The sequence below is a fragment of the Streptomyces sp. SID5469 genome, from assembly GCF_009862865.1.
Lineage (GTDB): Bacteria > Actinomycetota > Actinomycetes > Streptomycetales > Streptomycetaceae > Streptomyces > Streptomyces avermitilis.
Map to the genome: position 1 here is coordinate 6635087 of NZ_WWIN01000001.1, position 56688 is coordinate 6691774.

Annotated in this window: 58 protein-coding genes and 2 tRNA genes (2 of these 60 only partly in view); 29 read left to right on the plus strand and 31 right to left on the minus strand. The window is 69.5% G+C overall.

What is annotated here, in order from left to right:
- From GTY58_RS28560 to obgE, 5 genes are all read left to right on the plus strand, one after another.
- Positions 1-883 carry the end of an Rne/Rng family ribonuclease gene (locus tag GTY58_RS28560; RefSeq protein ID WP_010986867.1) on the plus strand. Its footprint begins 3281 nt before the window's first position, so the window shows 883 of its 4164 coding nt (coding positions 3282-4164); the start codon falls outside the window, past its left edge; its stop codon occupies positions 881-883.
- A gap of 303 nt (positions 884-1186) precedes the next feature.
- Positions 1187-2464, plus strand: a complete 1278-nt coding sequence (locus GTY58_RS28565; protein ID WP_255344846.1) for a phospholipase D-like domain-containing protein — start codon at positions 1187-1189, stop codon at positions 2462-2464.
- 198 nt (positions 2465-2662) lie between these two features.
- Positions 2663-2983 (plus strand): 50S ribosomal protein L21, encoded by a 321-nt coding sequence (gene rplU / locus GTY58_RS28570; RefSeq protein WP_010986869.1) that lies wholly within the window; start codon positions 2663-2665, stop codon positions 2981-2983.
- Positions 2984-2997: 14 nt separating this feature from the next.
- A complete protein-coding gene (rpmA, locus tag GTY58_RS28575) occupies positions 2998-3252 on the plus strand; it encodes a 50S ribosomal protein L27 (RefSeq protein ID WP_010986870.1) in 255 nt (84 codons plus the stop codon).
- Between the two features lie 169 nt (positions 3253-3421).
- Entirely contained in the window at positions 3422-4861 is a 1440-nt protein-coding gene (obgE, locus tag GTY58_RS28580; protein WP_010986871.1) for a GTPase ObgE, read from the plus strand.
- A 301-nt stretch (positions 4862-5162) separates the two neighbouring features.
- Here obgE and GTY58_RS28585 read toward each other — a convergent pair whose 3' ends face one another.
- Positions 5163-7259: a membrane protein gene (locus GTY58_RS28585; RefSeq protein WP_037645359.1), complete on the minus strand. Its 2097-nt coding sequence runs from the start codon at positions 7257-7259 to the stop codon at positions 5163-5165.
- A 279-nt stretch (positions 7260-7538) separates the two neighbouring features.
- Here GTY58_RS28585 and proB point away from each other — a divergent pair, with 279 nt between their 5' ends.
- The 5 genes from proB to GTY58_RS28610 all read left to right on the plus strand — a co-directional run bounded on the left by proB (position 7539) and on the right by GTY58_RS28610 (position 12879).
- Positions 7539-8645 (plus strand): glutamate 5-kinase, encoded by a 1107-nt coding sequence (proB, locus tag GTY58_RS28590; RefSeq protein ID WP_037645361.1) that lies wholly within the window; start codon positions 7539-7541, stop codon positions 8643-8645.
- Positions 8646-8792: 147 nt separating this feature from the next.
- Positions 8793-9329 (plus strand): hypothetical protein, encoded by a 537-nt coding sequence (locus GTY58_RS28595; RefSeq protein WP_037645362.1) that lies wholly within the window; start codon positions 8793-8795, stop codon positions 9327-9329.
- A 208-nt stretch (positions 9330-9537) separates the two neighbouring features.
- Positions 9538-10824, plus strand: a complete 1287-nt coding sequence (locus GTY58_RS28600) for a glutamate-5-semialdehyde dehydrogenase (RefSeq protein ID WP_010986875.1) — start codon at positions 9538-9540, stop codon at positions 10822-10824.
- A 151-nt stretch (positions 10825-10975) separates the two neighbouring features.
- Complete coding sequence (locus GTY58_RS28605) at positions 10976-11602, plus strand: hypothetical protein (protein ID WP_242432126.1); 627 nt, start codon at positions 10976-10978, stop codon at positions 11600-11602.
- A 209-nt stretch (positions 11603-11811) separates the two neighbouring features.
- A complete protein-coding gene (locus tag GTY58_RS28610; RefSeq protein WP_010986877.1) occupies positions 11812-12879 on the plus strand; it encodes a hypothetical protein in 1068 nt (355 codons plus the stop codon).
- Positions 12880-13024: 145 nt separating this feature from the next.
- Here the strand turns inward: GTY58_RS28610 and GTY58_RS28615 are convergent, their stop codons facing one another.
- Positions 13025-14155 carry a M48 family metallopeptidase gene (locus GTY58_RS28615; RefSeq protein WP_010986878.1) on the minus strand — a complete coding sequence of 377 codons (1131 nt, stop codon included), beginning with the start codon at positions 14153-14155 and terminating at the stop codon, positions 13025-13027.
- Positions 14156-14257: 102 nt separating this feature from the next.
- On the opposite strand from GTY58_RS28615, the gene GTY58_RS39825 reads away from it, so the two are divergent.
- The 7 genes from GTY58_RS39825 to GTY58_RS28640 all read left to right on the plus strand — a co-directional run bounded on the left by GTY58_RS39825 (position 14258) and on the right by GTY58_RS28640 (position 18832).
- Positions 14258-14416: a hypothetical protein gene (locus tag GTY58_RS39825; RefSeq protein WP_037645365.1), complete on the plus strand. Its 159-nt coding sequence runs from the start codon at positions 14258-14260 to the stop codon at positions 14414-14416.
- Between the two features lie 144 nt (positions 14417-14560).
- Positions 14561-14725: a hypothetical protein gene (locus GTY58_RS39830; RefSeq protein ID WP_010986879.1), complete on the plus strand. Its 165-nt coding sequence runs from the start codon at positions 14561-14563 to the stop codon at positions 14723-14725.
- A 160-nt stretch (positions 14726-14885) separates the two neighbouring features.
- Positions 14886-15560: a nicotinate-nucleotide adenylyltransferase gene (nadD, locus tag GTY58_RS28620; protein WP_010986880.1), complete on the plus strand. Its 675-nt coding sequence runs from the start codon at positions 14886-14888 to the stop codon at positions 15558-15560.
- 16 nt (positions 15561-15576) lie between these two features.
- Positions 15577-17379, plus strand: coding sequence for an LCP family protein (locus GTY58_RS28625; RefSeq protein ID WP_010986881.1), 1803 nt, complete (start codon positions 15577-15579; stop codon positions 17377-17379).
- Between the two features lie 165 nt (positions 17380-17544).
- Entirely contained in the window at positions 17545-17991 is a 447-nt protein-coding gene (gene rsfS, locus GTY58_RS28630; RefSeq protein WP_010986882.1) for a ribosome silencing factor, read from the plus strand.
- Positions 17988-18662 (plus strand): histidine phosphatase family protein, encoded by a 675-nt coding sequence (locus tag GTY58_RS28635; RefSeq protein ID WP_010986883.1) that lies wholly within the window; start codon positions 17988-17990, stop codon positions 18660-18662. Before rsfS ends, GTY58_RS28635 begins: the two co-directional genes overlap by 4 nt.
- Positions 18663-18759: 97 nt before the next feature.
- A tRNA-Ala gene (locus GTY58_RS28640) sits at positions 18760-18832 on the plus strand.
- A 97-nt stretch (positions 18833-18929) separates the two neighbouring features.
- Here the strand turns inward: GTY58_RS28640 and GTY58_RS28645 are convergent.
- Entirely contained in the window at positions 18930-19823 is an 894-nt protein-coding gene (locus GTY58_RS28645; RefSeq protein WP_010986884.1) for a helix-turn-helix transcriptional regulator, read from the minus strand.
- 220 nt (positions 19824-20043) lie between these two features.
- Between GTY58_RS28645 and GTY58_RS28650 the strand changes: the two genes are divergently transcribed.
- The 3 genes from GTY58_RS28650 to GTY58_RS28655 all read left to right on the plus strand — a co-directional run bounded on the left by GTY58_RS28650 (position 20044) and on the right by GTY58_RS28655 (position 21888).
- On the plus strand, positions 20044-21408 hold the full coding sequence (locus GTY58_RS28650) for an MFS transporter (RefSeq protein WP_242432129.1): 1365 nt from the start codon (positions 20044-20046) through the stop codon (positions 21406-21408).
- 69 nt (positions 21409-21477) lie between these two features.
- Positions 21478-21651 (plus strand): hypothetical protein, encoded by a 174-nt coding sequence (locus GTY58_RS39835; RefSeq protein WP_167544201.1) that lies wholly within the window; start codon positions 21478-21480, stop codon positions 21649-21651.
- 3 nt (positions 21652-21654) lie between these two features.
- On the plus strand, positions 21655-21888 hold the full coding sequence (locus GTY58_RS28655) for a hypothetical protein (RefSeq protein WP_010986886.1): 234 nt from the start codon (positions 21655-21657) through the stop codon (positions 21886-21888).
- Here GTY58_RS28655 and GTY58_RS28660 read toward each other — a convergent pair.
- On the minus strand, positions 21867-23069 hold the full coding sequence (locus tag GTY58_RS28660) for a glycosyltransferase 87 family protein (RefSeq protein WP_037645686.1): 1203 nt from the start codon (positions 23067-23069) through the stop codon (positions 21867-21869). The two genes, GTY58_RS28655 and GTY58_RS28660, sit on opposite strands and share 22 nt — an antisense overlap.
- A 147-nt stretch (positions 23070-23216) precedes the next feature.
- On the opposite strand from GTY58_RS28660, the gene GTY58_RS28665 reads away from it, so the two are divergent.
- Positions 23217-23289: transfer RNA gene (locus GTY58_RS28665), tRNA-Ala, on the plus strand.
- Positions 23290-23417: 128 nt separating this feature from the next.
- Here GTY58_RS28665 and GTY58_RS28670 read toward each other — a convergent pair.
- Together GTY58_RS28670 and GTY58_RS28675 are read right to left on the minus strand one after the other, a co-directional pair.
- The gene (locus GTY58_RS28670) at positions 23418-25028 is read right to left on the minus strand and encodes an NADH-quinone oxidoreductase subunit NuoF family protein (RefSeq protein ID WP_037645368.1); all 1611 of its coding nucleotides are present in this window, start codon (positions 25026-25028) and stop codon (positions 23418-23420) included.
- The gene (locus GTY58_RS28675; protein WP_010986889.1) at positions 25028-26338 is read right to left on the minus strand and encodes a membrane protein; all 1311 of its coding nucleotides are present in this window, start codon (positions 26336-26338) and stop codon (positions 25028-25030) included. The genes GTY58_RS28670 and GTY58_RS28675 overlap by 1 nt, the downstream gene beginning before the upstream one ends.
- 470 nt (positions 26339-26808) lie before the next feature.
- Here GTY58_RS28675 and leuS point away from each other — a divergent pair, with 470 nt between their 5' ends.
- The 7 genes from leuS to GTY58_RS28710 all read left to right on the plus strand — a co-directional run bounded on the left by leuS (position 26809) and on the right by GTY58_RS28710 (position 36439).
- Entirely contained in the window at positions 26809-29697 is a 2889-nt protein-coding gene (gene leuS / locus GTY58_RS28680; RefSeq protein WP_010986890.1) for a leucine--tRNA ligase, read from the plus strand.
- A 142-nt stretch (positions 29698-29839) separates the two neighbouring features.
- Positions 29840-30574, plus strand: coding sequence for a hypothetical protein (locus tag GTY58_RS28685; RefSeq protein ID WP_171033159.1), 735 nt, complete (start codon positions 29840-29842; stop codon positions 30572-30574).
- A 72-nt stretch (positions 30575-30646) separates the two neighbouring features.
- On the plus strand, positions 30647-31492 hold the full coding sequence (locus GTY58_RS28690; RefSeq protein WP_010986892.1) for a DegV family protein: 846 nt from the start codon (positions 30647-30649) through the stop codon (positions 31490-31492).
- 189 nt (positions 31493-31681) lie between these two features.
- Positions 31682-32845 carry a ComEA family DNA-binding protein gene (locus tag GTY58_RS28695; RefSeq protein ID WP_010986893.1) on the plus strand — a complete coding sequence of 388 codons (1164 nt, stop codon included), beginning with the start codon at positions 31682-31684 and terminating at the stop codon, positions 32843-32845.
- Positions 32846-32952: 107 nt separating this feature from the next.
- Positions 32953-35364, plus strand: coding sequence for a ComEC/Rec2 family competence protein (locus tag GTY58_RS28700; RefSeq protein ID WP_078234522.1), 2412 nt, complete (start codon positions 32953-32955; stop codon positions 35362-35364).
- A gap of 60 nt (positions 35365-35424) precedes the next feature.
- Positions 35425-35703 (plus strand): hypothetical protein, encoded by a 279-nt coding sequence (locus GTY58_RS28705; RefSeq protein ID WP_010986895.1) that lies wholly within the window; start codon positions 35425-35427, stop codon positions 35701-35703.
- A 406-nt stretch (positions 35704-36109) separates the two neighbouring features.
- Complete coding sequence (locus tag GTY58_RS28710; protein ID WP_010986896.1) at positions 36110-36439, plus strand: hypothetical protein; 330 nt, start codon at positions 36110-36112, stop codon at positions 36437-36439.
- A 72-nt stretch (positions 36440-36511) separates the two neighbouring features.
- On the opposite strand, the gene GTY58_RS28715 is transcribed toward GTY58_RS28710, so the two are convergent.
- Together GTY58_RS28715 and GTY58_RS28720 are read right to left on the minus strand one after the other, a co-directional pair.
- Positions 36512-36832 carry a hypothetical protein gene (locus GTY58_RS28715; RefSeq protein ID WP_010986897.1) on the minus strand — a complete coding sequence of 107 codons (321 nt, stop codon included), beginning with the start codon at positions 36830-36832 and terminating at the stop codon, positions 36512-36514.
- A 115-nt stretch (positions 36833-36947) separates the two neighbouring features.
- Positions 36948-37301 carry a hypothetical protein gene (locus GTY58_RS28720; protein WP_010986898.1) on the minus strand — a complete coding sequence of 118 codons (354 nt, stop codon included), beginning with the start codon at positions 37299-37301 and terminating at the stop codon, positions 36948-36950.
- Positions 37302-37373: 72 nt separating this feature from the next.
- Between GTY58_RS28720 and GTY58_RS28725 the strand changes: the two genes are divergently transcribed.
- Positions 37374-38201, plus strand: coding sequence for a GntR family transcriptional regulator (locus tag GTY58_RS28725; RefSeq protein WP_237528900.1), 828 nt, complete (start codon positions 37374-37376; stop codon positions 38199-38201).
- Between the two features lie 185 nt (positions 38202-38386).
- Here the strand turns inward: GTY58_RS28725 and GTY58_RS28730 are convergent, their stop codons facing one another.
- The 23 genes from GTY58_RS28730 to GTY58_RS28840 all read right to left on the minus strand — a co-directional run.
- The gene (locus GTY58_RS28730) at positions 38387-39160 is read right to left on the minus strand and encodes a peptidoglycan-binding protein (RefSeq protein WP_010986900.1); all 774 of its coding nucleotides are present in this window, start codon (positions 39158-39160) and stop codon (positions 38387-38389) included.
- A 76-nt stretch (positions 39161-39236) separates the two neighbouring features.
- Positions 39237-39548, minus strand: coding sequence for a hypothetical protein (locus GTY58_RS28735; RefSeq protein ID WP_010986901.1), 312 nt, complete (start codon positions 39546-39548; stop codon positions 39237-39239).
- A gap of 14 nt (positions 39549-39562) precedes the next feature.
- Entirely contained in the window at positions 39563-39787 is a 225-nt protein-coding gene (locus GTY58_RS28740; RefSeq protein WP_010986902.1) for a hypothetical protein, read from the minus strand.
- 1 nt (position 39788) lies between these two features.
- Complete coding sequence (locus GTY58_RS28745) at positions 39789-40136, minus strand: hypothetical protein (protein ID WP_010986903.1); 348 nt, start codon at positions 40134-40136, stop codon at positions 39789-39791.
- Between the two features lie 90 nt (positions 40137-40226).
- Positions 40227-41174, minus strand: a complete 948-nt coding sequence (locus GTY58_RS28750; RefSeq protein ID WP_010986904.1) for a hypothetical protein — start codon at positions 41172-41174, stop codon at positions 40227-40229.
- A 103-nt stretch (positions 41175-41277) separates the two neighbouring features.
- A complete protein-coding gene (locus tag GTY58_RS28755; protein ID WP_037645372.1) occupies positions 41278-41466 on the minus strand; it encodes a hypothetical protein in 189 nt (62 codons plus the stop codon).
- Positions 41467-41498: 32 nt separating this feature from the next.
- Complete coding sequence (locus GTY58_RS39840) at positions 41499-43187, minus strand: hypothetical protein (protein WP_010986906.1); 1689 nt, start codon at positions 43185-43187, stop codon at positions 41499-41501.
- Between the two features lie 29 nt (positions 43188-43216).
- Positions 43217-44245, minus strand: a complete 1029-nt coding sequence (locus GTY58_RS28760; protein WP_010986907.1) for a hypothetical protein — start codon at positions 44243-44245, stop codon at positions 43217-43219.
- Positions 44246-44258: 13 nt separating this feature from the next.
- A complete protein-coding gene (locus GTY58_RS28765; RefSeq protein WP_037645375.1) occupies positions 44259-45443 on the minus strand; it encodes a siphovirus ReqiPepy6 Gp37-like family protein in 1185 nt (394 codons plus the stop codon).
- A gap of 9 nt (positions 45444-45452) precedes the next feature.
- Positions 45453-46388 (minus strand): phage tail domain-containing protein, encoded by a 936-nt coding sequence (locus GTY58_RS28770; protein WP_010986909.1) that lies wholly within the window; start codon positions 46386-46388, stop codon positions 45453-45455.
- 21 nt (positions 46389-46409) lie between these two features.
- Positions 46410-49838 carry a hypothetical protein gene (locus GTY58_RS28775; RefSeq protein ID WP_010986910.1) on the minus strand — a complete coding sequence of 1143 codons (3429 nt, stop codon included), beginning with the start codon at positions 49836-49838 and terminating at the stop codon, positions 46410-46412.
- A gap of 43 nt (positions 49839-49881) precedes the next feature.
- Positions 49882-50280 carry a hypothetical protein gene (locus GTY58_RS28780; RefSeq protein WP_010986911.1) on the minus strand — a complete coding sequence of 133 codons (399 nt, stop codon included), beginning with the start codon at positions 50278-50280 and terminating at the stop codon, positions 49882-49884.
- A 98-nt stretch (positions 50281-50378) separates the two neighbouring features.
- Entirely contained in the window at positions 50379-50711 is a 333-nt protein-coding gene (locus GTY58_RS28785) for a hypothetical protein (RefSeq protein ID WP_010986912.1), read from the minus strand.
- Between the two features lie 153 nt (positions 50712-50864).
- The gene (locus GTY58_RS28790; RefSeq protein ID WP_037645377.1) at positions 50865-51440 is read right to left on the minus strand and encodes a hypothetical protein; all 576 of its coding nucleotides are present in this window, start codon (positions 51438-51440) and stop codon (positions 50865-50867) included.
- A gap of 102 nt (positions 51441-51542) precedes the next feature.
- On the minus strand, positions 51543-51986 hold the full coding sequence (locus GTY58_RS28795; RefSeq protein WP_010986914.1) for a hypothetical protein: 444 nt from the start codon (positions 51984-51986) through the stop codon (positions 51543-51545).
- A gap of 18 nt (positions 51987-52004) precedes the next feature.
- A complete protein-coding gene (locus GTY58_RS28800) occupies positions 52005-52244 on the minus strand; it encodes a hypothetical protein (RefSeq protein ID WP_010986915.1) in 240 nt (79 codons plus the stop codon).
- Between the two features lie 3 nt (positions 52245-52247).
- A complete protein-coding gene (locus GTY58_RS28805; RefSeq protein ID WP_010986916.1) occupies positions 52248-52532 on the minus strand; it encodes an HK97 gp10 family phage protein in 285 nt (94 codons plus the stop codon).
- Positions 52532-52849: a hypothetical protein gene (locus GTY58_RS28810; protein WP_137865178.1), complete on the minus strand. Its 318-nt coding sequence runs from the start codon at positions 52847-52849 to the stop codon at positions 52532-52534. The genes GTY58_RS28805 and GTY58_RS28810 overlap by 1 nt, the downstream gene beginning before the upstream one ends.
- Positions 52850-52876: 27 nt before the next feature.
- A complete protein-coding gene (locus tag GTY58_RS28815) occupies positions 52877-53272 on the minus strand; it encodes a hypothetical protein (protein ID WP_010986918.1) in 396 nt (131 codons plus the stop codon).
- 19 nt (positions 53273-53291) lie between these two features.
- The gene (locus GTY58_RS28820) at positions 53292-53627 is read right to left on the minus strand and encodes a hypothetical protein (RefSeq protein WP_010986919.1); all 336 of its coding nucleotides are present in this window, start codon (positions 53625-53627) and stop codon (positions 53292-53294) included.
- A 30-nt stretch (positions 53628-53657) separates the two neighbouring features.
- A complete protein-coding gene (locus GTY58_RS40945) occupies positions 53658-54980 on the minus strand; it encodes a major capsid protein (RefSeq protein WP_010986920.1) in 1323 nt (440 codons plus the stop codon).
- 15 nt (positions 54981-54995) lie between these two features.
- Entirely contained in the window at positions 54996-55625 is a 630-nt protein-coding gene (locus tag GTY58_RS28835) for a hypothetical protein (RefSeq protein WP_010986921.1), read from the minus strand.
- 41 nt (positions 55626-55666) lie between these two features.
- On the minus strand, positions 55667-56688 hold the 3' portion of the coding sequence (locus GTY58_RS28840; RefSeq protein WP_048894245.1) for a phage portal protein. 553 nt of this gene lie beyond the right edge of the window; the window shows 1022 of its 1575 coding nt (coding positions 554-1575); its start codon lies off the right edge, out of view — the gene reads right to left on this strand; it ends in the stop codon at positions 55667-55669.

Below are 56688 nucleotides of genomic sequence, written 5' to 3' on the forward strand. Positions count from 1 at the left end.
GCTGTACAGCAGCGCCGCGGAGGCCGAGGCCGCCGCTTCCCGGGGCCGTTCGCGGCGCCGGGCGACCCGGCGGGCGTCGGCTCCGGCGGGTGCCCCGCGGGCCGAGGAGCGTGCGCCGAGGTCGCGGGCCGAGGAGCGCGCGCCTAAGTCGCGGGCTGCCGCGGAGGCGGAGCCGATGGCGGTCGAGGACCCGGTCGTCGAGCCGCCCGTGGCCGCCGAACCCGTGGTCGCCGAGCCCGTGGTCGCCGAGCCCGTGGCCGTCGCCGAGGAGGAGGCCGCTCCCAAGGGGCGTACGCGTCGTCGTGCGACCCGGAAGGTGTCGGCGCCCGCCGGTTCGCCCAAGGCCGCCGGTGAGGCGGAGACGGTGACGGTGGTGGCGTCCGCGCCGGAGGCGGAGGAGCCGAAGGCCGAGCAGCCCGCTGAGCCGGTGGCCGAGCCGGCCGCCGGGCCCGAGGCGCCCGTGGAGAGCGCGGCTCCGGCCCGTCCGCGCCGGCGCGCGGTCCGCAAGGCCACGGCGCCGACCTCGTCCGAGGAGACGGCCGTGGTGGTCGTACCGTCGAGCGAGACGGCTTCGGCCGACACCGCTGCCGGTGCGGCTCCGTCTGGTGAGGCCCCTTCGGCTGAGGCCCCGTCGGCTGAGGCTGCTTCGAGTGAGGCCGAGGAGGCCCCGGCCAAGAAGACGGCCGCTCGCAAGACGGCCAAGAAGGCGACCGCGAAGAAGGCGGCGACGAAGAAGACCGCGGCCACGAAGACGGCCGCCAAGAAGACGACGGCCAAGAAGACGACAGCCAAGAAGACGGCTGCCAAGTCGACGTCGAAGAAGACGGCGGCGGCGTCCCAGCCGGCCCCGTCGACGGTCACCGCCTCCACCGACGAGGCCTGACGTTCGGTCCCGATGCCCCGCCCGGCGCGCCAAGCGCCGGGCGGGGCATCGGCGTTCAGCGGGGTGGTCCGGGATGATTTCGCCCGTTATCGAATCCCCCTCAACACCCCTGACTGCCACCCCCCTCTTGGATCACGGCGAGCTACCTGTAAAACTCACCTAGTCACATGAAACGTTTCCGCGGATGAGCGTTGGGGAGAACGCTCACCCGCGCAGGGGGAGGGGATCGCAATGGCGCGCGTGCGCCTGAAGGGCACTGGGCGACACCGTGCTGTGAAGCCGGTCAAGGGGGGACGCCAGGCCGTGGCCCTGGCGACGGTGCTGTCCGCGGCGGGAGTCCAGGCCGTGGCGTCCGCGGGTACGGCGGAGGCCGACAACCCGACGTGGACCGAGGGGCCGATCTTCAACGACCCGCTCGGCACGACGGACCAGCAGTACGCCATCCGCACCCGCCTGATCGAGCTGACCGGCGCTGCGCTGCCCGGCTCGACCATCAAGGTCGCGGTCTACCACGTGTGGGAGGCGTCCGTCGTCAACGCGCTCGTGGACGCCAAGAACCGCGGCGTCAACGTGCAGATCCTGCTCGACGAGTCCTCGGTCAGCGACCGGCCCACCAACACCTCGTACAGCACGCTCGCGGCCGCGCTCGGCACCGACCGCGCGCAGGGCTCGTACGTCACCACGTGCCCGGCGAACAAGTCCTGCCTCGGCGATCCGAAATTCGGGCAGTCGATCATGCACAACAAGTTCTGGCTGTTCTCCGCGGTCCAGGGCGCCACGAACGTCGTCGTCGAGACGACCTCCAACTCCACGCCCTCCGCGCACACCCGCTTCTTCAACGACGCGCTACTGCTGCCCAACAACCCGACGATGTACGACGCCTACTCCGACTACTTCAACACGATGGTCACCAAGGACTGGGCGTCCTGGAACTACCGCACGGTCAGCAACGGCCTCTACAAGGCGTACTTCTTCCCGCGCGCCGGCAACACCCGGGACACCGACACCGTCTACTCGGTGCTCAACAACGTCCAGTGCACGTACAAGGACAGCGCGGGCGTCAAGCAGCAGACCAAGGTGCGCGTCGCGATCTTCAAGCTCACCCGGATGGCGATCGCGGAGAAGCTGCTCGCGCTGAAGAAGGCGGGCTGCTCGGTGAGCATCGTCTACGCCGAGACCGACAGCGCGAAGAGCTCCGGCGGCACCAAGGGCACCTGGGAGAAGCTGCACACCTCCGGCGGCCCGACCGTGCGCTGCTACAACGACGACCGGGACCCCCTGAACCCCGGCCAGAAGCTGGCGACGCCGTTCATCATCCACTCCAAGTACATCCTCATCGACGGCATGTACGACGGCGTGAAGAACAAGGTCAGCTTCACGGGATCCGGCAACTACACGGGCCCGGCCCTGCGCGAGAACGACGAGTCGATCGTCAAGGTCGACGACGACACCGTGCACGACATGTACAAGACCCACTTCGACCGGGTCACGAAGGTCGCCTATCCCGGCACCGCGGACACCACGGACCTGTGCAAGGGCGTGAAGCCGCTGCCGGACGACGGCGAGAAGACCCTGACCTGAGGCGTGCCGGGACGGGCGGCGGACCCCGGTTTGACCCTTTCGGGGGCCGCCCCGTAACCTTGGCCGTCGGCGTGTCCACAGATGCGCCTCTTCCTCGTAAACCTCATCCTCCCGGCGCCTGGCGCCAGGGAGAGGCCGCTTGCGGTGCGTGCGGCTGGACTGCGGGGATTCCGTTCCGAGCGAGAGAGTGAGATCCGCTTGTACGCCATCGTGCGCAGCGGTGGCCGCCAGCACAAGGTTGCTGTCGGTGACATCGTTGAGGTTGACAAGATTTCCACTGCCCAGGTTGGCGACACGGTCGAGCTCTCGACCCTGCTCGTTGTCGACGGCGACGCCGTGACGAGTGACCCGTGGGTCCTGGCCGGCATCAAGGTCCAGGCCGAGGTCGTGGACCACCACAAGGGCGCGAAGATCGACATCCTTCGCTACAAGAACAAGACCGGTTACCGCCGTCGTCAGGGCCACCGCCAGCAGTACACGGCGATCAAGGTCACTGAGATCCCCACGGCTGCGAAGTAAGGGACTGAGGAGAGATGGCACACAAGAAGGGCGCATCGTCCACTCGGAACGGTCGCGACTCCAATGCTCAGCGGCTCGGCGTGAAGCGCTTCGGCGGTCAGGTCGTCAACGCCGGTGAGATCCTGGTCCGCCAGCGTGGCACCCACTTCCACCCCGGCAGCGGTGTCGGTCGTGGCAAGGACGACACGCTGTTCGCGCTGGACGCCGGTGCGGTCGAGTTCGGTACGCACCGCGGCCGCAAGGTCGTGAACATCGTTCCGGTCGCCTGATCGGAATCTTTCGCGAGGCGGACCTCACTTCCCGAACGGGAAGTGGGTCCGCCTTTCGCATGTTGTAGACAGAACGCAGTACGCGAGTACGCAAGAGACATCTCGTACGCAATGCGCAATACATTGCGTACGCAACCGAAGTGACTGAAAGTGCTGGAGGCACCCCACCATGACCACCTTCGTGGACCGCGTCGAGCTGCACGTCGCCGCGGGTAGCGGAGGCCACGGCTGTGCCTCCGTACACCGGGAGAAGTTCAAGCCGCTCGGCGGCCCCGACGGCGGCAACGGCGGCCGTGGCGGTGACGTGATCCTGGTCGTCGACCAGTCCGTGACCACGCTTCTCGACTACCACCACAAGCCGCACCGCAGCGCCACCAACGGCAAGCCCGGCGAGGGCGGCAACCGCTCCGGCAAGGACGGTCAGGACCTGATCCTGCCGGTCCCGGACGGCACGGTGATCCAGGACAAGGCGGGGAACGTACTCGCGGACCTGGTCGGCCACGGCACCTCGTACGTAGCCGCCCAGGGCGGTCGCGGCGGCCTCGGCAACGCGGCGCTGGCCTCGGCCCGCCGCAAGGCGCCGGGCTTCGCGCTGCTCGGTGAGCCGGGCGACTTCCAGGACATCGTCCTGGAGCTGAAGACGGTCGCGGACGTGGCCCTCGTCGGCTACCCGAGCGCGGGCAAGTCGTCCCTGATCTCCGTCCTGTCCGCCGCCAAGCCGAAGATCGCGGACTACCCGTTCACGACCCTCGTCCCGAACCTGGGCGTGGTGACGGCCGGCTCGACGGTCTACACGATCGCCGACGTGCCGGGCCTGATCCCGGGCGCCAGCCAGGGCAAGGGCCTGGGCCTGGAGTTCCTGCGCCACGTCGAGCGCTGCAGTGTCCTCGTGCACGTCCTGGACACCGCGACCCTCGAGTCCGACCGCGACCCCGTCTCCGACCTCGACATCATCGAGGAGGAGCTGACGCAGTACGGCGGCGGCCTCAACAACCGTCCGCGGATGGTCGTCCTCAACAAGATCGACGTACCGGACGGCAAGGACCTGGCCGAGATGGTCCGCCCCGAACTGGAGGCGCGCGGCTACCGCGTCTTCGAGGTGTCGGCGGTGGCGCACATGGGCCTCAAGGAGCTGTCCTTCGCCCTCGCCGAGCTGGTGGGCGCGGCGCGCGCGGCCAAGCCGAAGGAGGAGGCGACCCGGATCGTCATCCGCCCGAAGGCGGTCGACGACGCCGGCTTCACGGTCGTACTGGAGGAGGACGGCCTCTACCGCGTGCGCGGCGAGAAGCCGGAGCGCTGGGTGCGCCAGACCGACTTCAACAACGACGAGGCCGTCGGCTACCTCGCCGACCGCCTCAACCGCCTCGGTGTCGAGACGGAGCTGATGAAGGCGGGCGCCCGCGCGGGCGACGGCGTCGCCATCGGCCCCGAGGACAACGCGGTCGTCTTCGACTGGGAGCCCACGGTCATGGCCGGCGCGGAGATGCTCGGCCGCCGCGGCGAGGACCACCGCCTCGACGAGCCGCGGCCCGCCGCCCAGCGCCGTCGCGACAAGCAGGCGGAGCGGGACGACGCGGAGAAGGAGTACGACGACTTCGAGCCGTTCTAGGACTCCGGCGCGGTGCTGGTCCGACCTCATCGGAGGCCGGACCAGCACGTTTCGAAGCCAGGCGATGCGAGGTCGGGCGATGCGAGGTCAGGCCATGCGAAGTCAGGCCTTGCGAGGTCGGGCGATGCGAGGCCAGACCGTCCGAGGTCGGGCGATGCGAGGCCAGACCGTCCGAGGTCGGGCCAATTGCGGTCGGGCCGATCGAGGTCAGTGAAATGCCGAGGACCCGGGCGAAAAGCCCGGGTCCTCGGCATTGGTGCGTCGGTGCGTCGGTGCGTCGTCTGGGCCGCGTGGCCGACGGCTACGCGTTGACCGAGTCCTCCGCCCCGTCGTCCTCGGCCTGGAGCCCCTGCGTCGATTCGTGTGCCGTCTCCTCGGCGGCGCCGCGCGGCGACGGGATCTCCACCGCCAGGCGCGACTCCATCCGCACCCGCCGCTCGTCCGCCTTCGTGCACAGGTCCGCGATCGCCGCGTTGAAGCGGGCCAGGGACGGCGGGTCCGACGGGCCGAGGAGGTGTTCCTTCAGTTCGGCGCGGGCCGCGGTGAAGAGGTCCTTCTCCGGGTGGCGGACCGACTCCAGCAGCGCCGGGACGCCGTCCGCGGCGGGGGTGAGGATCACGCCGGCGGAGACCGTCGGGAAGCCCACGCGGAACGCCGTCTCGGACATGCCCGACGTGTTGGCGACCGCGTACGGCTTCTCGCTGGACAGCCAGTCCGAGACCACCGACGAGACGTCGCTGATCAGCAGGTCAGCCTGGTTGAAGCAGGCGAAGATCGCCGGGCGCGCGTCGGTGATGATCTGGTGCTCCCACTCCGGGAACGACGCCCAGTACGCCTTCTCCCAGGCCAGCGTGGCCTCGGCGATGGCCGCCTCGCGGTCACCGCTCGGCGTGCCCTGGAGCATCATCCGCTCCAGTTCGTCCGCGCTCACACGGAACGCGGTGGAGGTCAGCTTGTCCAGCTCGGCGGTGCGGCGGGCCAGTTCGGCCGCGGCCTCGGAGCCCGGCCGGGCGCCCGAACGCCTGGTGTTGGCCTCGCGGATCATCGCCTTCATGCGCTCGTTCGCCGCGCCCGCGCGCGGGTCGACGGAGCCGGTCATCGGGTGCGGCTTGTAGAGCAGGCGCACGCCGTCGTCGGCGAGCAGCTGCTTCACGATGTTCTCGCCGGCCAGGACCACCGAGGTGTTGCCCGGGTTGCCGTCCCAGCCCTCCCAGGTGGGGGCGTACAGAACGGTCGTGTACGTTCCCGTCGGCGCCCCGGAGTAGGGGCGGATCGGCGCCAGCTGCGGGCGGCCGACCTCGACGATGTCCTTGTCCTCGACGCCGACCTCGGCCAGCGCGTAACGCTCGCGCGCGGCCGGACCCGCGACCCACACCTCGTCGTACGCCTTCGCGTACGGGTTGCAGGACGACAGCTTGTCGCTCTCGCCGTGGTTGATGAACGCGTGCTTGATGGTGGGGATGCGCAGCACCTGCGAGGTCTTCGCGGCGTTGGCCGGGTGCAGCATCATCTTCAGCGTCGAGTTCTCCAGCGAGAACATCGTCGACACCTTCGGGAAGCAGATGACCGGCACGTCGGTCGCCTCGATCTTCTGCACCATGAAGCGCTCACGCAGCACTATCAGCGGCTTGCCCTCGACCGCGGAGAGCGTGGAGAGCCACATGTTCGCCTGGTACGCCGACGACGTACCGCCCGAGAAGTACATGGCGACCGTCGGCTTGTACTTCGCCAGCCACTTGTCCAGCCACTCCATCACCTGCTGCTCGCTCTTGGCGCGCTTCTTCTTCGTCAGCCAGGTGCCGAGGTACGCGATGCCGCCGAGCAGCAGGGCGATGGCGATCCCCACGCCGATGCCGCCCCAGAGCGCGTCGGTGGTGGCCGCGGTGATCAGCAGGCCGATCGTGGTCGGGATGGAGAACGTCAGCAGCCGGTGGCCCTGGCGGCGGGCCAGAATGCGCGGCGGGGCGGCGGACAGGCGCAGCGCCGACGCGTCGATGTTGCGGGTGACGACCGGGAGCGTGCGGGAGCGGCGGACCAGGACCGCGACGGCCTGGCAGGTGAAGTGCAGCGCGTAGAAACCGCACAGGGCGATCACCAGGGGCGCCTGCTCGTTCAGCGGCTCGATGTCGTCGATCCGCTGCAACCCCACGAGGATGAGCATGTCGCGCAGCAGCTGGCGGACCGTGACGTCGAAGCGGACCTTGCCGAGGAGGGCGAGCAGACCGGGGTCCCGGTACTGCAGGTACACGTCCAGGGCGAGGCCGGCCGCGCTCGCCGCGATGAACACCGGGACGTTCGGCAGCAGCGCGGAGACGATCTGGGCCGTGAAGAGCGCGAACATCGCGAGCAGCGTGGACAACTGCGCGATGCGGCGTGGGGCGAGGCCTGCGGAGGGCACTGGCTGGGCTCCTGCGAAGGGTGCGGCGGATGGGGGGAAGCGGGGGTGGTGTCGACCCGCATAACCAAGGTCGACCACTGACCGTATGGCTTCCGCGGCCCGGCAAGCAATCTTCGTGAGAACACTCACCGTAAAACGGACATCGCGGTCCGGGTTCGGTGCGCGGCGTCACTGTCCGCACCTCGAAACGCGGCGGCGCCCGACGCCGGCGTTCCCGTAGATTGCAGACACCGGGCGGTTCGGAACATTGGGGAAGACGTGTCAGCGGCAAGGCAGGGTGTGGCTCAGGCCCGCAGGATCGTCGTCAAAGTGGGCTCCTCGTCCCTGACCACCGCCGCGGGCGGACTGGACGCCGACCGGGTCGACGCCCTCGTGGACGTACTCGCCAAGAGCCGCAGCGGCGGCGAGAAGGAGATCGTCCTCGTCTCCTCCGGAGCCATCGCCGCCGGTCTGGCGCCCCTGGGGCTGCGCAGGCGCCCCAAGGACCTGGCCCGGCAGCAGGCGGCCGCAAGCGTTGGCCAAGGCCTTCTGGTGGCCCGCTACACCGCTTCCTGCGCCCGCCACGGCATCCGCGTCGGTCAGGTGCTGCTCACCTCCGACGACACCAGCCGCCGCGCGCACCACCGCAACGCCTCCCGCACCCTCGACAAGCTCCTCGCGATGGGCGCCCTGCCGGTCGTGAACGAGAACGACACGGTCGCCACGGACGAGATCCGCTTCGGCGACAACGACCGGCTCGCCGCCCTCGTCGCCCACCTCGTACGAGCGGACCTGCTGGTCCTGCTGTCCGACGTGGACGGCGTGTACGACGGCGATCCCAGCAAGCCCGGTACGTCGCGGGTGGCGCAGGTGCACGGCCCGCAGGACCTCGCGCACGTGGAGATCGGCAGCGCGGGCCGGGCCGGGGTCGGCACCGGCGGCATGGTCACCAAGATCGAGGCGGCCCGGATCGCCGCCGCGGCCGGCATCCCCGTGGTGCTGACCAGCGCGGTCCATGCCGCCGACGCCCTCGCGGGCCGGGACACCGGCACCTACTTCCACCCCACCGGCAAGCGCTCCGCGGACCGGCTGCTGTGGCTTCAGCACGCGTCCACTCCACAGGGCGCGCTCACCCTCGACGACGGGGCCGTGCGCGCGGTCGTCGAGCGGCGCAAGTCGCTGCTGCCCGCGGGCATCGCCGCGGTCGAGGGCGAGTTCACCGCGGGGGACCCCGTCGAGTTGCGCGACAGTGAGGGGCGCGCGGTGGCGCGGGGGCTCGTGAGCTTCGACGCCAAGGAGATCCCGCAGCTGCTCGGCCGCTCGACGCGGGAACTGGCGCGCGAGCTCGGTCCCGCGTACGAACGAGAGGTCGTACACAGGGACGATCTCGTCCTGCTGCAACCGTGACGGACGCCACACATACGCGGCCGAATCCCGGCTTCGTGGCGGGGGACGTTCCGTAAAACCGCCACGCGGAGGTCTCCCGCCTGCTCAACTTTGTCTCAGGGACACATTCCGCACGACCATTGCGTAAAGGAGGCCGTCGTGAGACGAGTGCGCCCTGGGGCGGCCGCGTCCCGCGATGGTGGCACCTCCCGGAGCGTCGGCGCCACGCGCGCGGTCGGTGAGGAACGCGCCCTGACGAGCGTCGCGGCCGGGGACACGTACGACGGCGACACATACGACGGCGACACGTACGACGGCGACGTGTACGAGGGCGACTCGTACGAGCGCGAGGAGCCGGTGGAGGTGCCCCGCCTGTGGCACGTCACGCTCAGCGTCTCGGGCGGTGAGGCTCCGCTGAAGGAGGTACGGCGCGGCCTCGAACAGCTCGCCCACGACCATCCCTTTCTCCTGACCAGCCGCTACGCCAACGACCACGCGGAGATCCGCTACTGGGAGGAGGCCCGCGACCTGCACGACGCCGCCGCGGTCGCGCTGCGCCTGTGGGGCGAACACCGCCAGACCGCCAAGCTGCCGCCGTGGGAGATCGTGGGCCTGGAGGTCATCGACCGCGAGACCTACCACCACCGGGTCGCGGAGGGGTACGGACCGCTGCCGGCGACGCCGGTCGGAGTCCATCCCTTCTGACGGGTCATGAGGTCCATGGGGACCTTGAGGACCTTGAGGACCTTGAAGACGGTGGGGACGGTGGGGGCCTTGAGGACCGTGGGGGCTCCGGAGGCCTTGAGAACCGTGGTGATCTTGGGGGCTTGAGGGGCCGGATGGCCGTTCCGGGCCTGTCTCGCGGTGTGGGATAGCCGGTGGACGGGCCCGTCCGTCGCACTACCCTTCCCTCATGACCACGCTTTCGCCGTACGACTCCATGACCCCGGTCACCCAGGCCGCCTACCGCGCCAAGGCCGCCGCCGCGGACCTCGCGCCGCTGCCGCGGGCCGAGAAGGACGACGCGCTGCTCGCCATCGCGGACGCGCTGGAAGTCCGTACGAGCGAAATCGTCGCCGCCAACGCCAAGGACGTCGAGCGGGCCCGTGAGGCCGGCACCAGCGAGGCCATCATCGACCGGCTCACGCTCACCCCGGAGCGGGTGCGCGCGATCGCCGCGGACGTGCGCGACGTCGTGGCGCTGCCCGACCCGGTCGGTGAGGTCGTCCGCGGCTCCACCCTCCCCAACGGCATCGACCTGCGCCAGGTCCGCGTGCCGCTCGGCGTCGTCGGGATCATCTACGAGGCCCGGCCGAACGTGACCGTCGACGCGGCCGCGCTCTGCCTGAAGTCCGGCAACGCCGTGCTGCTGCGGGGCTCGGCGTCCGCGTACGAGTCGAACACCGCCCTCGTACGCGTCCTGCGCGACGCGGTCGGCGGGGCGGGGCTGCCCGCCGACGCCGTGCAGCTCGTGCCCGGCGAGAGCCGCGACTCCGTACGCGAGCTGATGCGCGCCCGCGGCCTGGTCGACGTGCTCATCCCGCGCGGCGGCGCCTCCCTGATCCGCACGGTCGTCGAGGAGTCCACGGTCCCGGTCATCGAGACCGGCACCGGAAACTGCCACGTGTACGTCGACGCGCAGGCCGACCTCGACATGGCGGTCGACATCCTGATCAACTCCAAGGCGCAGCGGCCCAGCGTCTGCAACTCCGCCGAGACGCTCCTGGTCCACCAGGACATCGCCGCCGAGTTCCTGCCGCGCGCCCTGGACGCCCTCGCGGACGCCGGGGTCACCGTGCACGCCGACGAGCGCGTGCTGGCATACGCCAAGGACTCCAAGGCCACCGTCGTCGAGGCGACGACCGAGGACTGGGACACCGAGTACCTGTCGTACGACATCGCCGCCGCCGTCGTCGACTCGCTCGACAGGGCCGTGGCGCACATCCGGCTGTGGAGCTCCGGGCACACCGAGGCGATCGTCACCACCTCGCAGCAGGCCGCGCGCCGCTTCACCCAGTTGGTCGACTCGACGACGGTGGCCGTGAACGCGTCCACGCGCTTCACGGACGGCGGCGAGTTCGGCTTCGGCGCGGAGATCGGCATCTCCACGCAGAAGCTGCACGCCCGGGGCCCGATGGGGCTGCCGGAGCTGACCAGCACGAAGTACATCGTGACCGGGGACGGTCACGTACGGCGCTGAGCCGCTGCTGCGGACACACCGGTGAGTGCTGATGACTACTGGTGCGTACCGGTGCGGCTGTTTCCTGACCCTCACCTGTGAGTCGTCTCGTCAGGTGGATGAATTTCCATACCGTCTGCCCAAATTGACCCCCCAGGTCTACTCTGGATCCGTGCCGGAGGACGTGGGGGGCACGCCGTCGTTCCCTGACGGCGGGGAGCCCGACGACGACCGCGACCGCGGGGGTATGGACGAAGAGTTCGCCTCCGTGGTCTTCGACGAGGCCTTCGTGCGGGCGGCGGTGGTCCATGAGCCGACCGCGGTCGAACGCCTCCTGGCGGCCGCCCAGGCCCGCGCGGAAGCGCAGGAGGCCGAGGCGCGCCGGGCGCACACCCGTGGCGTACGCGGTGACGACGAGCGCTATGAGGACGGCTTCGGCCCCGACGGCGGTGATTTCGGCCACCACCGGGATCTGGACGACCTCGACGACACGGAGGTCCTGGAGGGCCGCTACGGAGCGCCGGGAACCTACGGCCGGCCCTACGGCAGGCAGGTCCGCTGGCACCGCCCGGTCGCCTGGATTCTCGCCCTCGTGATGGGCGTTGGCATGGTCGCGCTGGCCTTCGCGGCGGTCTACCGGGGCGCCTCCTCGGGCCGCCAGGAGCAGGTCCCGCCGCCTGCCTCGACGGGCCTTGAGCAAGGTCAGGAGGCGGGCACGGGGACAGGCACGGGGACGGGCCCCTCGGCCTCGGCCGAGTACTCGCCGCCGGCGGTGTCGGCGGAACCCCGCACCCCCTGAGCGCGAGTGGCCTCCCGCACCCCCTGAGCGCGAGTGGCCCACGTACACGCCCTGAGCCGCAGATTCCGCGGGCCGGAGGCTGCCCGCACCCGCCCTGACCCGGGGTTCGACACCCGTTCGACACCCGTTCGAAATCCTGGTGGGAACCTGTCAGAACTTGTCGTGTACCAGGGCGTTTACCGGGGCTCCGGGAGACCTACCCTGAAGGTATGGGCGGGCCTGGAAACCCACCGGAGGGGACACCCGAGGGCGCTCCCGGAGGTGGGGAGGACGAGTACCGATCCGTCGTTTTCGACGAGTCGTTCGTCCGTGCTGCCCGCCTCCAGGAATTCTCCGCGCAGGAGCGGATGGGGGACCACGCCCCGGCGGTACGGCGCCGGCCGCCCCTCCACCGCGGTCTGTCCCGGCAGGCGCTGATACTCGTCCTGCTGATCGCCGTCGCCTTCGGCACCGCGATCTACATGGGCGTCCGCCACCCGTACCAGACGCCCAAGGCGCAGCCCGTGGAGCCGCTGCGGATGACGGTCATACCCCTGGCGCCGCAGTCCGCCGTCCCCGGCGCCACGGACGCCGAGGCGCTGTACGCGCACAGCCCCGCCGCGCAGTTCCGCATCGGCGCCGAGGGCATCACACTGCCCGCCTCCCGGCGTACCGCGCACTTCTCCGACGGCCAGGTCGTCACCGCCCTGACGACCGTCAAGGACTACCTCGTGGAGTCGTCGCTCGACCCGGCAGTGCTCACCGGCGGCGCCACCCGGCCCGTACGCATCCTGCTCGACCCGCAACAGCTCGACCAGTTCGACCAGAGCTTCGACCACCCGGCCGCGGACGGCCGGCACGCGCCCACCGGCTGGCTGGTCCGCTTCGACCCCTCCCGCGCCGAGCTCGCCGACCGCAAGATCCGCGTACAGGGCACCCTGCAGGCCGCCGAGACCAGCTCCGACACCCTTGAGGTCACCGCCGACCACACCCTGGTGTACGCACTGCGGCCGACCGGCTCCGACACCAAGGCCCAGACGTCGTTGTTCACCGTGCGGCGCGAGCTGACCTTCCGCTTCGACCGCGACGACCTGCGCATGCACCAGGCCGAGCTGCTCGTCTCGTACGTCCAGGCCGGGCCGCTCGCCTGCGCGGAGGACGCGGCGGACCATCTCCACCCGCTGCTCGCGGGGCAGACGGCCAAGGCGGGCGGCCCGGCCGGCACCGATCCGTACGCGACCGGCAGCGCCACGGCCCTGTGCGGCTCGCTGGCGGCGAGCGCACAGCCGAAGGTGTGATCCGCCCGGACTGCCCGGACTGCGCGGATCTGCTGGATCCGCTGCCGACCGCTGTGAGGCTTGCCCTTCTGGATCCGGCCGCCTGGGCCTGGGCCTCGGCCCGTCCGAGCCTGGGCCTGGGCCTCGGCCCTCCTGAGCCCCGGGGTCAGCCGTTGCCGTTGGGGCTCTCGTCGTCCGGGTGGGCGTCGTGGGGCGGGGCGTCCTGGGCGGAGCCACCCGCGTCCCCGGGGGAGCTGCCGGCGAAGCCGCCGAAGCCGCGCCGTACCCGTCCGCCGAGGTCGCCCGCGCCGCCCGCGATGTCGCTGACCAGCTTCATCAGCGGGTCCTTGGAGTTCTTCACGTCGCTGGCGTAGCTGGCCGCCGACTGCCGGAAGGAGTCGCTGACCGAGGCGTCCTTGTCCTCGGTCCGGCGCGGGTAGTGACCGTCCATGATCCGCTGGTAGTCGCGGGATTCGCCCCACTTCTTCAGCTCGGCGGCCCGGACCGTGGTGAAGGGGTGCGAACGGGGGAGGACGTTGAGGATCTTCAGCACGGAGTCGCGCAGGTCACCTCCGGCCTCGTACTCCTCGGCCTGCGCGAGGAACGCGTCCACGTTCATCTCGTGCAGGTGGTTGCCGCCCGCGATCTTCATCAGACCGCGCATCGAGGCCCGCAGATCCTGGCCGACCAGCAGACCCGCGCGGTCCGCGGACAGCTCCGACTTGCGGAACCACTCGCGCAGGGCCGTCACGATGGCCATGATCGCGAGGCTGCCCAGCGGGATCCACGCCACCCGCAGCGCCAGGCTCGTCAGGAAGAGCAGGATCGTGCGGTACACCGAGTGGCCGGACAGCGCGTGGCCCACCTCGTGGCCGATGACCGCCCGCATCTCCTCCTCGTCCAGCAGCTCGACGAGCCCGGTCGTGACGACGATGATCGGCTCGTCCAGGCCGATGCACATCGCGTTCGGCTGTGGGTCCTGGTTGACGTACATCGGCGGGACCTTCTCCAGGTCCAGGATGTAACAGGCGTCCCGCAGCATGTCGTTGAGGTGCGCGAACTGTGCGTCCGAGACCCGTACGGAGTCGGACAGGAACAGCAGCCGAAGGCTGCGCTCGGGCAGCAGACCGCTGAGTGCCTTGAAGACCGTGTCGAAGCCGCTGAGCTTACGCAGGGCGACAAGCGCCGATCGGTCGGCCGGATGTTCGTACGCGCGCGAGGAGATCCCCGCAAAGCGCCTGCGCTGCCTGCTCGGCACGTTCTCGTGCCCGTTGTGCTCATGGCTGTCGTCGGACATGTGTTCCCCCATGTGCGTCTGTTTGCCCAATGTGCCCCCGAAGCGGGGTCCAGCCTAGGCGGAGATACCGTTGACGGGCAGTACAGCGAAGGAGTCGTCGTCATGGAACACATCCCGACAGCCGAGTGGCTCACCCAGGCCGCGAGCGCCGCCGAACGCGAGGGGTCGGGCAGCCTGCTCCGCGTCGTACTGGTCGTGATGGTCGTCGGCTGCGTACTCACGGCGTGGTTCCTGCTGCGGGGCTACAAGCGGGACGACTGACGGGCCCCGCGCGGGCCGTCCCCCGTACGGGCCCCACGGCAACGCGTGTCCCCAACGGCGGAGTCGAGGTGATCGGTCCACAGGCGCCCGCTTACGATGAGCCGACATCTTTATCCCGCCCACACCGGATAGGTCCTGCCGAAGATGAGCTTCCACAGCACCGCTGCCCAGTTGGTCACCCTTGCCGCCGAGGGCGAGGAGCACGGCGGCAACCACGAGAGCCTCAGCCCCTACATGACCGGCGGTGGCGCCCTCGTCATCCTGCTGCTCCTGCTGTGGATCACCACCCGCTTCAACCGCGACCGCTGATCTCCGGTAAGGGCCCTTCCGGTACGGGGCTTTCCGGCACGGGGACCGGTCCCGGCCGCCCGCAGGCGCCCGGCTGCGGCCGCCCCCGGGGCCCGATACCGGCTGTTCGCGGGGGCCTGTCGAACAGAGTCCGCCGACCGGGCCGGTAGGGTCTGCACGCATGGGAGAGCAGGACATGCCTACCGGTCCGGCGAGTGGCACGGTGCACGGCGCGCGGCGCGGCCCGGGCAACGGCCCGTCGAATCCGGGCAAGCGCCGCCTCGGCGTCATGGGCGGAACGTTTGACCCGATCCACCACGGGCACCTCGTGGCGGCCAGCGAGGTCGCCGCGCAGTTCCACCTCGACGAGGTGGTCTTCGTGCCGACCGGACAGCCGTGGCAGAAGACCGACCGCAAGGTCACCCCGGCCGAGGACCGCTATCTGATGACGGTCATCGCGACCGCCGAGAACCCGCAGTTCTCGGTCAGCCGCATCGACATCGACCGCGGCGGCCCGACCTACACCACGGACACCCTGCGCGATCTGAGCGCCCTCAACCCCGACACGGACATCTTCTTCATCACGGGCGCCGACGCGCTCGGCCAGATCCTCACCTGGCGGTACACGGAAGAGCTGTTCTCCCTCGCGCACTTCATCGGGGTCACCCGCCCCGGCCACACCCTGGCCGACCCGGGTCTGCCCGAGGGGGGCGTCTCGCTCGTCGAGGTCCCGGCGCTCGCCATCTCGTCCACGGACTGCCGTGCGAGGGTCGCCAACGGCGCCCCCGTCTGGTATCTGGTGCCGGACGGTGTGGTGCGCTACATCGACAAGCGTGAGCTGTACCGCGGCGAGTGAGTCGAGAGGGGCACCGGTGAACGACCGATACGACGGATACGCGGGCGGCGACCAGTACGAGCTCGTCGGCTACGACGAGTTCGGGCAGCCTGTGTACCGGCAGGTGCCGTCGCAGCCCCACCAGGGGTACGAACCGTACGCCGGGCAGCAGCAGCAGCAACAACAGCAGCAGCAGCAACAGGGATACGGCTACGACCCGTACGCGAACGGCGGTCAGCAGCCCTCGCCCTCGTACGACACCGGTCAGCAGCAGCCTGTGTCGTCCTATGACACCGGTCAACAACAACCTGTGTCTCCTTATGACACCGGTCAGCAGCAGGCCGTCCCTCCGTACGACTCCTACGACCCGTACGGCACCGCCTCCACGGGGACCGCGTACGACCCCTACGGGCGGACCGCGACCGGCGGGCAGCAGCCGCGGGTCGCCGAGCAGACCGCGTACATCCCGCAGCAGGCGGGTCCGGCGGAGAGCGGAACGGGGGGCGGTACGCGGTCCGCGCAGGCCGCGCCCGACGGCGGGCCGGAGAGTGACGGCCGCGCCGACCGTGACGACGGCACCGAGCAGTTCGCCTTCGTCGAGGAGCCCGACGGCGACTCCGAAGACGTCATCGACTGGCTGAAGTTCACCGAGAACCGCACCGAACGACGCGAGGAGGCCAAGCGCCGTGCCCGCAGCCGGGTCGTCGCCCTGGTCGTGGTCCTCGCCCTGGTGGCGGTCGGCGGGGTCGGCTACCTCTGGTACGCGGGCAAGCTTCCCGGCACGTCCTCGGACGCCAAGACCGGGACGGCGACGGCCACGGGCGCCCAGAAGCGCGACGTGGTCGTCGTCCACCTGCACAACACCAAGGGCGGCGGCACCTCCACCGCACTCCTCGTCAACAACACCACCACCAAGCAGGGTGCCACCGTCCTGCTGCCCAACTCCCTTGCCCTGACGGGCGAGGACGGCACCGCGACCACGCTCGCCAAGTCCGTCGACGACGACGGCTCGTCCGACACCCGCGACGAGATCGACACCGTCCTCGGCACCGACATCGAGGGCACCTGGCGTCTCGACACCCCGTACCTCAACAACCTCGTCGAACTCGTCGGCAACATCGACATCGACACCGACACCGATGTGCCCGACCCCGACTCCAAGAAGAAGGGCACCGCGCCCCTCGTGCAGAAGGGCGACGACCAGACTCTCAGCGGCAAGATGGCGGTCGCCTACGCCACCTACCGCGCCTCCGGCGAGTCCCAGAACGCCCAGGTGGAGCGGTTCGGCCAGGTCATGCAGGCCGTCCTGCGCAAGCTGTCCTCCGACGCACAGGCCGCCACGACCACCGTGCAGACGCTCGCCCAGATCCTCGACCCGTCCCTGAGCGACAAGGACCTCGGAACCTTCCTCGCCAAGCTCGCCGACCACGCCAAGGGCGGCGACTACAAGACCGCGCTGCTGCCGGTCCAGGCCGACGGCACCCTCAGCACCACCGACAGCGTGGTCAAGGACCTGCTCGGCGGCACCGTGAAGAGCCCCCAGGCCGGCGACGCCGTCCGGGTCGGCATCAAGAACGCCACCGGCAACAAGGACGCCACCGAGAAGGCCCGCGTCGTCCTGGTCAACGGCGGCTACACCTTCGTCGAGGCCGGCACCGGCACCGCCCAGACCCTGTCCCGGATCACCTACGCGGACGCCGCCGACAAGGCGAACGCGATCGAGGTCGCCAAGACCCTGGGCCTGCCCACCAGCTCGGTGAAGAAGGGCAGCGTCACGTCGAACGCCAACGTCTCGGTGATCCTCGGCCAGGACTACCAGGTGAGCGGCTCCACGGGATGACCGACGGCACGCCCCGGCAGGTCCGGGGCGTGCTCCGTCCATCACGTGGGGTGGCGTCGGCGGTCCGTGAGACCCTTGAGGTAGTGATTTTGCGTGGGGGCGGCTCCATCAGTGGCTTCGCCATCCGCCCCCGCACCCCCCTGACCGCCGACCGAAAGCCTTGTAGTGACCGCCACGGACCGCTCTCTGGAGCTCATCAATACCGCCGCGCAGGCGGCCGCCGACAAGCTCGCGCACGACATCATCGCGTATGACGTCAGCGACGTACTGTCGATCACGGACGCCTTCCTGCTGGCCTCCGCCCCCAACGACCGCCAGGTCAAGTCGATCGTCGACGAGATCGAGGAGCGCCTGAACAAGGAGCTCGGCGTCAAGCCCGTCCGCCGCGAGGGCGACCGCGAAGCCCGCTGGGTGCTGCTCGACTACGTCGACATCGTGGTGCACGTCCAGCACAGCGAGGAGCGCGTCTTCTACGCACTGGAGCGGCTGTGGAAGGACTGCCCCGAGCTGGCGCTGCCCGCCGACGCCCAGGCGACGCGCGGCAAGGCCGCCGAGCACGCCAAGCTCCAGGACGCGGAGGAGGCCGCCGAACTGGATGGTGAGCTCCGGTGAGCAGCGGCGTGGGTCCTGACGCCGGGAAGAAGCCGGGCCGGGGCCGCCGCGTCATCCTGTGGCGGCACGGCCAGACGTCCTGGAACGTGGAGCGCCGCTTCCAGGGCACCACGGACGTCGAGCTCACCGAGACCGGCGTCGGCCAGGCCCGCCGAGCCGCCCGGCTGCTGGCCTCCCTGAAGCCGGACGCGATCGTGGCGTCCGACCTCAGGCGCGCCGCCGCCACGGCCACCGAGCTGGCCGCGCTCACGGGTCTCGATGTCACCCACGACGAGGGTCTGCGCGAGACCTACGCCGGCGTCTGGCAGGGGTTGACGCACGAGGAGATCATCGCCCAGTTCGGGGACCAGTACGCCGCCTGGAAGCGCGGGGAGCCGGTCCGCCGCGGCGGCGGCGAACTGGAGACCGAGGTGGCCGACCGCGCGGCCCCCGTCGTGCTGCGGCACGCCGAGAAGCTCCCCGAGGACGGCACGCTCGTGGTGGTCAGCCACGGCGGCACCATCCGCACCACCATCGGACGCCTCCTCGGCCTGGAGTCCCACCACTGGGAGGGCCTGGGCGGCCTCTCCAACTGCTGCTGGTCGGTGCTCGGTGAGGGCGCCCGGGGCTGGCGCCTGCTGGAGCACAACGCGGGCACGCTGCCGGAGCCGGTGCTCGGCGACGACGACTGACGCAGCCTCATCACGGGCCGGGACCCGGATTTCACTTTCCGGCTGGTCGCAGGCTAAAGTTCTTCTTGTTCGACCCCGCCGAGCGGGAAGAACACAAGGGGCTATAGCTCAGTTGGTAGAGCGCCTGCATGGCATGCAGGAGGTCAGGAGTTCAATTCTCCTTAGCTCCACAGATCGACACTCTCGATACGCACTCTTGAGTTGTCAAAGATCGATTACAGAAGGTCCCGTTCCCGTCAGGGAGCGGGATTTTTTGCTGCCCCCGGCTCACCCAGCGTCGGCAATCGCGGTCTCCGTACGGTGGCCGTCGGAGGGCGGCCACAGCTTCTCCCTGCGCTCCCGGAGCACCGCCACCTTCCTGCGCGCGTCCGCGTCCTCCGGCGTGTACGCCACGATCCGGCACTCCGGCAGTCCGTTGATCGACAGCGACACCGAGGTCATCCGCAGCTCGCCCACCGCCGCGTGCCGGAACGTCTTCACCCGCGGCCCCGGCGGGATCACCTCACCGCTCGCCCACAGCTCGGCGAAGTACGGGCTGACGGCCGACAGCCCGCGTATGAAGTCCTCCCAGGCGGGCTCGCCGACATGTCTGCCGTACGAGGAGCGCAATGTGGCCACCATCACCGGCAGCTCCTTGTCCCGGTACACCACCGGGCAGTCCTTCTCGGGGACGCTGAACAGTGTCCACAGCACGTTCGGCGCGGCGACCTCGATCGTCGCCGGCACCACGAACAGGTCGCGGTAGGCGGGGTTGGTGGCGAGGACGTCGTAGCGCGAGTTGTAGACGACGGCCGGGTGAGGGTCGAGGGCGTCGATGATGTCCTGGATCTCCGGCTCGATCTGCTGTGCGAGGCCTGCCGGGCCCGGCTCGTAGGGCACCTCCGCCAGGTGGTACAGATGCTCGCGCTCGGGATGGTCCAGGCGCAGCGTGCGTGCCACCGCGTCCAGGACCTGCGGCGACGCGTTGATCGGGCGGCCCTGCTCCAGCCAGGTGTACCAGGTGACGCCCACGCCGGAGAGCTGCGCGACCTCCTCGCGGCGCAGCCCCGGTGTGCGGCGCCGGAAGCCCGGCGGCATGCCCACGTCGGCCGGTGTCACCCGGGCCCGCCTGCTCCGCAGAAAGGCCGCCAGCTCCGGCCTGCGGCGTTGTGTCGTGGTCATCGTCACATCCCCCGTCATCCATTGTGGGCCGCGAGCCGTCCGCTGCCAGGTGCTGTCAGTACCAGCATCGGCGGGCTCTCGTTACCCGTATCCGGCCGCCGCCAGGCTCGATGGCATGACGACGACAACCCCCGCGGGACCGGGTTCCGTGCCCGGTCCAACTCCTGCAACCAGTAAAGACCCTGGCACTGACAATCGCCCCGGACGGCTGCTCGCGGTCGTGCTCGCGGCCCAGTTCATGGCCATGCTCGACGTGTTCATCGTGAACGTCGCCGTACCCACGATCGGTTCCGAACTCCACGCCTCCGGCGCCGGACTGCAACTGGTGATCGCCGGATACTCCATCACGTACGCCGTCCTGCTGATCACCGGCGCCCGCCTCGGCGACCTGCTCGGCCACCGCCGCGTCCATCTCGCCGGTCTCGCGCTGTTCACGGCCGCCTCGCTGGCCTGCGGACTGGCCCAGGGCACGGGGGAGTTGATCGCCTTCCGTCTCGTGCAGGGCGCCGGATCGGCCGCGATGATCCCGCAGGTGCTCAGCCTGATCCAGCGCAACTTCACCGGCGAGGCACGGGCCCGGGCGCTCGGCGCCTACTCCGCCGTCCTCGCCACCGGCGCCGCCGCCGGGCAGGTGCTGGGCGGCCTCCTCGTCAGCGCCGACCTGTTCGGCACCGGCTGGCGGCCGGTGTTCCTCGTCAACGTGCCCGTCGGCATCGTGCTCCTGGCCGCCGGCAGCCGCGTACTGCCGCGGGGCGACGCCCGGGCCCTGGAGCGTTCGCGCGGGCTCGACCTGCCCGGTCTGGTGCTGCTCGCCGCCGCCGTCTCGCTGTTCACCGTGCCGCTGGTGCTCGGCCAGGAGGAGGACTGGCCGCTGTGGTCCTGGCTGTCGCTCGCCGCGGCCGCTGTGTTCTTCGTCCTGTTCTGCGGGTACGAGTCCCGGCTCGCCCGGCGCGGCGGGGCGCCGCTGATCGCTCCGAGGGTGCTGCGTCACCCCGGCATCGGCCTGGCGGTCCTCCGGCTCATCGCCGTGATGGCGGTCAACGCCGGGTTCCTGTTCGCGCTCACGCTGCACGTCCAGGGCGGTCTCGGCTACAGCGCGCTGCACGCCGGGCTGACCTTCGCGCCGACCGCGGTGGTCTTCGGCCTGGTGGGTCTGACCTGGCGCAGCTGGCCGGCCTCCTGGCAGGGCGCCCTGATCCCGACCGGCTTCGCGGTCGCCGCGCTCTCCATGGCCGGCGTGGGCTGGTCGCTGCACGGCGGCGGAGACGGCGGAATGCGGCTGTACGCGGCCTTCGCGGGCGTCGGGGTCGGCCTGGCGCTCGGTTTCAGCCCCACGCTCACCACGGCGCTCGCCACCGTGCGGCCCGAGGACGCGGCAGACGCCAGCGGACTGCTCGCCACGGTCACCCAGCTCGGTCAGCTGATCGGCATCGCGGCCTTCGGCACACTGTTCTTGAACCGGCTTGAGTCACTTGGGGCACCTGGGGCGTATACCTCTGCGGACGCGCTCCTCGTGTGCATGTACGCGCTGGCCGGGACGGCCGCGACGGGTGCCGTGTCCGGACTGGTACGAAGGCGTCGCTGACCGTATTGCTCCGGCCGTGGCAGAATCAAACGGCCGGAAGGGGGCGCGGCCCGACGGGAGGGAGTAGCGATGCCTGCGAGCATCCGCGGGGAGATCCACGATCTCCTCGCAGTGGCGGCGACCCGGAAGAGAGCCGCCCTCCTCGACTGCCCTTCCTGCGGCTCGGCCCACGTTGCCCAAGTCCTCGGGGACAACGGCGGTGTTTCCTACGTGTGCACGGCCTGCGGCCACAGCTGGAGCTGATCGATGGGTGCACACAGGCGAAAGTGCGACTGGTGTGGCAGCGGCACACCGATCGTCCGCGACATGGAACCGGTCAACCACGACTACCAATACTGGTGCGAGGAATGCGCACGGGCGCTGATCATAAAAGGCGACCCCATCGAGACGTACCGCGAGCTTGAGGGCGAGCCGATCTACGGCCGTCTCCTCGACGAGCACTGCACACTCAAACGCTTCTACTCCTTCGCGACCGCCTGATCCGAGCGGGGCGTGCGTCCGAGCGCGCCCCCCACGAGGGACAGGAAGACGAAAGCCGTTCCTCCGTAGAGGGCCGACAACGTCAACTCGGCTCCGCTCTGGTGCAGTTCGAGTCGTCCGGCGCCGTGCGGCACCCACCACAGGGCGTACGAGCAGAAGACCAGTGCCGCACCGAGGACGAACGCCCCGTTCAGCGTCGCGAGAACCACCGCCATGGGTACGCACCACACCCAGTGGTGCGACCACGACACCGGGCTGACGAGCAGTGCCGTCATCCCGCAGGCGGTGACCGCCCAGGCCCGCTGGCCGCGCAGCTCCGCGGCCACCGCGACGGCGAGGCCCGCCGCACCCGCCACGGCCGCGACCGCGGCCCACCACAGGCCCGGCTCGGGCGTGTGCAGCAGCCGCGCGAGGACTCCGCGCAGCGACTGGTTCGCGGTGTCCTCGGCGAGCCCGGCCCGACCCGTCTGGAACACCACGCGGGTCCAGAAACGCCAGGAGTCGTACGGCAGGACGGCGGCCCCCAGCAGCGTCGCCCCGGCGAACGTGGCGGCCGCGGCACGCGCGTGCCGCAGCCACGGCCCTCCGGAGCGCTGCCTTGTGTGCGCCATCACTCCGGTGGCCAGCAGGAACACGGCGAACAGCGCGGGCGTCAGTTTGACCGCAGCCGCGATGCCGATACCGGCTCCGGCCCAACGCTGCCCGGGCCCCCGGGCCAGGTCCCACAGCACCAGCACGGCGAGCAGCAGATTGATCTGCCCGTACCGCAGTGTCGTCCACACCGGCTCGCACCACACCGCCGCCGCCGAGACCCACCAGAGGGTCTCCACGCGTGCGTGGCCGACGATGCGCAGGGTGAGCCACACGAACAGCACCAGGAGCGCGAGGTTCCCCGCCGTCGCCAGGGTGCGCAGGTCCGCCGGGTCCAGCACCGTCAGCGGGGTGAACAGCAGCGCGGCGAAGGGCGGGTATGTGGCGGGCAACCGGGCCGAGGTCGTACGCAGCGTGTAGAGGTCGCCGCCCGCGCGTACCGTCGCGCCCTCGGCCCGGTACACCATCAGGTCGATCATCGACACGTGTGCGGCCCGCTGCGCGATCCAGAACGCCGTGAACGACAGCAGGCACGCCCCCAGGGCGACGGGCGTACGGCGGCACACCCGGGGGAGGTCGATCAAGGTCATGACGGCCGACACTATCCCCCATGTCCGTATTGTCCGTGCAGCACGGAAACGATTTGGTGGTGCACCCGTCGGACCGTGTAATGTTGGCGTCGCCGCCGGGGAGACCGGGCGACACGGTCAACATGCGGCTTCGCCGCGTGGCCGCAAGGGGCTATAGCTCAGTTGGTAGAGCGCCTGCATGGCATGCAGGAGGTCAGGAGTTCAATTCTCCTTAGCTCCACAGGAATTGAAGGCGGGTCGTCCGATCAGGACGGCCCGCCTTCGTCATGTGTGACGCATTCGGGGGCCGCGCCCCCGGGCGTGCGGAAGGCGGGCCACCCGACTCGGGCGGCCCGCCTTCGACGTGTTTCAGCGGCCGAGGGCCCGGCGGCCGCGTCCCTGGGAGAGGACGGGCAGGTTGTTGCGGGCCGGGGCGGAGCGGGTGTCCTCCTCGAGGCGCAGCGCGAGCGCGGGGCAGCGGCGCACCGCGCGCAGTGCCTTCGTCTCCGCGTACCGCGGCACCTGTGCCTGTGCGACGGTGGGGAAGCCGTCGGCGCCCAGCTCGAAGACCTCGGGGAGGATGTCGGCGCACAGGCCGTGTCCCCTGCACAGTGTCCAGTCGACGTAGATCTTCTGTCGGCTGGGACCCGACTCCTCCTGCTGCTGTCCGCTCGAGATGCCGGCGGGGAGCTGGCCGTCCTCGAAGAGCGGCAGTACGCCTTCCACGGGCCTGCCGCAGCCGTTGCCCAGGACATGCGCGGCCAGGTCGTCGGTGAACGCCTTGACGGTCGATTCCAGGAACATCGCCGAGCCGTCCGGGTGCGAGCACGCACCGCGCCGCTTCACGGCCTTGGCGACCTGCTTGAGGGCCTCCAGGGCGGCCGGGCCGCCACCGTTGAGGATGTCCGCCATGCCACGTGCCGCGGCGGGCAGGCCGAGGTAGCAGGGACCGCACTGCCCCGCGCTCTCGTCGGCCAGCCACTGCGCCACCCGCAGCGACTCGCCCAGCGGGCAGGTCTCCTGGCTGATCGGAAGGATGGCGCCCGCGCCGAGCGCGCCGCCGACCGCGTCCAGGGAGTTGCGCGAGACGATCGCCTCGTTGACCGTCGCCGCGTCGATCCACTTGCCGTGGTAACCGCCGGTCAGCACCCCCTGCGGGACCGGCGGGGCACCGGCGAGCTGGAGCACGTACCGCAGCGGCACACCGGTCGGGACCTCGAGCACCATGGGGCGGGCCACCGCGCCGGAAACCGTGAGCATGACGGTGCCGGGCTCGTCGTACAGGCCGGTGTTGCAGTAGCGCTCGGCGCCGATGCGGGCCGCGATCGCCAGCTGGGCGAACGTCTCGGCGTTGGACAGCAGGGTGGGTGCGCCGCCGACGCCGTTCTGCGAGGCGCTGACCTTGCGGCCCGGCGGGATGGCGGGACCGCCGTCGATGGAGCGGATCAGCGAGGCTGCCGCGCCGGTCACCATGCGGATCGGATTGCGCTGCACGCGCGCGCGTATGGCCGCGCCGCGCCGGTTGCTCAGGCCGCGCTCGGAGAGCGCCGCCTCCATCGACCGCTGGGTCGACTCACGGGTCACACCGATCACCAGGGTGCGGGCGCCCAAGGCCTCCGCGACCAGCAGGGCGCCGTCCAGGATGAGGTGCGGGGCACGGTTGATGAGCACCGTGTCCTTGCGGCAGGCGGGCTCGTCCTCACTTCCGTTGACGACGACCACGGGCCGCACACCGCGTTTGATCGCCGCCTCGGCGACCGACCGCAGCTTCTTGTGGAAGGGGAAGCCCGCGCCGCCGCGGCCTTTCAGGGAGATGCGCTCCGAGAGCTGCGCGAGCTGCTCGCCGCCCATCGGCTCGAGCGGGCCGTGCACCTTGAGGTGCATCGGTAGATCGAGTCTTTCGACAAGGTCGAAGCCCGACGTGAGCTGCGGAAGCCCGACCACGCGGACTTCTGGGACGTCGGGCAGGGCCTCGTTCACTAAAAGCCTCCGGAAGGCGCGTTCCAGGGTTCGCCGGAGCCCGGCGCGTCGTAGGCACCGGGCAGCGTTTCAGTGGCGGGACCGCTGTTGTACGTGTCGTTCGTGTTGTACGTGCCGTAGGGGACGTTCGACTCACCCTGCGCGTAGGAATTGTCGTAGCCCTGGTACGAGATGCCGCCAGCATAGGTGTCGTTCATCGGGTCGAACGAGGACCGCGGGGCCTCACCGACCGGCGGCGGGGACGGCGCGGGCCAGCGGGGAGCGTTCGAGGCGCCGTCGTCGACACGCGGCATGGCCTCCGTGGCCTGCATGTCCATCGGCAGGTCCATGCGTTGGGTTCCGTCGGCCCCGAACGGGTCCTGCGCGCGCGGTGTGGCGGATGTCGCACGATAGGCGGCCGCGAACCCGTTGCCGGGCTCCGGGGTCATGCTGCGCGACGCCGGGGGAGCGTCGTACGGGGACGCGGAGGACGCAGCCATACGCTGCGAAGCGGCCAGGATGGACTCCTCGGCGTCCCGGCTCCCGGAGCCGCCGGAACGGCCACCGGAACGGCCACCGGAGCCCGCCATGGACTCCGCGTTGCGGGCGCGGCTCGCCTCCAGATCCTCGCGTCCGAGCGGAGCGCCGTTCCCGATGATGGCGACGATCCGGTCGGCCACCTTGCGCTTGAACGGGCGCGGGGCGGCGCGCAGGGCGAGCGCGCCCATGACGCCGATCAGGCAGAGGCTGTACAGGATCACGAAGATCGGCTTCGCCTCACGGCCCGCGTACAGGCCGTGGACCAGGGCGCAGCACCAGGCGGGGTAGGCCAGCATGTGCATGGCGCGCCAGCGCGCGGCGACGGGGTAGGACGTCGCGAAGGCGTTGCGCAGCGCGCCGGTGATGGCGGTGAAGATCATCAGCAGCCCGGCGACCGAGCCGAAGCCGATGAGGCCGGCGGAACCGGTGACGCCGAGGCTGAAGGGGATCAGCGCGGCGATCAGCTGGGTGTGGTCGAGCGCCAGCTTCACCGTGACGTGCAGCAGCAGGAAGGCGACCGAGGAGATGGCGGTCGTCCGGTGCACGGCCTGCGCGACGATGCGCTGGCGCGTGTTGAGGAACAGCCGGTCCGTTGCGACCAGGCCCCAGATCACGGAGCAGGAGAGGGCGACCAGCGACAGCACGCCGGCGCCGAAGTTGAGGAAGTCCCGGAGTCCATCACCTCCGACCAGCACAATCACGGGTATGAGCAGCAGAGTGGCAGCCGTCGCCGCACCGTAGGCCGATCGGCCCGGTGTGGGGAGCGAGCTGTTACTACGACGAGGGTTCATGGGGGCAACTCCGAGCAGTTCGGGAAAGCGGTCCCGCTGCCGCACTCTAAGTGGCTGCAAACCGAGCGGTACGAGGTTTGAGTTATTGCGTTGTTATCAAAGGGCAATGTGATGCTTGCGATGTCCCTTAGCGACCGTTACGCGGAGTAATATTTGAATCTCGTTCAACTTTTCTGGATCTTCACAACTCGCGCTCGGCGTCGGGCGCAACGAGTGATACGTCCGGAGCAGGCTCTCCGTTCGGCGTCACCGGTGTGAAACGTGTCGCCGTGGAAGCCCGTCGCGGCGTGCTCGGGCCCTGCGGTACCCTGACGCCATGCGTGCCGTACGCCTTCTGCTTAGCGAGCCGCGCTGATCAGCCCAGACCACTGACGATTCGTGGTCGGAATCGGCGCGGCGTCCCCTCCTGTGCGAGGGGTTTTTTCATTTCCAGGCCGCTGGCAGAGACGATCGATGGAGCTTTGAGGATCATGAGCGAGACGAACCCCGCTGCCGCCTCCGAGGTGGCCGCGCCGCACCGCTACACGGCCGCCGTGGCCGCGGAGATCGAGGCACGCTGGCAGGACTTCTGGGACGCCGAGGGTACGTACGAGGCGCCCAACCCGACCGGTGACCTGGCCGGGGGTCCCGCGCTGGTCGCCAAGCCCAAGAAGTTCGTCATGGACATGTTCCCGTACCCCTCCGGTGCGGGACTGCACGTCGGTCACCCCCTGGGCTACATCGCCACCGATGTATTCGCCCGGTTCCAGCGCATGACCGGCCACAACGTCCTGCACACCCTGGGCTTCGACGCCTTCGGCCTGCCCGCCGAGCAGTACGCCGTGCAGACGGGCACGCACCCGCGCGTGTCCACCGAGGCCAACATCGAGAACATGAAGGTCCAGCTGCGCCGGCTGGGCCTGGGCCACGACAAGCGCCGGTCGTTCGCCACGATCGACCCGGACTACTACAAGTGGACCCAGTGGATCTTCCTGCAGATCTTCAACTCCTGGTACGACGAGGAGGCGAACAAGGCCCGCCCGATCGCCGAACTGGTCGCCCAGTTCGAGTCCGGCGAGCGCGCCGTCCCGCGCGCTGACGGTGCCACGCGCGCGTGGCGGGAGCTGACCGCCGCCGAGCGCGCCGACGTCCTGGGCGAGTACCGCCTGGCGTACGCCTCCGAGGCGCCGGTCAACTGGAGCCCCGGACTGGGCACCGTACTGGCCAACGAGGAGGTCACCGCCGACGGCCGTTCCGAGCGCGGCAACTTCCCCGTCTTCAAGGCCAAGCTGCGCCAGTGGAACATGCGCATCACCGCCTACGCCGACCGGCTGCTGGACGACCTGGACGCGCTGGACTGGCCCGAGGCCATCAAGCTGCAGCAGCGCAACTGGATCGGCCGCTCCGAGGGTGCCCGCGTCGACTTCCCGATCGACGGCGAAGCCGTCACGGTCTTCACCACCCGCCCGGACACCCTGTTCGGCGCCACCTACATGGTGCTGGCGCCCGAGCACCCGCTGGTCGAGAAGTTCACCCCGGCCGCCTGGCCCGAGGGCACCCACGACGTGTGGACCGGCGGCCACGCCACGCCGGCCGAGGCCGTTGCCGCCTACCGTGCCCAGGCCGCCTCGAAGTCCGACGTCGAGCGCCAGGCCGAGGCCAAGGACAAGACCGGCGTCTTCACGGGCGCGTACGCGACCAACCCGGTCAGCGGCGAGCAGGTCCCGGTCTTCATCGCCGACTACGTACTGATGGGCTACGGCACCGGCGCGATCATGGCCGTCCCGGCGCACGACACGCGTGACTTCGCGTTCGCGCGCGCCTTCGAGCTGTCGATGCGCTGTGTCGTCGAGCCTTCCGACGACCGCGGAACGGACCCCAGCACGTGGGACGACGCGTTCGCCTCGTACGACGCGAAGATCGTCAACTCGTCGAGCGGTGAGATCTCCCTGGACGGCCTGGGTGTCGTCGAGGCCAAGGCACGCATCACCGAGTGGCTGGAGCGCAAGGGCCTCGGCGAGGGCACCGTCAACTTCCGGCTGCGCGACTGGCTGTTCAGCCGCCAGCGCTACTGGGGCGAGCCCTTCCCGATCGTCTACGACGAGGACGGCATCGCCCACGCCCTGCCCGAGTCGATGCTGCCCCTGGAGCTGCCGGAGGTCGAGGACTACTCGCCGCGCACTTTCGACCCGGACGACGCCAACACGTCTCCGGAGACCCCGCTGTCCCGCAACGAGGACTGGGTCAACGTCACCCTGGACCTGGGTGACGGCCGTGGTCCCCAGAAGTACCGTCGCGAGACCAACACCATGCCCAACTGGGCGGGCTCCTGCTGGTACGAGCTGCGCTACCTGGATCCGCACAACGACCAGAAGCTGGTCGACCCCGCCATCGAGCAGTACTGGATGGGCCCGCGCGAGGGGCAGCCGACCGGTGGCGTCGACCTGTATGTCGGCGGCGCCGAGCACGCCGTGCTGCACCTGCTGTACGCGCGCTTCTGGTCGAAGGTCCTGTTCGACCTGGGGCACATCTCGTCGGCCGAGCCGTTCCACAAGCTGTTCAACCAGGGCATGATCCAGGCCTACGTCTACCGCGACAGCCGTGGCATCGCGGTGCCGGCCGCCGAGGTGGAGGAGCGCGACGGCGCGTACTACTACCAGGGCGAGAAGGTCTCCCGACTGCTGGGCAAGATGGGCAAGTCCCTGAAGAACGCGGTCACTCCGGACGAGATCTGCGCCGAGTACGGGGCGGACACCCTGCGCCTGTACGAGATGGCGATGGGTCCCCTGGACGTGTCGCGGCCGTGGGACACGCGCGCGGTGGTGGGCCAGTTCCGGCTGCTGCAGCGGCTGTGGCGCAACGTCGTCGACGAGGCCACCGGCGAGGTCACGGTCGTCGACGCCGAGCCGGACGAGGAGACGCTGCGTGCTCTGCACAAGGCGATCGACGGCGTCCGCCAGGACCTGGAGGGCATGCGGTTCAACACCGCCATCGCCAAGGTCACCGAGCTGAACAACCAGCTGACCAAGGCCGGTGGGCCGGTGCCGCGCACCGTCGCCGAGTCCCTGGTCCTGCTGGTCGCGCCGCTGGCCCCGCACATCGCCGAGGAACTGTGGCGCAAGCTGGGCCACAATGACTCGGTCGTCCACCAGGACTTCCCGGTCGCCGACCCGGCGTACGTCGTGGACGAGGCCGTGACCTGCGTCGTGCAGATCAAGGGCAAGGTCAAGGCACGCCTGGAGGTCTCGCCCGCCATCTCCGAGGAGGAGCTGGAGAAGGTGGCGCTGGCCGACGAGAAGGTCGTGGCGGCACTGGGCGGCGCGGGCATCCGCAAGGTGATCGTGCGGGCGCCGAAGCTGGTGAACATCGTCACCGCCTGATCAGGGCGTCGTCTCGGCGGAGGTGTCGGGGTAGTCCCTTACGGGCAGGTTCAGGGTTCTTCTGGAACTCCGGGCCTGCCCGTTGCGTTTACCGTTGAAGAGCGACGCGGCAACTGCCGCGGCCGACCGGAGGAGGAGCGTGGTGGAAGCCGTGATCGCAGTCGTCGCCCTTCTCTTCCTGCTCTTCGTGGCGCTGGGCGCCTACGTCACGGTGAAGGCGGTCGGCGCGGCCAAGCGCGGCGTGGACCGTACGCTTTCGCAGGCCCGCCGCACGGTCGAGGACACCACTCTGCGGGCCAGGACCTTTGCCCAGCCCGGCCCCGTGGGCGAGCTGGCCCAGCTCCGACTGAAGCTGCGCACCTCGATGCGTGCGACGCAGGACGCGCTGCACGCGGGCGTGGCCGAGGACGAGTCCCTGAAGGAGTCGCTCGCCCTCTTCGACCGACTCAGCGCACACGGGCACGAACTGGACGGCGAACTCAGGCGCCTGGAGACCGAACCCGACCGCACGAAGCTCGCTCAGCGGCTGCCCGGTCTGCGCGAGCGCACGGAGCAGATCATCCACTCCGCGGACTCCCTGCGCTGGGCCGCACGCGACCGGGCCCGCCGGTTCGCGGACGACGACCTCGCCTCGCTGAGTGCCCAGATCGACATGGAGGCGGGTGCCCTGCGGCACTGGACGACCGAGCGGACCACCCCGGCGTCCACCTGGCCCGAGGCACCGGCGCCCGAGGACGCGACCTCCGGCGGACAAGCCTGGCCCGAGACGCCCGAGTCCGGTACGGCGGAGGAGCAGACCCGGTCAGCCATCACCCCGCCGGGCCGACGGCCCACGTATCCCTGGCAGAAGAAGCCTCGTCCCGAAAGCACGACTTGATCTCCCCAGCGTCACCGCCGGGGGGAGGGGCCGGGCTGCCGTCCGCACGTTCCGGCAGGTAACCTCCAGCTCATGTCCCGCCATGTCGCGATCGTCACCGATTCAACGGCCTACCTGCTGCCACGGACGATGGAGCGCCATGGCATCACCGCGGTGCCGTTGACCGTGGTGCTGGGCGACCAGGCGCTCGAAGAGGGTACCGAGATCTCGGCCCGCTCCCTGGCCCAGGCCCTCCAGAAGCGACGGCCCGTCACCACGTCCCGGCCCAGTCCCCAGCTCTTCGCCGAGACTTATCGCAAGGCCGCGGAGGCCGGCGCGACCGAAATCGTGTCCCTCCACCTCTCTTCCGAGATCTCGGGCACCTACGACGCGGCGGTCCAGGCCGCGCGCGAGGCGCCCGTGCCCGTGCGCGTGGTCGACACCGGGATGGTCGCGATGGCCCTCGGTTTCTGCGCGCTGGCGGCAGCCGAGACCGTCGGGGCGGGCGGCACGGTCGACGAGGCGGTCACGGCCGCGGAGAAGCGGGCCGCGGGCACCTCCACGTACTTCTACGTCGACAACCTGGACTATCTGCGCCGGGGTGGCCGGATCGGAGCCGCGCAGGCGCTGCTGGGCTCGGCGCTCGCCGTCAAGCCGCTGCTCCAGCTGGACGACGGACGCATCGAACTCCTGGAGAAGGTACGGACGGCGTCCAAGGCGATCGCCCGCCTCGAGGAGATCATCGCCGAGCGTGCGGGCAGTGCGCAGGTCGACATCGCCGTCCACCATCTCGCCGCTCCCGAACGTGCGTCGGCCCTCGCGGATCGGCTGCGGGCGCGGGTGCCGGGGGTGGCGGATCTGCATGTGAGCGAGGTCGGTGCGGTGATCGGCGCCCATACCGGGCCGGGTTTGCTGGGGGCGGTCGTCTCGCCTCGGTGAGGAGAGGTGGGGCGGGCGGGGCGTCGCGCGTGGCAGGCGAGGTGTGGCCCGTGAGGTGTGGCGAGGCTGCCGGTGACGGTGTGCCATATGTGGCTCGTGTGGGTGATGGAGTTATCCACAACTGGGCAGTAATCCCCGGGAATTGAGCATGATCATCGCGAGGATGGCGAGGTGCCGGATCCTCGTCGCATGGCACTTCGATCACGTTCACGCACAGCGAGTCCCACCAGCGGACCAGGCCGCGGGCCGGTCTCCGACGGCCGTACGCGCCATCGCCACCACCCGCGAAACCGGGCCGGCCGTCGCCATGCGTCGGCCGAGGTACTCCGCCTGCGAGCGGAGGCCCTCTTCGCGGAAGAAGGCGGCCCGCGACCGGAGTGGGGGAACGGACCACCGGAAGCGGACCGGGATGTCGGGGGACCGTCGGCAGGCACGGCCTTGGGCTTCGGCGTCGCTCGGGTGCGCGAAGGGCGAGGCCCGGACGCTGGTGGCGTCGCTGAGGATGAGGCTGCTTGCTCGGGCGTCACTGTAGGCGAGGCCGGTGGCTCGGGCGTCGACGCGGGCGGGGTGGTGGGGGCCGCCTGGCGGGAGCGGGTCGGGCTCGCCGTGCGGGAGCGGATGCCGTTGTGGTTGCAGTCGAGGTGTGGGCTGGAGCGGCGGAGCGTGGCCGCGCTGACCGTGCTGCTCGTCGTCGCGGCCGTCTTCGCCGCACAGCACTTCTGGTCCGGACGGACCCAGGAGGTCAGGGCACCCGAGGTCGTGCGAGCGGCGGCTCCTTTCGGTGGAGAAGGAGAAGGGGGCGGCCGGGAGGCGAAGCCCGGGGACCCGGCTGGAGCTCGTGCTACCGGCGATGGCACCAGCTCCGGAACCGCATCGGGAACGGGAAACGGAACTGCGGCTGGTGCCGGGGCAGTGATCGTCGTGGACGTCAGCGGCAAGGTCCGTAACCCCGGTATTCAGCGGCTCCCCGCCGGGTCCCGGGTCGCGGACGCCCTGCGGGCGGCGGGCGGGGTGCGTCCCGGCACGAACATGCAGGGACTCAATCGCGCGCGACTTCTCGCGGACGGCGAACAGGTGGTGGTCGGCGGCCCGGCACCCGCGCCGGACCCCGGAACGGCCGCAACAGCCACCGGCGGCTCAGGGGCGGGCACCACCCCCTCGACCCCCGTGTCCCTCAACACGGCGACCGCCGACCAGCTCGACACATTGCCGGGAGTCGGCCCGGTCCTTGCCCAGCACATCATCGACTACCGCACCCAGCACGGCGGCTTCCGCTCGGTCGACGAGCTCCGCGAGGTCAACGGTATCGGCGACCGCCGCTTCGCGGACCTGCAGAATCTCGTGCGGCCATGAGGACGACGCAGGAGCGGGGTCCCGCCGAGCCGGGGGCATCGCAGGCGCCCGCGCCCGGTGCTTCCCGACCCGCGGGCCCCCTCGCCACCATCCTCGGCAGCCGACCGGTGCACGTCGCCTCCGGCAGCAGAGCGGGGAACTCGCATCCCAAGCAGGATGGGCCGACGGACCTGCGGTTGGTGCCGCCCGCGCTGGCAGCCTGGGCGACGGCCGCGCTGGCGCTGGATGCGTCGGCCGGGTGGGTCACGGGCGTGGTGCTGCTCTGTGTGGCGGTCGCTGGTGGGTTGCTCGCCGCCCGGCGCACGGGTGCACAAGGCGCCCCGGCCGGCGGCCTGAGAAGGCCATCGGGTGAGCGGGACCGCTGGGGATCGTGGCCGAAGGCATCCGTTGCCGCCGTGTTGCTGTGTGTCGCCGCGGCCGCCGCCTCGGCCGGGCTGCACGGCGCGGATCTGCGGCGCGGACCCGTACCGGCGCTCGCGCGTCAGTACGCCGAGGTGACCGCGGAGGTCGAGGTCACCTCCGATCCGCGGCTCACCCGGCCCCGGATCAAGGGGGACCACACGGCGCCGACGGCCGTCCTGTTGGACGCGGAGGTGCGGCGGCTGACGAAGGCGGACGGGACGGTGGTGGCGACCCGTACGCCGGTGCTGGTGATCGTCGACGCGCACTCGCGGACGCTGGCCGGGCCGAGGGGAGCACCGGCCTTCTCCGGGGGAGGGGCGCGGACCGCGGTCGAGAGCCGGCGCTCACCCTGGCTGTCGTTGCTGCCGTCGACACGACTGCGCGTGTTCGCGCGGCTCGCGCCACCGCTGGCCGCTGGGGACCGGGTCGCGGCCGTGCTGCGGGTGCGGGGCGGGGCACCGCCCGAGGTGACCGGGGAGCCGTCCGGGGCACAGCGGCTCGCGGGGCGGCTGCGCGCGGGGCTCCGGGAGGCAACCGACGGGCTCGACCCGGATCCGCGGGCGCTGCTGCCGGGGCTCGTCGTCGGGGACACCTCGCGGGTGACGTCCGAGCTGGACGAGGCCTTCAAGGAAACCGATCTGGCGCACTTGCTCGCGGTCAGCGGAGGTAACTTCACGATCCTGCTCGCGCTGTTCATCGGGCCTGCCGGACTTGCCCAGCGGGTCGAGCGGCGCGGGCTGGCCCCCTGGCTGGGCATCCCGCTGCGGGGGACGGCGCTGTTCGGCGGCGTGCTCACCCTCGGCTTCGTCGTCGTGTGCCGCCCGGACCCGAGTGTGCTGCGGGCCGCGGCGTGCGGGACGATCGCGCTGCTGGCCATTGCCACGGGGCGTCGCAGATCGCTGATTCCGGCACTGTCCACGGCGGTGTTGCTGCTGGTGCTGTACGACCCGTGGCTGGCCCGTAGTTACGGCTTCCTGCTGTCCGTGCTGGCGACCGGCGCCCTGCTCACCGTCGCCCCGCGCTGGAGCGCCGCGCTCCAGCGGCGCCGGGTGCCGCCACGGCTGGCGGAGGCGCTGGCCGCCGCGGGCGCCGCACAGGCCCTGTGCGCGCCGGTTGTCGCGGTGCTGTCGGCCCGGGTGAGTCTGGTGGCGGTGCCGTGCAATCTGCTCGCCGAGTTCGCGGTGGCGCCGGCCACGGTGCTGGGTTTCGCGGCCCTGGCGGTCGCTCCGGTGGCGATGCCCGTCGCCAAGGGGCTCGTCTGGTGCGCGAGTTGGCCCGTCGGCTGGATCGCGGACATCGCCCGTACCGGGGCCGCGCTGCCCGGCGGAGGTGTGGACTGGCCGGGCAGTTGGACGGGGGCGTTGCTGCTCACCCTGGTCACGGCGGCTGTGGTGCTTGTCGGGCGGCGGCTGGTGAGACATCCCTGGCCGGCCGGTCTGTGCGTCGGCCTGTTTCTGCTCGTGGTGGTGCAGCCGCCGCCGCTGACCAGGGTGATCACGGGGTGGCCGCCACCCGGCTGGCGGTTCGCGATGTGCGACGTGGGGCAGGGCGACGCGACGGTACTCGCGGCGGGCGACGGCACCGGGGTGGTGGTGGACGCGGGACCCGACCCGGCACTGGTCGACCGGTGTCTGAGCGCGCTCGGGGTCGACAGGATCCCGCTCGTCGTACTGACCCACTTCCACGCGGACCATGTGGCGGGGCTGCCGGGTGTGCTGCGCGGACGTTCGGTGGGTGCCATCGAGACGACCGGTTTCGAGGAGCCGCCGGACCAGGTGGAGTTCGTACGCGCCCACGCGGCCGCCCGGCACATTCCGTTGACGCGGGCCGCGGCGGGCGAGCGGCGCCGCGCCGGAGCGCTCGACTGGCAGGTGCTGTGGCCACCGTCGGATCGGGCCCCGGCGCCGGACGGCCCGAACGACGCGAGTGTCACCCTGCTCGTGCGGTCGGCCGGGTTGAGCCTGTTGCTGCTGGGCGACCTCGAACCTCCGGCCCAGCAGGCGCTGTTGAGATCGCCGGCCGCGGCGGGCCTGGGTTCCGTGGACGTCCTCAAGGTCGCCCACCACACTTTCCTTGTAGGACATTTACTTGAGAGTTTTCGGCGTCAACTCCGATGATCCCCGGCGGCTCGCTGGTGCTGCGGATCAGACTGGTCGTCCAACGACGAGGGAGGGCCCGTGGGCGTCAGGAAGATCCTCACGATCAAGCTGGAGATCGAGGTCAACGAGAAGGTGACCCGGTACAGCCGCCTGGAGAACACGTACGGGGAGGTGGTCATCGCTGCCATGGAAGCGGCTCGCGCCCACATGCCGACCGACAGCATCGAGCAGATCACCTCTCACGCGCGATGGGAGTACCGCCACTGGGACCCGAAGTCGATCACCTATGCCAAGGGCGAGATCCCGGAGATCGAGGACCTGACGGACGACGAGATCGAGTGGCTGGCCGAGGACTGATCCTCCGGAGGCCCCGGTCACCTCTCGGAGACCGGGGCTCTCTTCACGCCTCGGGCGCCTGACGGTCCGGACGGAATGAGGGTTTGCGAATCAGGGTATCGGGAGGCGCTGTACGCCATCTGAATATGCCCGGATATCCCTCGGATCCCTGAGGACAGATCGAGCCCCTCAGTGCTCTTCCTCTAGCGTTCGTCGTATGTCTTCAACGAATCCCTCGGGCACTCCTCCATTCCCTTCGGAGCCCCCGGGGAGGCCAGGTTTACGAAGGGTGCTGTCAGCCCGGAAGAGGGTCGTCGCACTCGCTCTGTGTGTCGTCGCCGCTGGCGCTGTAGGGGGTGTCATCGCAGCTCAGTCGGATGGAGGGGGCGCCACAGCTTCCGCCTCGGATGACGGCAAGGCCGACGTCGTGGACTCGCCGGACGAATCTCTTCAGGCATGCGCGGATAGTTGGAACGACGGCAACGCGAACAAGGAGAGCGTCGCCTCGATTTCCACCGCCGCACAGGCCGAAAACCCGACTGCCTATGTGCATGTCGGGTTCAGTTCGGTATTCCCGGACAAGTGCATGATCACGGTCGCTAACCCGTCCACGATGTACGCCCAGCAGTACCTTCAAGGGGGCGGAGGCGAATGGTCTCTGGCCCCCGCCTGGACCGGGTCGGTCAACGACCTCGACGGCTCGACCCTCCCGTGGAACGCGCGCATGGCCCAGGACGGCACGATCATCGTCCTGTGACAGAGGCCCCGATCGCCCTCACCTCAAGAGCGACCGGGGCCTCCTCTCGACCTCCCAGGGCCGGGGGAGCCGCTAGGGCATGACCCCGTGAGGGAGTGTGGGGGTGGGCGCGTGCTGGCCCACGAGAACGTCCAGCGCGTGGAGAAAGGCGGTGTGGGTCCCGGCCGCCTGGGCGGCCTCGATCACCTCACCGAGGAACTCGTACGCCTGCTCGTCGGTCAGGTCGCTCAGCCACGGGAAGGCGCTGCTGTGCAGGCGACGGGGCTCCGCGAGCAGGTCGTCCCATGCGAAGTGGGGAGGGTTCCACAGCAGGGTCACGCCGTGCTCTTCGCAGTAGGCCCCCGTCTCGTCCTCGAACGGGAACTCATGGTCGCCATGGATGCACTTCGTCATCGTGCCTCCCTCATGGCCCGGCGCAGAGCGGCTCCCTCGGCGCAGCCCTGCAAGCAGTTCGGGCACTTCAAGACGTGGTCATAGAGGGCCTTGTACGCCCTCAGGTACTCATCGGTCATTGCTCCGTCCCCTGCGTCTTAGAGGTGAGCTGAGCCCACAGTCCCTGCCCGTCGGTGTTCACGCCGGAGAGGGCCGAGAGGCCGCTGATGATGCGGAAGCCGGGGCCGTAGCTCTGGAGGGCGCTCATCTCGACTGAGCCGGCCGCCGTCATCCGTGCGCGAGAGCCCGCCGTGGAGAGGGTCATCTCCACCACGGGGCTTCCCGTGGACAGGACCGAGACGAAAAGCTCGTTGGCCACCTGGGGCGCGTCCGGGTGCTCCAGGCGACAGGCCACCCATCGACGGACCGAGTCGGCTTCTACCGGATGCGCCTTGAACTCCCGGCGCCACGTATGTCCTGATTCGGGCATGCTTGTCCCTCAGCTCCGTGGCTTTCTGTGTATCACATACTCGCTTTCTGTTGCACAGATTGGCGGGCGGGGTTGGCGCTGGTCAAGCTGAACGGTGCAATATGTGTGCAACAGATTGCGGCGATCACTCGAAACGGTGGTGTGGCAGTGGAAAGGCCCGGGTACCTGCGGATCGCCGCTGAGCTGCGGAAGCGCATCTCGTCAGGGGAGTTCGGAATCGGGGATCAGATCCCGACCCTCCCGGCTCTCGCGGAGGAGTACGGGGTCTTGGAGACGACGGTCCGCAACGCCCTTGCGCTGCTCCGGAATGAGGGCCTGATCGAGACACGGGCCCGCGCTGGGACCCGAGTTCGCGAGCGGCCTCCGATCCACCGGCTGACCGCCGACCGCTACCGCAACAAGGCCGGGGTCCCCTCCACGCCGTTCACCCGGGACCAGGGCATCGGCTGGAGTGAGTACCGGCTCGACAAGAAGTACGAGCAGGTAGAGGCCACGATGGAGCTGGCGGCCCTCTTCGAATGCGAGGTGGGAGAGCCGCTGTTGGCCCGCCACTTCGTCTTCCACGACAACGACCAGCCCACCCAGATGAGCGTCTCGTACCTGCGCTGGAGCGACGTGGAGGGATCTCCGGTCGCCGACCCCATCCACGAGCCGTGGCCGGGAGGGACTCAGGCCCAGTTGGCCTCTATCGGCATCCGGGTCACTGAGATCACTGAGTCCTTCACCTGCGGGATGCCGACCGACCACGAGTCCAAGACGCTCAAGATCGGCTCCGGCGTACCGGTGCTGCGGTACACGCGGCGCCACATCGCCGAGGACGGCCGGATCGTGGAGGTGGCCCACCCGATCGTGAGGCGGGGCGACACGACCGTGGTGGACTTCGTCATAAAGCTCGACTGACCCTGAACGCACGAAAGCGCCCCACTCTCCCGGGAAGGAGAGTGGGGCGCTTGTGTGTAGGCTGGTCGTCGCACGGCAAGGCGTGACTGGACACCGCATGACGGGGCCAGGCGAGGCAGGACTTGGGAGGGACGTACGAGCCCTCAGAGGACCCACTCCTTCGGGACTGGGTCCTCATCCATGTGTCAGCCCTTCGGAACGTGCAGAGCTTCCCAGGTCGTCTTGCCCGGGGGCCACTTGGCGGCCGAGCCGGTGAAGCCCTGGAGCCGCTGCCACGCCTCGTAGGAGGCGACGTCGCCGGAGCCGATGGTGTCCTTGTTCGCCGAGGACTTGTACCGGTTGCAGCCGACCGCCACGAGGCGGTCGTGCATGCGGGCCACGACGGGGCTCTTAAGGCCCTTGGAGAACCAGGCGGCCCCGGGGAAGGGCTCGTACTGCTGCGCCGGCTCAGTGCCCGTGGGGCGGGGAGCGCCCTTCTTCACCCAGGCGTAGAGCGGGCCGCCAGGGCAGGAGGTCGCGTACCCGTCACGGTGGCCGAGGATCTCGTCCCCGGCGCCGTGCTGGCGGAGCAGCTCGATGCCGTCGCGTATCGCGGAGAGCATCTCGTCCGTGGGTTCGGTCAGGCCCTCGCTGCCCACCAGGCCCACGATGGCGTAGTGCGCGACGTTCAGCGGCTGGTTGCCATTGGCCCCTGTCCGCTTGCCGATGCCCCGGCCCTCCAAGAGGAACCCGTGGGGGCATGCCGCGTAGTTGTACGCCACGTCGGAGTAGTTCTCGCGGACGTTGGCCAGGTGGCTCTTCCGGATCGCCTGCCACTCGGCCAGGCACCTGGCGTGGTCCTTGAGCAGGTCGACCGAGACGGCCGTCCCCTCGTAGTGGACCTTCACGCCCTTGGTGGAGGTTTGGGTCGGAGCGGCCGAGGCGGGCCATCCGAGCTGGCGTCGTGTCACGAGCTTCATAGCGGCTCCTCAGGGGTCTGGCGGGCATGAAGAAGCCCTCCGGGCCAATGGCCGGGAGGGCGGGGGAGGAGAGGTCTCAGGAGCGCTTCTCGGGGTGCTCTCGCAGGTACCAGAGGTATGAGAAGAAGCGGACCAGGAGGAGAACGTCGATCGCGGTAAGGAACCCGATCGAGATGGCGCTGTCCCACCAGGTCTCGCCGGGTCGGGCACCGCGGATTCCCAGGAGCATGAGGGAACGCGCGTACAGCAGGCCGACGATGATGACCCACCAGGACGCGTTGATCTCGGTGACCCGGAAGAACCGCCGGGGGCGGTGCAGGACCAGGAAGCCGACCGATGCGGCGAGTCCGATCCCCAGGAGGACGTACAGGGTCAGGGTGTAGAGCACGGGGTCCTCCTCGTTCAGGCGTCGCGGTGGAGACGGCCGAGGACGATGCCCTCGATGAAGTCGCTGTAGGCGTTCGCCCTGTTGTGGGCCTTGAGCTGCTCCGTCACCCGGCGGCTCTCGTTCAGCCGGGCCTGGGCCTCAGGCATCCCGGCCTGGGCATCCTTGAGGGACTTCTCGGCGGCCCTCTTCGCGGTCTCCGACTCGGGAGACACCTGGTTCCGACGGGCGAAGGGCCACATCTCAGGCGCTCCCGGGGGCTGTTTGCGGCCGGTGGCCGAACTCTTCGAGGAGCCGGACCATGGCCTGGCCCTGCTCGTTGGCGACGTCGGCACTGGCCTGAGCGGCGGCGAGCTGCTGCCGCGTGAGCTGGTGGGCTTCGCGCTCCTTCTCGAAGGCGTCACGCCAGGCGTCCTTATCCGTCAGGAGGTTGGACATCACGTACTTCGGGACGATGACGCCGATGATCAGGAGGACGACGATCAGGCCGACGACGCCGTACTGGGCGAACTGCCCGAGCAGCTTGCCTATGTCGGGCCCGCCGCCTGCCTCCTGGGCTACGGCCAGGGCCCTGATCAGCTCAGGTACCACGGGGTCTCCTTGCGGGGTCTGCGCAGGAAGATCCGGCGCGGGTCAGGACATGCGAAAGCCCCGGCCGGGGGACCGGGGCTTCATGGCGGATCAGCGGGCGGCGGACACGTTCTCGTCACCACCACCATCGGGGAACTGGTGCCAAAGGGCTTCTTCGGCTTCGGTGAGCACCCGCTCTCCGTTCGCCTCGACAAGCGGCACCCGACTGTCCATGCCAGCGGACGTCAACTCCTCAGGGGTCCTCAGGTCGAGTTCGCAGATGGGGCAAAAGAACCTCCTGGGGAACGCCTCGCCAGGCTTCCCGCTCGTGATCAGGACCGGAGGGCCGGTGAGCAGCGCTCCGAGGTTGCCACAGGCCGGGCACTTGTGTGGAAGGAGCACGGTTCGGCTATTAGGCCAGGTCATAGCCACATTGATCGAGCGCTCCTTCAGGAGCGCCTCCATGGCGGTCTGGGGAAGGGCCTGGGCCCGCTGGGCCACTCGATAGCGCGCCTGTTCGACGAGCCTGCTGAAGTGACGGGCGGCCTTCTCCCCAGCCTCACTCAAGGTCAGCTCCACCAGGCCATAGTGAGGCCCCCAGTAGTGCTCTGGGCCGGATCTGCCCCAGGCCGTCAGCAACGTTGTGCTCGTTCCCACGAACTTGGCCAGGGCGTCGAAAGACCCATCATGCGCAGCCGTGAGATGAGCGACACCGTTCCGTAGCTCGATCAGTTCGTCCAGCTCAGTGTCCTTGGTCTGCGGGAGAACGCCGAGACGCTTGAGTCGGGCGATGGCCGTCGCCGCTCCGATGGTGCGGATCTTCTTTCCCTGCTCCAGGCCAGCGATCTGGAAGAGGGCGTCTTCGTTCCCGTTCCCCTTCGTCTCCAGTAGGAGGAAGGGACTCTTCTGTGCCAGCACCGCCTTGGCGAGTCGCTCGATGCTGACGCCCGCGTGCAGGAGGAAGACCTGTTCGTCGTCCTTCGAAAGAGCGTCCAACGCAGACTGCGCGAACTGTCTGGCACCCGGGAACAGCTCGCCGAAGATCCTGTTGACATCCACACAGGGACGGTAACCGCCCCTGTAGTACAGGGCGATGGAATTTAAAAAGACCCGGCCCCAGGGCGAACCACACCCAGGAACTCCCGGGGCCGGGGGCTTGTGGTCAGTCGTTGTGGGAGTGGCCGCCGTCCTCGCCGTGCGAGTGGCTGTGGCCCTGCTCCTCCGCCGGGGCGAGCTGGGCCCGCAGGGAGGCGTTCTCGGTTTCCAGGGCGCTCACGTGGCGGCGGGTGAGGTGCAGCTCCAGGACGGTGTCCCGGTACTCCTCTACGAGCTGCTCAGGGGTCATCTGCATGGTGTTCTCCAAGGGGTGTGGTTCAGCCCGGATCAGGCCGGGGCGATGGTGGTGACGGTGCCGGACGATCCCCGGTACTTCAGGGCTCCGGCCTCGACGTACAGGACGCCGCCGCTGGTGGGGTTGGCTGTGGGGACCGTCGTGGCGTTGGCGATTCCCAGCACGCCGACGCCCGCGCCCACCGAGGTGGTATTGATCAGGAGGTTGGTACCGACCGAGAACGCGGTGTCCGTCTTCAGCCGTCCGGCTGCCGATCGGTACAGGTTCGCGTCACGCGTGGCCGTGCCGTCGCCCCACTCGGTCTTTCCGTCAGCGAACACGACGAGGCGCCTGTTGGCGTCGCCGATGACGTTCGCCTGGTACGCCCGGTCGGTGGTGGCCGTCATGACGGCGTCGAAACCGGCCGCTGCGCCCGGGGAGGACGACGGCTGAGCAGAGAAGCCCTGCACCGCGTTGGTGCCCCACACCAAGGCGAGACGCGCCCCCTTCGCGGCGGGCGATCCGGTGGTGATCTGACCGTCCGCGCGCTGGACGAACAGGGCGGTTCCGAGCTGAGATCCGTCGTCGGCATAGCGCAGGAGCTGGAAGTTCGTGCCTGCGTTGCCAGTGGACTCGGTGTCCGTGTTGGCCCGGAAGCCCCAGCGGCGGCCGGAGTTCTGCATATCCGAGGAGATGGACAGCAGGACGTCCTTGTTCACCGTGTTGTTGCCGCCGATCCGCAGCGCGGTGTTCTGCCCTGCGTAGTCGCCGCTGGTGATGTTCTGGGCTCGGATGGAGAAGTCCGCCAGGTTGGTGCGAATGTTTGTCCACGCGATGCCGATGGTCGTGGTGTCGACCGCGTTGCTCAGCTTCGACTGGTCGATGAAGGGGATCTCCAGGCGCCCCTGGAGCGCACCGGTAGCGTCGGCGACCTCCAGCTCCCAGTGCCCGTGGACCGATCCGTGGTCGTTGGCCTCGTAGTGCGCGCCCTGCCAAACCACCGGCTTCCACGAGACGCCCGTGGAGAGCGGGTCGCGGGTGGTGGCGTCGTACCCACCCTTCTTGTTCGAGGTCTGCACCGGGATGTAGAACGCCTGCATCGTCTTGGCGTCCGAGCGCATCATGAAGTGCCGGATGTTCTCGCCGAAGCTGCCGACGTTGGCGCGCTGGTACGAGTAGAGGTTGAGCCGGCCGGTGGAGTCCGTGCCGGTGCCGTCGTCGTCCCCGCCGATGTACGAGGAGCCGATGATCAGGCCAGCATTCTCGGAGCGGCCCGCAATGCCCTTGGGCAGACTCGCGTAGCTCGGGCTGCCGCTGCCCAGATTGACCGTGGCCGGGCCGGTGGTGTTTACGACGCCGCCCACGGTGAGGTCGGATCCCGTGCCCGAGAGAACGACCGGACCGGTGAAGGTGTCACCAGCGAGGTTCGCTTTGTTCGTCTGGAGGTCGTCGATGGCGTTGCCCAGGTCTGTCGCCTGCATCAGGGCCCGCCCCCCGGAGAAGCCGAAGTCCAGGTAGATGGTCGTGACGCCGTCCGGCCCGTAGAAGCCGATCACGGAGTACGAGTCGGACGTCACGGTGGTGATCGGCGTGCCGCTCAGGTCGGTCAGGTCAGTGATCTGGGTACCGCCGGAACGGGCGTCCCAGGCAGTTCCGACCGAGCCGGGCTGAAGGACCAGCGAGGTCCCGGACTGGGACACGGTGACATCGGCCGGGGAGAGGCCGAACAAATGACGGGCCATGGCCCCTCCTTGATTCTGTGAGTCGGGGGTCAGGCCGCTTCGAAGGTGCCGGTGATCGTGAGGATGTCGCCGTTCTGGATGTTGAAGGGCGAGTTGGTCAGGATGTTCCGGCTGTTGATCCCGCCGCTGGTGCCGGAGATGCCCTCGGAGAGCGGCACCCGGATACGCGCGATCTTGTTGTTGGCCTCGGTCGGGAACGTCATGCCGGTACCGACGAAGGAGAGGCCGCCGTTGGCAGTGGCCTGGCTGAAGGCGACGTTGAACAGATCGCGGGTGGAGCCCTGGAGTGTGAAGGGCAGCGTCACGCGGATGGGGTCGTCGTACGCCGGAGGGTTGCCGGTGGGTTGGAGCTGGATCTTGACCCAGTAGAGGTTGCCCGAGATCCGCTTGTACCGGCCGATGTTCGTGCTGCCCGAGCCCCAGCTGATCGCGGTCCCACCGGCGTCCCACACGGGCGTGTAGGTGCTTGCGGCAGGGTCCTCGGCGGTGCCGAGGTACTTCCAGCTCGTCCCGTCGCCCAGGTACACGTCCGAGCCGTTGTCGACGTGGAGCTGCCCACGGACCGGGGGACGGCGGTACGCGGCGCTGCCGACGACCGGGGGGCGCCCTACGAACCAGCGGACGTCCGTGACTCCCGCCGGAGGCACGACAGACGCTCCAGCAGCCACGGTGACCCGCGCGAGGGGGATCTCCCAGGTGCCGTTGAGGGTCTGCGTCAGGGACGGGAAGCTCGTGCCGCCCGTCTTGTACTGCACCGTGGTGGCGTCGGCCGATGGGTCCCGGCGCAGGACAATCAGGTCGTTACGGGCCGAGCCGCCACCGGAGTTGGTCGGGACGCTGACGTTGAGCGCGGCGGTGTTGGCGTAGTACGTGCCCTGCACCACGGCCTCTCCGGCCCCCAACGAGACGGTGGAGGCGTTCGAGGCAGTGACCTTCAGGTCCGTGCCGTTCTCGCTGGTGGCGAAGACACCGTCCACCTGGAACATCCGGAAGTAGCTGGACCACTGGTCCTCGGTGGTGATCTGCGAGGAGCCGAACGGGAAGGACGACTGAGTCACCGAGACCTCCAGGTCATGAGGGCTTCCTGGTTTCCAGGCGCCGGAGCTTGTTGAAGATGCGGGCGATGTACTGGAACTGCCGGGCCAGGACGTCCTGGTTGTTCGTGGAGTCCGAGGAGCCGATGACGGCCTTAGCGAGGTATCCGCCCTGCGCGTCGAAGCTGATGCTGACCTCGCGGACCACGTCGGCGAAGAAGTCGCCCTTGACCTGGCACGAGACCTGGTCGCCCACCGTGTAGTCGCGCCCGAACTGGAGGCGCGGGGTGTCTATGGGCGTCATGGTCAAGTTGCCCTGGGCCGCGCCGGAGGTCAGGGCCTCGTTGGCGGCCTGGTTCATCTGGGCCGTGAGGTCCACGGATGCGGTGTCGACGCTCGTCAGGTCGACGAACTGCTCGATCCACGGGCCGGGGAAGGCCGCGTCCGCCCGGGTCGTCACGGAGACCACGCGGGGGCTGCTGCCGCCTCCCGCCACCACGACGGCCTTGGTGCAGGTCGGGGCGGTCACGGAGTACGAGGCGTCCGTTAGGTTGCCCAGGCCGAAGGAGAACTTGGCGGAGGCCGAGAGGTCCGCCGGCTCATAGACCTGGAACTGGAGGTTGCTGCCGACCTGGACGATCCGGAAGCCCAGGCCCGCCGTCTTGGCGATGTCCTGGAGGGCCGTCAGCAAGTTGTCGAACTGGTTGACCTGCTTGGTGATGCTCGCCCCGTGGGCGCCGTCAGCGGCCAGCGTCAGGTTCGAGATCTTCCGGGCCGCCTGGGCTCCCGGCCCGATGTTCAGGTTCACCAGGGCCCGCATGGCCGTCTCGGCCACGACCCCCGAGATCTTGTACACCGAGTCCGTCTGGGAGCCCGGAGCAGCCGTCGGGTTGGGCCAGCAGGTCGCCCCGGCCAGGAGGGTCATGTCGTCGACCCCGTTGACCGTCAGGGTGCCGCTGCCGCCGTCGTTGTCGGAGCGGGTCCAGTTCGGCTCCCGGATGGGGCCGGACATCAGCACGTCGGCACCGCGACGGATCACCAGGCCGTTGCCCGGGACGAGCAGATGGGCCTTGGGGGAATCCGCGGCGATGTTCAGGACGTACGCCCCGACCGCGTTGAAGCGCGGCGTGATGGTCAGCGCGGTGAAGTCGTCGACCACCCCGACGATGTCCAGGCTGTCGTCCCGGACTTGGACGGTGACACGGGGCTGGTCGAAGGCCATCTCCACCCCCTACGCGGTCAGGAAGCGCGGCTGGTAGTCGAGCTGGACCGTGGTGTTGCTGTCCGTACCGACGAGGGTCAGCGAGACGTCGTTCTCGCCGGGCTCCAGGCCCCACAGGTCTGAGTCGGTGGCTAGGTTGGGCCACCAGTTCTGGCTGGAGTTCAGGACGGCCGTCTGGACGCGTTCACGGGTGTCGACGACCAGGACGTCCGAGGAGCCGAGAGAGGCCGTCACAGAGAAGTTCAGGCCCGTTGTGTTGTTCGTGATGACCGCTGACGTGGCTGGGCCGTGGATCGTCCAGACCGGGAAGCTCGTGGCGTCCCCCGGGTTGTCGATCGTGGTGTTGCCGAGGACCTGGGAGTCCCGGACCTTCACCGGCAGGACCGGAAAGAAGCTCCCGGTGGCCCCGGCCGCGTACTCCTGGTGGACGGCCGCCCCGAGCCAGTACGGGCTGGGGCAGGAGAAGGTCAGGCCGACGGTCTGCCAGTGGAGACCGGAGGTGTCCTGCCCGAAGTCGCCTTCCGCGCCGGAGACGTAGTACGCCTCGATGCTGCGGAAGGAGCCGTCCGACTCGGTCAGGGTCAGCGTGCCCAGCCCCAGGGAGGGATTGAGGGTACGGAAAAAGGACCGCTTGCGGGCCATGAAGCCGGAGCGGTCGACGTCGAAGAAGGCCAGTGGGAGGAAGACCTCTCGGGCCTGGGCTCGAAGCCCTCGCAGGGCGTTGCCGTCGATGCCCGGCGAGGCGTCGGTGTAGAAGTCGTACCCGGGCAAGTCCAGGCCCCGGATACCGGGCTGGAGGACCCAGCCGCTCTCCCAGTCGGACAGGAGCGTCGTGCGCCCCCTGGCGTCCGTCCAGGAGAGGCTGGGCACCTCCAACGGCTGTACCGGTGGCGGGTTGATGCCGCCCGGGAGAACGATCCCGGAGGGGCGTACGAAGATCGGCATGCGTGCCCCTCCGGGATCTGATCAGGCGACGAGCGGGCTGTACAGCGCGTGGCTGTCTCGAAGGGCGTCCATGACGGTCTGCCGGGTCGGCTTGTCCGTCGTGTGGGCGTTGAAGATGACCGTCCTGCCCTGCTCGGCTCGCTGTGCCGGCTCAGTTGCCACGCCGCGCTGGACGGCCGTGGCCATCCGGTTCGAGCTGGAGACGATGGCCGCGTGAGTCGCGTCCATGCCCATGACCAGGCCCTGGCCGACGTGCTCGCCGATCTCGGCCATGACCCTGGACGGGGACTTGATCTTCAGGGCCTTCTTGATGGCCGCCTGGATCTTCTTGGCCAGGTCGGACATCGAGTTTTCGATGGCCTTCTGCTGGGCCTTGAGCCCGGTCAGGAAGCCCTTGCCCGCCTGGCTGCCCGCGTCGTACATGATGTCCGCTGCGGAGTTGCCGTACGACGAGCTGACCTTGGCGATCTGGGACTGGGCGCTGTTCAGCGCCTTGAGCTGATCCGGAGTCGCCTTCACCAGAGCAGCGGCGTAGGCCGCTCCGCCATCCGGGCCAGCCGCGATGATCTGACCGATCAGGTCCTTGGACAGGCCCATCTTGGCGAGCTTGGCGACGTTGCCCGAGAAGGTCTTGAGCTGGCCCAGGCGAACCTTCAGGCCCGAGAGGATGCCTCCGGCGTCGAAGGTGTTCCCGCCGTTCGGCAGGGAGGTCATCGACGCGAAAGACAGCCCTGCGGCCTTCTGGTCCTTGGCCATCTGCTGGCCCGCCGCGAGGGACGACGCCACCTTGTCCCGCTTGGCAGCGAGGTCCAGCAGCTTCTTGGTCTGCTGGTTGAGCGTCGCCACGAGGCGGTTGTCCGTGGACCCGCTGAAGGTTGCCCAGATCGACTTGGCCAGGGACGCCGACGTCGACTTGATCTGATCCCGGGACCCGGTGAGTCCCTTGATCAGGCCAGCACCGATCTCCTTCGCCAGCGCCTGCATTTTCTTCGAGGGGCTGGCGATCTGGAGTTCGGTACGGACGCCTGCTTCAACGGCAGCCGCCATGACCCGGGCAGCGTCGTTGACCTTCGACATGCCGTTCGTCATGCCGCTCGCGAGGCCGTTGGCGACCTCCGAGCCCGCGAGACCGCCGGATGCCAGTCGGCTGATGCCAAGGGACCCCTGGTTGACCGCGTTCAGGAACGCCATGCCGTACTTGGCGACGCTCTTCGCGCGGATCACGTACTCGCCGTTGGAGAGCATCGCCGGAATCGAGTCGGACGTACCAGTGCCCGGACCGCGCACTAGGCCGCTGGGATTCCCACCGGCCGCCAGCTTGATCGGCCCTCCACGCGCACGGAACTTGGGCGCGTTCTGTGCCTCGACCTTCTCGTAGACGGTCTTGACGTAGGTCGTCGCCGTCTTGCCGTCCAGGCTGTCGAGCTGGCCCCGGGCAGAGCGGATCTTGGCTTCCAGGTCCTTGATGGTCGCCTTCAGCGCGGACTGCTTCGACGGTGGCACCGTGGCCAGCTTCCGCTTCGCCTCGGCGAGCTGATCCGACCAGTTGTTGATGTTCAGCTTCAGCTTGCCCGCAGCCAGCTTCGGAGCGGTCGACGCAGCGAAGTGGCTGGCCTTGGACTCCGCGGTGGTCAGGCCCTCGATGTAGGAGTCCTTGAAATCTCCGAACGCCTTGTCGGCGGCCTTCAGCTTCCCGCCGATGCCCGGCACCCATCCGAACGCCAACGCGGCACCGTGCGCTACCCCGCTCAGCGCGCTCAGGATGCCGCCCGAGACGAGCGTGAACGCATGGATGATCGTCGGTGCTGCGGTGATTGCCGCGCTCGTCATGTCGATCACGGCGTTGCCGAACTGGCGGGCGCCTTCGAGGATGCCGATCTTGTTCGCGGCGATGGCCTGGTTCAGGCGCTGCAACGGGCCGACCGCCCCGTTGACGGAATCACCGACCGGTGCGAACGCGCTGAAGATCGCAAGGCCCGTGTCCCGCAGGGTTGGGCCGATAATCGCAGCGATGTCGCGGACCGACTTGAGTCCGAAGGTGATGTCCTTGAAGACGGGCCGCAGCAGCACCATCGCGCCGCGTATGGCGTCCATCGCACCCGTGACGATCGACCCGGACAGTGCGAACTGTTCACCGAAGACGGGGCCGAGGTCGCGGGCCACCTCGCCGGACAGCCGGCCGAGGCCGCCGAGCACGTCGTCGATCGCAGAGAACAGGCCGTCCAGCATCTTCGCCGCACCGGGGATCCCGGCCCTCAAGCCGCTGAACATGCTGGGCAGTCCCTTGCTCAGCAGGCCGCCGATGCCGTCGCTGAACGCACGCAGGGTCGGACCGCTAGCGGCGCCGAAGTCGAGCAGACTGCGGGTGAAGGGGCCGAGCGAGGATGTCATCTCGCGGACGAACTGCGAGCCGAGCTTCAGGTTGGCCTGCAAGTCGTCCTGGAAACCGGAGTCCTTCAGCATCCGGCCGACGCCCTCGGCAGCATCTCCGAAGGCCTCGCCCATCTCGGTCATGTGCTTGCCGAGGATCTTGACCACCGGCCCGGCATCCTTCACCGCCCGGGTGAAGCCGGGAAGCATGGCCTTCTGGACCTCGCGCCCGATCGGCGCGAACTCCTTCTTCAGTCCCACGACGGCCTTGGTGAAGGCGCGCTGCGCGGGGCTGAGCTTCTTGAGGGCCTCCTCGTACTTCTTCTGGTCCTTGCCCGCCTGCTCCAGCGCGTCGCCGACCCCGGCGAACCCGAGCTTGAGGGTGCCTGCGGCGAGCCCCGCCCCGGCCATCATCGGAACCAGGGCACCGAGAGCGGGGAGCGCGGACAGGGCGGCGGCCACGCCCACGCCCTTCAGGGCCCCCATGAGGCCCCCGGCCCCACTGGCCGAGCTGAGGGACTCGGTGGCCCGTGAAGCGGCTCCAGAGGCGTCGTCGGCAGCCCGGCGGAAGTCGAGCAGATTGCTCCGTGCCTCGTCCGTCCGGAGGTTGACCGTGACGGTTTGCGTTCGCGCCCGGGTGAGGAGCGCGAGATCGTCGGCCGCCACACGGGTGTCCGCGTCGGCGTTGATGGAGACCGTGCGGGGCCGCGTCAGGTAGTTCAGATCGGCCTGTACGGCCCGGTAGGCGCCCCGGTCGATGACGGGGCGGATGGTGACGTCCAGCGTCCCCTGGAGGCCGCGCAGCTCGGTGGAGAGCCCGGCCTTCATGGCCTGGCCGTACCGCTTGCCGATCTGGTGGCCCTTGGAGGCGGCAGACGCCTCGGCCGTGTCCAGTGAGCGACGGAGAGCGTTGTCGATGCCCGAGAAGTCGAGCGCCTGGGTCATCGACCGGGACAGGGTGCGTCCCAGCTTCTGGCCCAGGCGCTCCATGGCGGGCGTCAGTGCGGCATCGGCCTGAGCGGCGAAGCCCGAGGTTTCGGGGACGATGCTCACTTCGACACGGCCGACGGTGGTGGTCATCGCCCCTCCGATTCAGTTGTCGGGCGGGGCCTGGCCTTCACCGTCAGGAAGCCGCTGTTTCTTCGGCAGCCACCCGTTGGTGCTCCGCGAGGGCAGCCGCCAGCTTCTTTGCGTACTCGGTGTCCTGAGAGCCGGGCTTGGTGGCCTCGTGGTACTTGCGGGCCCGTTCGGCCCGTGCCACGGCAAGCTCCCGGTCCGCCTCGATCTGCTCGGGGGAGCGGCGGTCCGGCTCTTCCCACAGAGGGAGGTCGGGGACCTTGCCCTCGATGTGGTGTCCGGCCCAGGCGATGCGGGCTTGGAACTGCGCCACGGCGAGCAGCTCCCGCAGCATGTAGTCCGATTCGGTCCAGCGGCGGCGCCCATGGTCGCCAGCCATGGCGGACTTGGTCATGGAGTCGTACGGGAGGGCGAGCACGAACTCCCACAGCTCCAGCCAGGACATGGTCCCGGTGCCGGACTCATTGCGGTGGAACTCGTTGAGGGACCGCCCGGGGAAGTACCGGGCGATGTCCGCTCGCAGGTCGGAGGGGTGCTCCTCGATCAGTCGGAGGAGCTGGTCGATTCCCCCGTGCTCACACCGGCGTCGGCCTGGAGCGCGTCGAAGATGTCGAGCAGGTCACCGGTGGTGAGCCCCAGCTCGAAGAGCCGCTCGGTCTTCTCCTTGCCGAGCAGGATCTCCGTCTGCGCGATCAGGTCGTTCTTGTCGGGGAGCGACTGGATCTTCTTGTACGTCGCGATCGGGAGCCAGTTGAACAGGGGGAAGACGAACTTCTCGTCCTCCACGATCACTTCCAGCTCCTTGGTGCCGGTGGCCTCCAGACGCTGGGCGCGCAGGGTCTCCAGCTTGATGCGCTTGCGGTTGGGCTGAGTCATGTCGGCACTCCTCGTGCTCTCGCGGGTCTGCGCGGGTCAGGGGAAGCACTGGCCGAGGAGCAGACCCGCGAAGGACTCCCCGGCCAGTGGATTGAGGTGGACGCATGGGGACTTCACGGCAGAGGCCGTGATTCACTGCGCGTCCAGAAGGGGTCAGGCCGGGAGCGGGACCTTCCCGAGCATGTAGTTGATGGCGCTGACGCCGGACGCAGCCTCCAGGGCGGTGAACGTCAGGTCGTAGCTGACGGTCTGGTCCGCCTTGTAGACGATGTCGCCCTTCGCGGTGACCTCGGCACGGGCGACGGTGATCCGCTTCGGGTAGTCGCCGTCGATCACGTCCATGCCGAGTGCGTAGTACAGCGGCTCCGGGTTCTCCGGCTCGTTCCAACTGATGAACTGGGTGTCGCCAGTGCCGGACGAGGTCATGTCGGCGATGTCCACGCCGTAGAAGAGCGAGACCGTGTGGGCCTTCGTCTCCTGCGTGACGATCTTGAAGGTGTTGGTCCGGTTGGTGATCTGGGTCCGGAGGGGGCGCTTCCTGCCCCAGCCCTTGAACTCCTGGCGGTCCTCGTTGAGGGATTCCGTCAGGCCGTCCTCGGTGCAGTAGCCGAGGTCGATCCAGTTCGCACCCCAGGGGGTGTACGGCTCGGTGGGTGCGGTGGTGCCGACCGGGGCCACGTAGACCGCGCCCGTGACGCCAACCCTCACCTGCGTGTTGTCAGCAGACATGGATTCTTCTCCTGTGGTTGTCGCCATCACGAAGACGGGCATGGCCAGTTCCGTTCGAGGCGGGGATGCCTGACAGGCCGGGATGGCCCATGGCGTCGCGGGTCAGACAGGGCGAACGCGGAGGCCGACGATCAGGCCGATCCGCGTGACGTTGGTGTTGGGCTCCTCGGGGCGAACCGCAGGGCCCGTCTCCTCCCAGGTGCGCAGCACGAAGCCGCCGTCCCGGGAGGTGCCGTGCATCTGCTCGAAGGCGGCACGGACTTGGGCGACCGCGTCAGTGGCGGCCACCCGGCTGGACGTGTTGGCGCCCTCAGTTGCGTAGACGTCCAGGGAGATCCGGGCCTCGTCGTGGAGGCTCCGGCCCTGGGAAGTCCTGGTGACGCGTACGCCCCCGATGCGGTTGACCCAGATGAAGGGGAGCGCCTCGGTGAAGGCGCCTCCGTCCGGCCGCACGGTGGAGGCTTCGTACCCGAGCACTTCGAGCAGGTGGTTCACGACCATCTGCTCCGTGTCCGGGAAGACCAGAGAGGTCAGGGGAACGGTCACCGCGGCCTCCTGGTCCTGCTAGTCGGCCGAGGTCTTGCCCCGGCGCTTGACGGGCTCCGGCGGGGCCTCAGTGGCCTCGTGCGGGGCTTCGGGGGGTTGGACGACCTCGGGGAGCCGCCCGAGCCGGAGCACAGGCTCAGCGCCCTCCAGGTGGCCGATGCCGCTCTGGACGAGATCCCTGACCTCGTCGTCGCGGACCTCGACCACGTCACCGGGCCATCGGCCCTTGTACGGGAAGGTGAGCTTGAAGGTGGCCATGGATCAATCCCTTGCGGCATCGAGTGCGGTGGCGATCGTGTTGTGCGGGGCCTGCTCCCGGGTGCCGAGTTCGACGTACACCGAGTACTCCAGGTCGGAGACCACGAGGATCTCTCCGTCGGAGCCGTCCTCGGCGTGAATCGAGTCCCGGAAGCGACCGGAGTCCACGGGGGCAGTCGCTTGAGCGACGTCCACCACGCGGCCGGCTCGCTCGTGCAGGTCCTGCTGGACGAAGTCCTCGAAGCCCAACGCCTCGATCGCGACCTTGTTGGGCTGGAAGGCGCCCATCAGCCGGTGACCTCTCGCAGGACGATCCGCATGTGGTCGAGCTGGGCGATGGGCCCGGCTCCGCGCTGGACCTGGGGCTTGCCGTGAACCCTGTACGTGACGCCGTCCACCTCGGCCTGGTCGACAGCTGTGACGACGGCCTCGGGCGGGAGGAAGACCTCCAGGTCGGTGATGACCTGATCGCCCTGCTGCTCGGTCTCGGTGGAGCTGAGGAACTGCACGCGGGCTCGGTAGGTCGTCCGCTCCGCGTCGGACCAGTCGACGACCCGGTTGTTCTGGCGGTCCCTCGTGGCTTCGGGCCGGGTCAGGATCGTCACGTCGTCAGTGGGGAGGAGCAGCATGGCTCACCCCCAGACGCGCGGGAAGACGGGCAGGAGCCCCTTCACCTGGAGCAGGTCCAGCAGGTCCTGGGAGACCCGGGGGGTCGTCCCCTTGCCGTCACGGCCTCCTAGGGCCCGGACGATGCTCTGGTTCCCCAAGGTCATGGAGGCCACGTTGGCGTTGGCCCCCGTCTCGTCTCCAAGGGCGCCGATGTACTGCGCTTGGATGCAGACGGCCTCCCGGAACACTGCCGCGAGGGCGGGGTCCGTGGGGAGGCCGTCTGCGTTTGTCTCGTACACGGCTCCGGTGAGGAGCCTGTCGAGCTTGGTGGACGCTCGGTCCAGGAGCCGGGAGGCGTTGGCCGGGACCGGATCCGGATCGAGGTAGTCGGTGAACTCCTCCACCGTGGCGTACGCCATGGCGGCCTCCTTCCTGACGTCAGAGCGACAGGCAGGCGACCGTCACGGAGGCCACGGCGCTGAAGTCGACGAACACGGTGTCCGTGCCGTCCGGCTGCTCGTAGTCGTCCGGGAAGGGGCCGAAGAACCTCTCGGCACTGGCGGCCACCGTGGCGGTGGGGGCGGTGACGGCCTGGCCCTGCACGGTGCGACCGATCTTGAGCGTCACGGTGATCGAGGCCCCCGAGGCGTTCTTGACGTGGAGCACCTGCTTGCCGCTGGAGCGGAGGGAGACCCCCGCCACGTCCGGCGTCACGTAGGTCGCGGTCAGGCCGGTGGTGGCGAACCGCTGCGGGGTCAGCGCAGTACGCGCCATGGTTGTCCTCCTTGGAGGCGGCTGACGCCGCTACTGGACCTTGATGTTGCGGAAGACGGCCGCCGCCTTGGTGGCCTTGAGGACCACGGCGATCGGGCCCATCTCGACCTCGCCCTTCTTCACGGCGCCGGCGGTGGTGAAGTCCGGGAGGTAGGTGGAGACGATCTGGCCACCGACCGTGGTGACGCCGTGGAAGCCGTCCAGGCCCATGCGGACCGCGTACAGGTCGGTGAGCCCCGAGACGGCGCTGTTGCCCGTCTGGGCCACCGCGACGGCCGGAGAGGTGCCACCGGTCAGGGAAGCGCCCGAGGCGGTCACGCCGACCGACAGGTCCGCGAGGTCACCGGTGAAGGTGAGGGTCTTCACGGTCGTGCCGGAGACGGTCGCGTTGCCGGTGCCCACGTTGGAGAGGCCGGTGATTGCGCTCTGCACGGTGGAGGCGTTGGCGTTGTACGCGATGCCCGAGGTGGTCTGGGTGCTGCCGCCGACGGTGACGCTCACCGTGTAGGTGCCGCCCGTCGGGGACCCGGTGACCTCCAGGGTCCAGGTCGAGCTGTCCGGGTCCCGGGTCTCGATCGGGATGATCGGGGCCGAGGTGCCGGGCTTCTCGCCGGGGTCGACGAACACGATGTTGCCGTACTGCTCGCGCACGATGGGCCGGCCGCCGGGGCCGAGGAGACCGTCCACCGGGCTCTGGACGTACTGACCCGCACGCCGGGCGAGCGCACGCACACGGGCCAGGGCGGTCTTGTTGCCGAGGACCATGGTCGGAGCGCCGTCCAGCAGGGAGAGCCACTCGTCCAGCGTGTCCAGGGCCACCTGGGCCGAGGCCGGGTTGGTGTCGAAGTCCGACCAGTTGGTGGTCTGGGTCGCGCGGAACTCCGTGTCGGAGCCCCGGAGCGCCTTGTCCAGGCCGTCGAAGCCGTTCTCCGCGTCGGCGTCCTCGCCGCCGTCCACGTCGCCGTTGATGACGGCGTCCTGGAAGCGGGTCTTGGTCGCCTTGATCTTCTGGGCCATGTTCAGCGCCACGGCGCCGGACGCGGCCGGGCCGACCTTGGCGATGACGCGGTCAACCTCGAAGCTGCCACCGAGGACGGCCAGGTCGACGCTGTAGCGCTGCGTCTGGACGTTGCTCGGGGCGTACTCGGTGTTGAGCGCACGGAAGGCCGCGGTGGGCTGGGTGACCAGACGGCGGTAGCCGTAGGTCAGGGTTGCGCCGCCACCGGCAGGGTTCACGACGTCGTCGAAGGTGAGCGCGTCCAGGACGGCGCTCTCCTTCCGGAACTCGTCGATGACCTGGACGTCTACGGCGTCCGTGGCGTTGTTCTTCGCCTCGCTCAGGGTGACGGGCATGGGTTCTTCCTTTGATCAGTTGCCGCGCATCCGTGCTGCCACGGCGTCGGCGAGGTTGGTGGGCTTGCGGGCTCCTTCGCCGCGCCCGGACATCTCCGTCCCGCTACGGGCGGGAGGGGCGGGGGCGGTCTTGAGCTTCGGGTTCGACTCGACAGCTGCCTTGATCGCGTCGCCGACCTTCGTGGCGAAGTCGTCGGCGTCCGGGTCCAGGTCATCGACCTGCTTCAGGAAGCCCCGGCTGTCGAGCAGGGCGTCCGCGTCCGCGCTGTGCTTGGTGGCGGCTCGGTACACCGCCAGCTCCACCGCGCTCTGTCGGGCCTTGCCCTGCGTGGCGGTGAGCTGCTGTGTGAGCTTCTCGGCGTCCGGCTTGCCGTCGTCGAGCTTGATGCCCGCCTTCTCGGCCAACTGGGCCAGCAGGGCGGACTGTCGCTGGAGTTCGGTGGTCGTGCTCTTCGAGCGGTCCTCGTGCTTGCGGGCCTGGGCCTTCCACTTCTCGGCCTCGGCCTGCCAGTTCGTCTCGCCGCTCTTGCTGCCCTTGTCGTCCTTGACGGACTCGGGCTGGGCCGTGCCCTCGGGAGGCGTGGTGCCCTCCGGGGGAATGCCGGGGTTCTCCGCGCCCGTGCCGGGCTCTGCGGGTGTCGCCATGGTCGTGCTCTCCCTTGTCGGGTGGGGGTGCCCATGCGGGCTCAGCGGGCCACCAGCGGCTCGCTGACGTCTTCGTTGACCTGTGAGCCCTCGGGGCTCTTCTCGGGCTGTCCAGCGGGCTCCTGAGCCCTCGCGGGGTGGGTCGGCTGGGGCTTGGCCTCGGCCTGGTCGGCCTTGATGCGCGCGACCTCTTCGAGGACCTGCTCATCCCGCCAGTCGGGGTTGAGGCGACGGACCTTCTCGTACGTGGAGATGGCCCCGGCGGTGTTCAGGTCGTTGAGCTGACGGGCGGTCTCGCCCGGGTCGGGCGTGACGACGTCGGGGAACTCCACGTCGGGGATCTGGGGGACGACCTGGGACCGGAAGACGGTCCGGTCGATCTCCAGCAGCACGCCGAAGAGGTGGGCTAGGGCGGGACGCCAGTAACTGGTCTTGTTCGCCCGGGTCGTGAGGGACTGACGCTCCCGAGCAGCGATCTCGGTCGCCGTCGGGTTGCCGCTGCCCTCGCTCGTCACGCCGAAGGTCTGAAGGCTGTACCCGGCACCGAGGATGATTCGTTCGGCCAGGTCGGCACAGAGGGCGCGGTGCTCCTCGGTGCGGATGTTGAACTGGACCTGCTCGATGACCGAGCCCTTGTCCTCGCCGGGCTCCAGGTTCAGCGGGGCGAACAGCTCACGGTCGATGTCGAAGTGAGCACCCTGGCCCTTGCCGAGGTTCTCCAGGACCTCTGTCCCGACCAGGAGTCGGGCTTTGCCCGTACGCAGGTCGCGCATCCAGTCGCTGTACGCCTCGTCCAGAGCGTCCATAAGCGCTTCGACACCGGAGAAGTCCGAGCGGCCGAGGTTCGCGGCTGCGGGGAGGTGACGCCAGAGCTTGTTCGGCTTCAGGTTCGGGATGTACTGCGCCGTGAGCTTCGGCGTCCCGGTCGGGATGCCGTCGCCGTCGATCACCAGGTCCGCGAGACCAGCCGTCTCCGGGAAGTCCGTCAGGGCCATCTGGACACCCAGCTCGTTCGCCGAGCCGATCCACACGGAGTGCCTGATCCAGCCCGGCTCGTGCCGTT

Bases quoted from the DNA above. Each gene is read 5' to 3' on its own strand.
- GTY58_RS28790 (WP_037645377.1), bottom strand. From the start codon at position 51,440: ATGTCTGCTGACAACACGCAGGTGAGGGTTGGCGTCACGGGCGCGGTC.
- GTY58_RS39825 (WP_037645365.1), top strand. From the start codon at position 14,258: ATGGAACACATCCCGACAGCCGAGTGGCTCACCCAGGCCGCGAGCGCC.
- GTY58_RS28785 (WP_010986912.1), bottom strand. From the start codon at position 50,711: ATGACTCAGCCCAACCGCAAGCGCATCAAGCTGGAGACCCTGCGCGCC.
- GTY58_RS28835 (WP_010986921.1), bottom strand. From the start codon at position 55,625: ATGGCGACACCCGCAGAGCCCGGCACGGGCGCGGAGAACCCCGGCATT.
- GTY58_RS39830 (WP_010986879.1), top strand. From the start codon at position 14,561: ATGAGCTTCCACAGCACCGCTGCCCAGTTGGTCACCCTTGCCGCCGAG.
- leuS (WP_010986890.1), top strand. From the start codon at position 26,809: ATGAGCGAGACGAACCCCGCTGCCGCCTCCGAGGTGGCCGCGCCGCAC.
- GTY58_RS28805 (WP_010986916.1), bottom strand. From the start codon at position 52,532: ATGGGCGCCTTCCAGCCCAACAAGGTCGCGATCGAGGCGTTGGGCTTC.
- GTY58_RS28730 (WP_010986900.1), bottom strand. From the start codon at position 39,160: ATGAAGCTCGTGACACGACGCCAGCTCGGATGGCCCGCCTCGGCCGCT.
- GTY58_RS28655 (WP_010986886.1), top strand. From the start codon at position 21,655: ATGGGTGCACACAGGCGAAAGTGCGACTGGTGTGGCAGCGGCACACCG.
- GTY58_RS28770 (WP_010986909.1), bottom strand. From the start codon at position 46,388: ATGCCGATCTTCGTACGCCCCTCCGGGATCGTTCTCCCGGGCGGCATC.
- GTY58_RS28715 (WP_010986897.1), bottom strand. From the start codon at position 36,832: ATGACGAAGTGCATCCATGGCGACCATGAGTTCCCGTTCGAGGACGAG.
- GTY58_RS28820 (WP_010986919.1), bottom strand. From the start codon at position 53,627: ATGGCGCGTACTGCGCTGACCCCGCAGCGGTTCGCCACCACCGGCCTG.
- GTY58_RS28780 (WP_010986911.1), bottom strand. From the start codon at position 50,280: ATGTCCTGGCTGGAGCTGTGGGAGTTCGTGCTCGCCCTCCCGTACGAC.
- nadD (WP_010986880.1), top strand. From the start codon at position 14,886: ATGGGAGAGCAGGACATGCCTACCGGTCCGGCGAGTGGCACGGTGCAC.
- GTY58_RS39840 (WP_010986906.1), bottom strand. From the start codon at position 43,187: ATGGCCCGTCATTTGTTCGGCCTCTCCCCGGCCGATGTCACCGTGTCC.
- GTY58_RS28645 (WP_010986884.1), bottom strand. From the start codon at position 19,823: ATGACCACGACACAACGCCGCAGGCCGGAGCTGGCGGCCTTTCTGCGG.
- GTY58_RS28815 (WP_010986918.1), bottom strand. From the start codon at position 53,272: ATGGCGTACGCCACGGTGGAGGAGTTCACCGACTACCTCGATCCGGAT.
- GTY58_RS28615 (WP_010986878.1), bottom strand. From the start codon at position 14,155: ATGTCCGACGACAGCCATGAGCACAACGGGCACGAGAACGTGCCGAGC.
- GTY58_RS28690 (WP_010986892.1), top strand. From the start codon at position 30,647: ATGTCCCGCCATGTCGCGATCGTCACCGATTCAACGGCCTACCTGCTG.
- GTY58_RS28755 (WP_037645372.1), bottom strand. From the start codon at position 41,466: ATGCAGATGACCCCTGAGCAGCTCGTAGAGGAGTACCGGGACACCGTC.
- GTY58_RS28610 (WP_010986877.1), top strand. From the start codon at position 11,812: ATGGGCGGGCCTGGAAACCCACCGGAGGGGACACCCGAGGGCGCTCCC.
- GTY58_RS28675 (WP_010986889.1), bottom strand. From the start codon at position 26,338: ATGAACCCTCGTCGTAGTAACAGCTCGCTCCCCACACCGGGCCGATCG.
- GTY58_RS28695 (WP_010986893.1), top strand. From the start codon at position 31,682: ATGGCACTTCGATCACGTTCACGCACAGCGAGTCCCACCAGCGGACCA.
- GTY58_RS28765 (WP_037645375.1), bottom strand. From the start codon at position 45,443: ATGGCCTTCGACCAGCCCCGTGTCACCGTCCAAGTCCGGGACGACAGC.
- GTY58_RS40945 (WP_010986920.1), bottom strand. From the start codon at position 54,980: ATGCCCGTCACCCTGAGCGAGGCGAAGAACAACGCCACGGACGCCGTA.
- GTY58_RS28660 (WP_037645686.1), bottom strand. From the start codon at position 23,069: ATGACCTTGATCGACCTCCCCCGGGTGTGCCGCCGTACGCCCGTCGCC.
- GTY58_RS28800 (WP_010986915.1), bottom strand. From the start codon at position 52,244: ATGGCCACCTTCAAGCTCACCTTCCCGTACAAGGGCCGATGGCCCGGT.
- GTY58_RS28720 (WP_010986898.1), bottom strand. From the start codon at position 37,301: ATGCCCGAATCAGGACATACGTGGCGCCGGGAGTTCAAGGCGCATCCG.
- GTY58_RS28775 (WP_010986910.1), bottom strand. From the start codon at position 49,838: ATGACCACCACCGTCGGCCGTGTCGAAGTGAGCATCGTCCCCGAAACC.
- GTY58_RS39835 (WP_167544201.1), top strand. From the start codon at position 21,478: ATGCCTGCGAGCATCCGCGGGGAGATCCACGATCTCCTCGCAGTGGCG.
- GTY58_RS28600 (WP_010986875.1), top strand. From the start codon at position 9,538: ATGACCACGCTTTCGCCGTACGACTCCATGACCCCGGTCACCCAGGCC.
- rpmA (WP_010986870.1), top strand. From the start codon at position 2,998: ATGGCACACAAGAAGGGCGCATCGTCCACTCGGAACGGTCGCGACTCC.
- obgE (WP_010986871.1), top strand. From the start codon at position 3,422: ATGACCACCTTCGTGGACCGCGTCGAGCTGCACGTCGCCGCGGGTAGC.
- GTY58_RS28740 (WP_010986902.1), bottom strand. From the start codon at position 39,787: ATGTGGCCCTTCGCCCGTCGGAACCAGGTGTCTCCCGAGTCGGAGACC.